Raw genomic sequence first — 41,521 nt, 5'->3', positions numbered from 1 at the left:
CGCGGGGCCTTTCTCGCCGCGAGCCGGGGCCCGCGAGAATACGGTCAGCTTACTTGGCGCACTTCATGAAGCGGCCCTTGGCATCGCGGCAGCGCTTTGCGGCAGCCTTGGCGGGCGCGGTCGCGGGCTTGGCGGCGGCGGCCATTGCGGGCTTGGCAGCCATCGCCGGCTTGGCGGCAGGCGCGGCGGCGGCGGGCGGGCACTTGATGAACTTGCCCTTGGCGTCCTTGCAAGGCGCGGCGTGCGCGGCGACAGGCAGAGCCAGAGCGGCGATGATCAGCATCAGTTTTTTCATAAGGTGTCCTTCCTCGACTATGCGACCGGTCCGGTCACATTCCCTCCCGGGACTTGTGCACGCTAACGCAGGCCCAAGCCGGATGCCAAGCGATTTCAAGGATTCCGGCTGAACCGCAGCTTACAACCGCTGTTCTGCGCGGAATATGGACAAACGTTCATTCAGCGCCAAGGTTTGCGCGTGGCGCTGCGCTGTCCGAAATCCGCACTTGCCTACGGCGCGCGCCGCACCTATCCACTTTAACCGATTGCTTAAACGACAGGACGATCGCCGATGTTGACCCCTACCCAGCGCTTTGAAGGCACCCGCGATTACGTCGCGACCGAGGACTTGAAGGTCGCCGTCAACGCCGCGGTGCTGCTGCGCCGGCCGTTGCTGGTGAAGGGTGAGCCGGGCACGGGCAAGACCGTGCTGGCGCATGAAATCGCCAAGGCGGTGGGTGCACCGCTGATCGAATGGAACGTCAAGTCGACCACCAAGGCGCAGCAGGGGCTGTACGAATACGACGCGGTTGCGCGCCTGCGCGATGGCCAGTTGGGCGACGAACGCGTCCACGATATTTCGAACTACATCCGCAAGGGCAAGCTGTGGGAGGCGTTCACCGCGCCCAAGCTGCCGGTGCTGCTGATCGACGAGATCGACAAGGCCGACATCGAGTTCCCGAACGACCTGCTCCAGGAACTCGATCGGATGAGCTTCGACGTCTATGAAACGCACGAGCGGATCGAGGCGCGCGAACGCCCGATCGTGGTGATCACCTCGAACAACGAAAAGGAACTGCCCGACGCATTCCTGCGCCGCTGCTTCTTCCACTACATCAAGTTCCCCGACCGCACGACGATGCAGGCGATCATCGACGTCCACTTCCCCGGCATCCAGAAGACGCTGGTGAACAAGGCGATGGAAGTGTTCTACGAAATCCGCGAGGTTCCGGGGTTGAAGAAGAAGCCATCGACCTCCGAACTGCTCGACTGGCTCAAGCTGCTGCTGAACGAGGACATGCCGCTCGACGTGCTGCAGAACCGCGACCCCACCAAGGCGATCCCGCCGCTGCACGGCGCGTTGCTCAAGAACGAACAGGACGTGATGCTGTTCGAAAAGCTGGCCTTCATGGCGCGCCGTCCAGGGAACTGAGCGCGCCATGAGCCACTCCGGCGGTTGTCTGTGCGGCCAGGTGCGCTTCGAGGCGCAGGGCGAACCGCTCGGTGCGCGGATGTGCTGGTGCCGCGATTGCCAGCGGATCGCGAGCGGTTCGGCCACCGTCAACGTGCTGTTTTCGGCCGAGTCGGTGGCTTACACCGGGCCGATCAGTAGATTTTCGATGGTGGCCGACAGCGGCAATACGGTCGAGCGTGGCTTCTGCCCCACCTGCGGCGCGCAACTTTACAGCAAGACCGTGATCGGCCCGGCACAGCCGATGCGCGTGCGCGCGGGCACGCTCGACGATCCCGAGATCTGCCCGCCCAGCGCGGTGATCTGGGCCGAAAGCGCACCGTCGTGGGCGCCGATGGACCCCGCGTTGCCGCGTCATGCCAAGGGCTTGCCCGCCGCGCCCGCCAAAGGCTGACGCAAGCTAGATAACGTTGAAGCAGTCGATGCCCGCGCTTTTCAATTGCAAGCACGCGGCGCGCGCATCGGGCGCGGACACGCGCAAGCGGTAAACGCGCCGGCCACTCACCAGCGCGGGAATAACCGCCTTCTGGAACCGCGCGAGTTCGGGGCGCGCGCCCAGCAATCGCGCCCAATGCGCGTCGGCTTCTGCGGGTGTCGATGCTGCGGCAAGCTGGATTGTCTGGGACGGGCCCGCAGCGGCAGGCCGAGCGATCGGCAACGCCGGCTCTTCGGCCGCCAAGCGCCCGCCATCCAGCGCGCGCGGATCTTTGATCGCCAGCGCGAACTCCCGCGCATCATCGTGCGATGCGATCGGCCCGTTGGCGATCACAACCGTCGTCGCGCTCGCCCGGGTCAGCGCGTAAAGCTGGCGGGCAAAGGCGTAAGGCAAGCGAATGCAACCGTGCGAGGCAGCATAACCCGGCAGCCGGCCGGCATGCATCGCGATCCCGGTCCAGGTCAGGCGCTGCATGTAGGGCATCGGCGCGTTGCTGTACTTGTTGGAGCGGTGCCACACCTGCTTTTGCAGGATCGGGAACACCCCCGACGGCGTCACATGCCCGCGCCGGCCGGTCGATACCGGGGTTTCGGCCCAGGGCTCACCGTCCTTGAACACGTGCATCCGTTGCGAACCCTTGCTGATCACGATCAGCACGCCCGAGCGCAGGACCTGCTCGACCGCCGGTGGCTGGGGATCGGGCAAGGCGGCCGGCTTGGCAGGGGCGGTTGCAGACATGGCAGCGGCCAGGGCCAGCGGCCGGGCAGATTCGGGCGAGCGCGCCGCGCCATCGAGCGTCATCCAGGCCGCAAGCGCAAAGCCCGCCAGCACGAACGATCCTGTAAAAAGCGGAACAAGCCTGCGAATAGGGCACCAGCGGTTAACGACGTCAGTTAACTACTTAACCGCGCAATCGATCGCCTCCAACCCATGAATCGGGTGGCCACCTGGCACAATTTGGCACAGATGCTTGTAGCGTTTTCGGGGCAGGTTGGCGGCGCAATTCCCGCCAGGCCATCCGCATGCTACAATTTACACGTCTGGAGAACACGGCAATGAGCTATTCGGGGCAATGCCAGTGCGGCGCCATTCGTGCGGCGGTCGCAGGCGAACCGGTTGCAGTGCGCCAGTGCTGGTGTCGCCAGTGCCAGCAAGTCGCGGGCGGCGCGGCAACCAACAACGCGATTTTCGCCACCGAAGCCGTAACCATGACCGGCACGCCGGCAACGCACAGCTATACTGCGGCCAGCGGCAACGTGCTGACGCATTCGTTTTGCGCTGCTTGCGGAACCCCCGTGATGGCGCAAACCAACGCTCGTCCGCAATTCCGCACCTTTCGGCTAGGATTCCTGGCGCCGGGCCACGGCCTTTCCCCGCAAGCCGCAATCTGGACGAGCGAGGCGCCACCCTGGGCCGCGATCGACCCCGCGCTGGAACGGTTCGAAGCGCAGCCGCCACCGCCGCAGGGCAAACCCTGAAACGCGCGCTTGCTCCCGCGCGCGGTTGGACTTAGTCGGACGGTTAAACAACGATCGAGCAAATAGCGAACGAGGCCGGCATGTTCTTCAATTTCGTCGACGAATTGCGCGCCGCCGGCATTCCGGCCAGCTTCAAGGAGCACCTGGTGCTGCTCGAAGCGCTGGAAAAGGACGTGATCGAGCAGACTCCCGAGGCGTTTTACTACCTCAGCCGCGCCACGTTCGTGAAGGACGAAGGGCTGCTCGACCGGTTCGACCAGGTGTTCAACAAGGTCTTCAAGGGGCTGCTCACCGACTATGGCCAGAAGCCGGTCGATATCCCCGAGGAGTGGCTTAAGGCCATCGCCGAGAAGTTCCTCAGCCCTGAGGAGATGGAGGCGATCAAGGCGCTCGGATCGTGGGACGAGATCATGGAGACGCTCAAGAAGCGTCTGGAAGAACAGGAAAAGCGCCACCAGGGCGGCAACAAGTGGGTCGGCACCGGGGGCACGTCGCCTTACGGCAATTCGGGTTACAACCCCGAAGGCGTGCGCATCGGCGGCGAGGCCAAGCACGGCCGGGCGCTGAAAGTCTGGGAAAAGCGCGAGTTCGCCAACCTCGACAACACCCGCGAACTGGGCACGCGCAACATCAAGATCGCGCTGCGGCGGTTGCGCAAGTTCGCGCGCGAGGGCGTGGCGGATGAGCTGGATCTCGATGCGACGATCAGCGGCACCGCCAAGCAGGGCTGGCTCGACATCCACATGCGCGCCGAACGGCGAAATGCGGTCAAGTTGCTGCTGTTCCTCGACGTGGGTGGTTCGATGGACCCGTTCATCAAGCTGGTCGAGGAACTGTTCAGCGCCGCCACCACCGAGTTCAAGAACCTGGAATTTTTCTATTTCCACAACTGTTTGTACGAAAGCGTGTGGAAGGACAACCGCCGCCGCTGGTCCGAACGCACGCCGACCTGGGACATCCTCCACAAGTACGGGCACGACTACAAGGTGGTGTTCGTCGGCGATGCGGCGATGAGCCCGTACGAGATCACGCATCCGGGCGGTTCGGTCGAGCATTTCAACGAGGAATCGGGCGCAGTGTGGCTCGATCGGGTGCAGCACATTTACCCTGCGACCGTGTGGCTCAACCCTGTGCCCGAAAAGCAGTGGAACTATTCGCAATCGACCAAGGCGATCAAGGACGTGATCGGCGGATCGATGTTCCCGCTCACGCTGGGCGGGCTGGACGATGCGATGCGCGAGTTGACGCGCAAGAAGCATTGATCGTCGGCCTCCGGTCGACGCCCAGCCGTTGCGGTGGTAACATCCGCAGTGGAAGGAGACATGCGATGCGCCGGGTCCTGTCCATTGCGATCGCCGCCGGATTTGCCGGGAAGGCCTTGCCGGCTTTGGCTGCATCGGGAGAAGCCGCCAGCCGTATGCCCTGCCGCCCACCGCTCAGCTTCGCCCATGCCGATGCGCATTCCGCGCCAACCGGCGGCGAACCGGGCGCAATGCTGCTGCTGGCAGTGGACCGCCGGATCAACGGCTGCCGCGTGCTGACCCCCGCTAGCGCGCATAACGGTTGGGTGCCCGAACCCACCGACGCGCAAGGCCCCGCCCGCAAGCGGCCCACCAAGCCGGGCTGAGCGCCGGGCTTGGCGCGCGCGAAGAATTGCTTCGTTTGGACACTGGCAACCGGCGCCCCATCTTCTGCGTATGACCAGCCCCTCCCCCGCCCGCATGCCCGCGCTGTTCCTCGGCCACGGTTCGCCGATGACGATGATTACCGACAATCGTGAACGGCATGCGTTCGAGGCGCTGGGCAAGGTTCTGCCGCGTCCGCGCGCGATCCTGTGCGTCTCGGCGCACTGGGAAACGCAGGGTAGAATTCATCTCACCGCTGACGCGCACCCGCGCACCATCCACGATTTCCGCGGGTTTCCGCCAGAGCTTTACGCGATGCGCTATCCGGCGCCGGGCTCGTCCGAGTTGGTCGATCGGATCGAAGCATTGCTGGGTAAGGACCGAGTCGAGCGTGATTCAAGTTGGGGCTTCGATCACGGCACCTGGGGCACGCTGCTACCGATGTTCCCCGCAGCCGATATTCCGGTGGTGGCGATGAGCCTCGATCGCGCGATGTCGCCCGAGCAGCACCTGGCCACCGCGCGCTTGCTCGCGCCGCTGCGCGAAGACGGCGTGTTGCTGGTCGGCAGCGGCAACGTGGTGCACAATCTCGCTTTGTGGCGCGCCGCAATCGGCACCGTGCCCGACTGGGCCGCCCGTTTTCGCAGTCGCATCAATGCGGCGTTGCTGGCCGGCGACGATGCCGCGCTGATCACGTTCCCGGACGACGACGGCGACGCCGCCAAGGCAGTCAACAGCGCGGAGCACTACCTGCCGCTGCTCTACACCGCGGGCGCGCGGCTGCCTGGTGACCAGGTCGGGCTGTTCAACGACACGGTCGACGGCGCACTGTCGATGACGTCGGTGCTGTTGGGCGATACCACCGTGCTGACGGCAATCGGCTAGTACAGCAGCAACGGCGCGATGGATTCGCGCCAAGCAGCCTCGTCGCGCGATGCTTCAGCCTCGAGATCGCCCGGCTCGGACCCAGCATTATCCACCCATTCACGCAAGGCTGGACCGCCATTGATCACGTCGATCGCCAGCTTGTCGAACACGTACTCGTAAGGAAAATCGCGCCACAGATCGTAGTCGGGTTGGAGCCGGCGGATCGCCTTGAACGCCAGCGCCTGCAACCGCCACGGCCGGAAGGCGGCGTGATCGTAGAAGCCCTGCTCGGCGTGGATCATCAGCCCCGAACACAATTTGTGCGCGTGCTTGTGGAAGGTCGGCTCGAACGCGCATTCGCGGATCGCGCAGCCTGCCAGCCATTCGCACTCGAACCGCCGCATTTCAGCGAGCACATCACCCGCCGCCAGATCGGGCGCGCCGAACAGCACTTCGAGCGGGCGCGTGGTGCCCCTGCCCTCGCTCAGCGTGGCGCCCTCGATCATCACCGTGCCGGCGTAGGCGCGCGCCATATTGACGTTCGCGGCGTTGGGGCTGGGGTTGATCCACACGCGATCCTGCGGCCAGCCGAAGCCCGGCCCAGCCTCGGGCTGCCAGCCTTCCATCGCGATCACGCGGTAATCGACATCGAGCTTGAAGTGCTGGACGAACCAGTGGCCCATTTCGCCCAAAGTCAGCCCGTGGCGCATCGGCATGGGTCCTGCGCCGACGAAGCTTTCCCAGCCGGGCAGCAGGGTGGTGCCCTCGACCGGACGGCCCGCCGGGTTGGGCCGATCGAGGACCCACACCGCCTTGCCTGTCCCATGTGCGGCTTCGAGCAGATAAAGCAGCGTGGTGACGAAGGTATAGATGCGGCAGCCGAGATCCTGGAGGTCGAACAGGAAAACGTCGGCACTCGACATCATTTGCCCGCTGGGCCGGCGCACTTCGCCGTAGAGGCTGAACACCGGGATGCCATAGCGCGGATCGACGTCGTCGGGGGTTTCGACCATGTTGTCCTGCTTGTCGCCCTTGAGCCCATGCTGCGGGCCGAACGCGGCGGACAAGCGGATATCGGGACAAGCCGCCAGCGCATCAAGCGAATGTACAAGGTTCTCGGTGACGGAAGCCGGATGCGCCACCAACGCCACGCGCTTGCCCGCAAGCGGCTTGCGCAGATCAGGGTCCGCCAGCAGGCGATCGATGCCGAATTTCATGCGGCGGGGGTTGCCGCAAGAGTGGCCGCGAAGCAAGCCTCGGCGTGGAAATCGGGCTTGCCGGGCGGGTGGGCCAGCGCCCAGTAGGATTTGGTGCCGTCGGTCTCCTCGATCACGGCGGAGAGCGCGAGTTGCACTTTGCTGCCCACCCTCGCTGGCAGCGGGACTATGTCGGCTTCGAGCGCAAAATGCCCGTCGCTGGCATCCTCCCCTATCGTTGGCGCGGTTTGGAGTTCGGCCGGTGCCATGCCTTCACGATACCCCGTAAAATCGTAAGCGGCCCATTGCGAGGATGGTGAGAAGTTCAGCTCCATATATCGGCTGCCACCGTCCGGCCTCAGAAACGCCTCGAAGCACGTCGTCGTCCATAAGCCATCGGCGCGGGTCGCGCCGGCCGGACTAGGCAGCACCACCCGTTCCAACACCAGTTCGGCATGAAACCGCAACCACAGCCCGCTTATGGTTCGCTCCACGGAGACCTCAATCTCCGTGACCGTGTTCGCCGGCGTATCGGGATGGCAGACCAGGCTGTACGTTTCCAAGCATCGCTCTTTCATGCTAGGCGCGCCACTCGAAAACGAAGGCTGCCATGACCCAATTCCAGTCCCCCCTGCTGCGCCTGCTCGACGAGCGGGGCTACATCCATCAGTTGACCGATGCCGGTGCGCTCGATGCGCTGACGCTGAAGCAGGTGGTGCCGGGCTATATCGGCTTCGATGCGACCGCGCCATCGCTCCACGTCGGCAGCCTGGTGCAGATCATGATGCTGCGCCGGTTGCAGCAGGCCGGGCACAAGCCGATCGTGGTAATGGGCGGCGGCACCACCAAGGTCGGCGATCCTTCGGGCAAGGACGAAAGCCGCAAGATGCTGACCGCAGAGGGCATCCAGGCCAACATCGCCTCGATCCGCACAGTGTTCGAACGGCTGCTGGTGTTCGGTGACGGCCCGACCGACGCGGTGATGGTCGACAACGACGAGTGGCTTTCGCAACTCGGCTACGTCGAACTGCTGCGCGATGTCGGCCCGCATTTCACCATCAACCGGATGCTGACGTTCGATTCGGTCAAGCTGCGGCTGGAACGCGAACAGCCGCTGACCTTCCTCGAATTCAACTACATGATCCTCCAGGCTTACGATTTCCGCGAACTGGCCAGCCGGGTCGGCTGCCGCTTGCAGATGGGCGGATCGGACCAGTGGGGCAATATCGTAAACGGCATCGAGTTGACCCGACGGATGGACGGAACCGAAGTCTATGGCCTCACCACTCCGCTCCTGACCACCGCCGACGGCGCCAAGATGGGCAAGACCGCGGCGGGCGCGGTATGGCTCAACGAGGACCAATTGCCGGCCTATGATTTCTGGCAATACTGGCGCAACGCCGATGATCGCGATGTGGGCCGGTTCCTACGGCTTTTCACGGATCTGCCGCTCGACGAAATCGCGCGCCTGGAAGCGCTCGACGGCAGCGAAATCAACGCGGCCAAGGTTGCACTTGCCAACGCGGTAACCACGCTCGTTCGGGGTGTGGAGTCAGCAACAGCCGCCGAGGCGACCGCTGCCGCCACGTTTGCCGGCGGTGGAATAGGCGAATCGCTGCCGGTACTGGACTGCGCTGAAGGCGATATCGGCTTGATCGATGCACTGGTCGGTCTGAAATTCGCAGCCAGCCGGGGCGATGCCAAACGGCTGATTTCCGGCGGCGGGGCGCGGGTCGATGGCGAGGCGGTGGCCGATGAAGGCTATCGGATCGTGCTTGGCGGCAACGAAGTGCGCGTTTCGTCCGGCAAGAAGAAGCATGGCATCGTGCGGCGGATTGCCGGAGGCTGACTGCTCCCCTTTACCGAATGTTGTGCTTTTGCCGCGATAACCCTGATCTCAACGGGGAGGGGCAAAAGGGAGCCACAATGTCAGGTGGAGCGCAGCTATCGGTCACCGATTTGCGGAGGGCCACACGCTATACCGTGCAGTTGCCCGTGATTGCGGAGCACCGCGCGCTTGGCGACCTGATGTTTTCGATCACCAACGTGTCTTCCACCGGGTTCATGGCAAGCGGTATTCCCGAACTCGGGAAGGGCGAACGGGTGACCATCCGGCTGCCGCAGATCGGGCGTATCGAAGCCTTCCTGGTGTGGGGCGACAAGGACCGCGCCGGCTTCCAGTTCGAACGCGTGATCCGCACCGACGATCTGGTGAAGATGGTCAAGAGCCTTGTCCCGCGCGAACGCCCCGGGCGCTGAACCGATATCGCCGTTTAGAAATGCTTTCTTGGCAAGCGCGGTAGCGGGTGTCATCGCGGCATCGTGAACCAGTCTGCCCCGATTAATTCGACAACCGCCGCAATACCCACCAGCCCGCTGGCCATACCCGCCTACCGGCTGTTCTGGGCCGCGCGGTTTGCGGCCGTTTTCGCCACAACCGCGATGGTGGTGGTGATCGGCTGGCAGACATACGACGTCGCGCGCGCATCGTACCACATGACTCGCGACCATGCCGCGTTCCAGCTCGGCTTGCTCGGGCTGGTGCAGTTCGTGCCGTTGCTGGTGCTGACCCCAGTGGCCGGCTGGGCGGCTGACCGCTTCGACCGGCGGTGCGTGGGTGCCGCCTCCAACCTTACCGACATGCTGGTTGCTGTGGCGCTGTGCGTTGCAACCGCGTTCCATTGGCTGACCTTGCCCTTGCTGTTCACCCTGGCGGCGTTGCACGGCATTGCGCGGGTGTTCAGTGGACCCGCACTCGGTTCGATTGCGCCCAATCTCGTGCCGCCGGCGCTGCTGCCGCGCGCGATCGCGATCAACAGCATGGCCTGGCAATCGGCCAGCGTGATCGGACCGGCGGCAGGTGGCTTGATTTACGCTTTCAGCCCTTCGCTGCCTTATGGACTGGCCGCGGTGCTGCTGATCGCTTCGGCACTTGGGATCCTTGCGCTGCCGCTGATGAAGCGCCCGGAACTCTCGAGGCACATCCACCCGCTGCGGCAAATGGTCGACGGGCTAAAATTCGTGCGCAACGAACGCTTCCTGCTCGGTTGCATCACGCTCGATCTGTTCGCGGTCTTGCTGGGAGGCGCGACCGCATTGCTGCCGGTCTATGCGCGCGATATCCTTCATGTCGGACCCGAAGGCCTTGGTACACTGCGCGCAGCGCCGGCCTTGGGTGCGGCGCTGGTTGCCGTCATCCTGGCAATCCGCCCGATCGAGCGTGAAGTGGGCGCGAAGATGCTGTGGGCGGTGGTCGTGTTCGGTTTGGCCACGGTGGTGTTCGGCATTTCGCGCAATTATGGGCTATCGCTGGCGATGCTCGGCGTGCTGGGGGCGGCAGACATGGTCTCGGTGTTCATCCGCAGCACGCTGGTGCAACTCAACACGCCCGATATGATGCGTGGGCGGGTCTCGTCGGTCTCAGGACTGGCGATCTCCGCCTCGAACGAACTGGGCGAGATGGAATCGGGCGGGCTTGCCGCTCTGCTCGGATCGACCGGGGCGGTTGTATTCGGCGGCGTCGGGGCCATAGTGATTACCGCGATCTGGGCGGTGATTTTCCCGGAACTGAAGCGGGCGCGTAACTTCGCTCCGCAATATCGAGACAGCCCACCCCAAGACAATCACGCATTCGAGCCAGCAAAGGAGCCCGTGTCATGAAGGCCAACAGCATTCTCGAAACCATCGGCAACACCCCGCACGTGCGCGTGGCGCGGATGTTTCCGGACCATGAGGTGTGGATCAAGTCCGAACGCTCCAACCCCGGTGGTTCGATCAAGGACCGTATCGGCCTGGCCATGATCGAGGCGGCCGAAGCAGACGGCCACCTCAAGCCGGGCGGCATGATCGTCGAGCCGACCAGCGGCAACACCGGGATCGGCCTGGCGATGGCGGCCGCGGTCAAGGGCTACACGCTGGTTCTGGTCATGCCCGATTCGATGTCGGTCGAACGGCGTCGGCTGATGCTGGCTTATGGCGCGACGTTCGACCTGACTCCGCGCGAAAAGGGCATGAAGGGCGCGCTCGAACGGGCGCAGGCGATCATCGACGAAAATCCCGGTTCGTGGATGCCACAGCAGTTCGAGAACCCGGCCAACATCGCGGTCCACGCGCGCACCACCGCGCAGGAAATCCTCAAGGACTTCGCCGATTCGCCGATCGATGTGCTGATCACCGGCGTCGGCACCGGCGGCCACCTGACCGGGTGCGCCGAGGAACTCAAGAAGACCTGGCCCGCGATGAAGGCCTACGCGGTCGAACCCGCGCTTTCGCCGGTGATCTCGGGCGGCCAGCCCGCGCCGCACCCGATCCAGGGGATTGGCGCCGGGTTCATCCCGGGCAACCTGCACACCAAGGCGATCGACGGCGCGATTCCCGTCGATGCCGGCAATGCCAAGGAAATGGCACGTCGCTCCGCGCGCGAGGAAGGCATGCTGGTCGGCATAAGTTCGGGCGCCACGCTTGCGGCGATCGCGCAGAAATTGAAGGACCTGCCCGCAGGGTCGCGCGTGCTCGGCTTCAACTACGACACCGGCGAGCGCTACCTTTCGGTGCCGGACTTCCTGCCCGAATGAGCGCGCTCGAAAGGGTCGATTACCGCGATGGCGATACAGCGCTGACCGGGTGGCTGGCCCGGCCGGCCGGTCAGCCGCGAGCGGCCGTGGCGGTCTATCCGACGATCATGAACGTAACGCCGGCGGTGGAGGCCAAGGCGCTGGCGCTGGCCGAGCGCGGCTATCTCGCCTTCATCGCCGATTTCTACGGCGAGATGCCGGCCGATTTCGCGCAATCGGGCGTTCTTGCCACGGCCTTGCGCGCCGATACCGCCGTCTATCGCGGCAGGCTCGCGGCCGCCCTCTCCGCGCTCGATAGTTTGGCACCGGGTGTCAGACAGGCCGCGATCGGCTTCTGCCTGGGCGGACAGGCGGTACTCGAACTGGCGCGCAACGATGCCGATCTCGCGATGGTGGCAAGCTTCCACGGGTTGCTCGAAACCGCCCGACCCGACGATCGGCCGATCCGCGCGCGCGTCCTCGTGTGCCACGGCGATGCCGATGCGCTGGTGCCACGCGATCACGTCACGCGGTTCTGGGAGGAGATGGACGCGGTGGGCGCCAATTGGCATTTCCACAGCTACAGTGGCGTGCCCCACGGCTTCACTAATCCGAACCCGTCGCCCGCGACCGGCGCGGTGTTCTATGATGCCAGCGCCGATCGGCAAAGCTGGGCGGCGATGCATGCACTGCTCGACGAAGTGCTGGGCTAAACCGCCGATCAGTGCAGCTTGATCAGTGCAAGAGGGCGGCCCCGCGCGCCGGACGATACTCGACCCGCGCCTCTCCTGTTGCCCAAACCGGTAGATACAGCCCCTCGCCCGCGGCCTTCAACGCGCCATTCTGCAGCGAATCGACCTGTGCATGGATCAGGAAATCACCCTGCCGGTTGTCGACGATTGCCAGGCGGATCTTGCGCAGCAGGTCATTCATGTCGCCCGCGAAGTTCTGCGTCAGTGATTGCGCCACGGTGTCGCCCACGCCCGGCGCATTGACCAGCCGCAGCAGCAGATCACCGCTGATGCTGTCGGTCGCGCCGGTCACGATCAGGTTCTCGAACCGCACCACTTGCGTGCCCGGCGTGTTGACCGGCAGCGCGGTCAGCCATACCAGCCCGCGCGTTTCGCCTATGGTGCCCGACCGTTCCCTGGCCGCCAGCGTGATCCCCAGCGCGATCCGGCCGCCATCGGTGCCGTAAGCGGTGATCTTCTCGAACCGCGCATCGACCGGTCCCAGCCCTGGCACCTCGATCGGGCGGGCCGCGCGCTTGGTCAGCGCCTTGAGGATCACCGGTTCGAGCTGCGCATAATCGGCAATCACCGGCACGAACATCCGCAACTTGCCTGTTTCGCGCAAACGTGACGCTGGCGGCAACGGGGTGGGCGCGGGGTCGGCGGGGCGCGGGCCGACGAAGGTTTCGGTCAGCGCCTCCATCCCCAGCTTGAGCTGGAGCGTGCGGCCCTTGATCACATAACCGCCGTAATTGATCCGCTGCGGCGTGACCCGCATCCACACTTGCGGGTTGGAATCGTTGAGCATCAGCGCGGTGAAGCTCTGCCGCCATGCCGCCTCGACTTTCGCGCGCAAGGCGATCTTCGACAGTTCCTTCGGCAAGTCGCGCTCCAGCCCACGCACGATCGGCGCCAGTTTTTCATCCACCTTGTCGGTGAAGGTCACGCGGTTGCCGAACAAGTCGATGCCGGGCGGCTGCTTCCAGTCATAGGCCAGCTTGATCGTGGCGCGCGGGGTCCAGTCATTCGACAAGTCGATGCGGATGCGCGCGTGGGCCATCGCGGTGCCGGTGGCGGTCTTGCTCAACACACCTCCCACGTTGCGCGCGGCAATCGCGGCCTCGATCGGGACATCGACGAGAATGTCCTCACCCTCCCCGCGCAGCCGCAATGTTCCGCGCGTCACCTGGCCGGTGACGGTGCAGGCCAGCTTGGGCGTGATCGCCAGCTTGGCGCCGAAGATCTTCACCTTCTGCGGCTCGACGCATGTGTCCAAATGCTGGTCGATCGCCCATAATTGCTTGGGAATCGCGCGTTCGAGCGCGGTGTCGAGCACGGAAATATCGGCATCGAGCGGCACCGCGATAATCGAGGTCTGCCGGGGGGCGACGATCTTGTCGTGCGCGTGCGGCGGCGGTTCGACCTTCCCGTGCCGCGCGCAGCCGCCCAGCACGGCCAGAAAAGCCAGAGCACAAACACTACCCACGCGAACCGTGTTCTGTCGTACCAACCGATTGCCCCTGCCGCCCCGCATGAACACCACGCGCGTGCGGCGTAGTACGCACGAGCAATCGATAACGTTCCGGCGGCGCGCTCCAATCAGGCTGCTTCGAATGCCTCGATCGGCAGCCCCATCACGGTTTCGGCGCCCGCCTCGATCTCGCGCCGCAGCGCGCCGGCTTGGGGCAGCGAGCGCTGCGCAAAATGCCGCGCGGTGATGAGCTTGGCTTCGTAGAACGCCTTGTCGCCGGAGCCGGCTGCCAGTGCGGCGGAAGCGACTCTGGCCATGCGCAGCCACATCAGCCCGATCGCAACCACACCCATCAGCGTCATGTAAGCATAAGCCCCGGCACCCACGGCGTTGCGATCGGCCATGCCGTTGGTCAGGAACCACATCGTCGCGGCCTTGAGTTCGCCGGTGGCCTTGGCCAGCCGATCGGCCACGTCCTTCACTGCGGGATCATTGGCACCTTGGGCACATTCGGCATCGAGCAAAGCGAACAGCGCCTGCACCGCACGCCCGCCATTGAGCGCAAGCTTGCGCCCGACCAAGTCCATCGCCTGCACGCCGTTGGCGCCTTCGTAGATCATCGTGATCCGCGCATCGCGCACGAACTGCTCCATCCCCGAATCGACGATATAGCCATGCCCGCCCCAGATCTGCTGCATGTTCGTGGCGGTCTGGTAGCCCATGTCGGTGCCGTAACCCTTGATCACCGGGGTAAGCAGGCTGATGAGGTCATCGGCCATCTGGCGATCGGCCTCGGTCGCGGCTTTGTGCGTGAGATCGACTTGCAGCGCGCCCCATGAACACAGCGCGCGCATGCCTTCGGTGAAGGCCTTGGCATCCATCAGCATACGCCGCACATCGGGGTGGACGAACAGCGGATCGGCCTTTTCGGCGGGTTCGACCGGCCCGGTCAGCGCGCGGCCCTGGCGCCGCTCCTTGGCGTAGAGCACCGCGTTCTGGTACGCGTTTTCCGCTTGGGCCAGACCCTGGATACCCACGCCCAGCCGCGCCGCGTTCATCATGATGAACATCGCCGCAAGGCCCTTGTTTTCCTCGCCAACGATGAAGCCCTTGGCGTCATCATAGTTGAGCACGCAAGTGGCGTTGCCGTGGATGCCCATCTTGTGCTCGATCGAGGCGCAAGAGACCGCGTTGCGCGCGCCCAGCGATCCATCGGTATCGACCAGGACCTTGGGCACGATGAACAGCGAGATGCCCCTGGTGCTGTCGGGCGCATCGGGGGTCTTGGCCAGGACAAGGTGGATGATGTTCTCGGTCAGGTCATGCTCGCCCGCCGAAATGAAGATCTTGGTGCCGGTGATCGCGTAAGACCCATCGGCCTGCGGCACCGCGCGCGTGCGGATCATGCCGAGATCGGTCCCGGCGTGCGGTTCGGTCAGGTTCATCGTGCCGAGCCACTGCGACGAGATCATCCTGGGCGCGTAAAGCTGCTGCTGTTCGGGCGAGCCCTTCGCCAGAATCGCCGAAACTGCGCCGGTGGTCAGCCCCGGATACATGCCGAAGGCCATGTTGGCGCTGGCGATGTATTCTTCCATCACGAAGCCGATGACGTGCGGCAAGCCCTGCCCGCCGAATTCGACCGGGCCTGAAAGCGACGCCCACTGGCCGTTACGGAACTGCTTGAACGCCGCCTTGAAGCCGGCCGGCGTGGTGACGCTGCCATCGGCGTGGCGCGTGCAACCTTCGGCATCGCCGCTCTGGTTCAGCGGGGCGAGCACTTCGGTGGTGAACTTGCCAGCTTCCTCGATCACCGCGTCGGTCAGATCGATCGAGGCGCTCTCGAACCCCGGCAGGTTGCCGTAGCTTTCAAGGCGGAGCAGTTCGTTCACGACGAACCTGGTGTCGCGGGTGGGTGCTTTGTAGGTGGGCATGAAATCAGTCCTCTGACGGGAATTCGGAATCGCGGCCTTCGTCGCGTTCGCGGGCCACGAGCAGCTTGATAAACGACGACAATTCGTCGACTGTGGCCTTGATGTCGGCCTGTTGACGCTTCAGTTGCGTCACGCGTTCCTGGCATTTGGCGATGGTGACGCGGCGCTGTTCGACCCGACCATCGCCCAGATCGTACAGGTCGATCATGTCGCGGATTTCACCGAGGCTGAACCCGACATTCTTGGCGCGCTTGATCCAGGCCAGCCGCGCCCGATCGCGCTTCGAATAGAACCGGGCCAATCCGATCCGGGTGGGTGAAATCAGCCCCTCGTCCTCATAGAACCGCAACGCGCGGGCGGTGACGCCGAATTCGCTAGACACTTCCGAGATCGTGTACTGGCGGCGGCTGGGGTCACCGCTATCGAGAGGTGCCGAGCTTTCGGACGACGCAATGCGTCCCGCGGCGGTGCTTCTGGGAGCGGGGGTTTTGGGCCTGGTGCGGCCCGCAGCGACTACGGTTGCGGCCATACCCGTTTGCCTACCTTACCTTTACGTAAACGTCAATCATCAACCCGTTCGAGTGTGCCCGCCGCGGTTAGTCTTCTGTAGAAACAACTTGTTGCGAGCGTGTGGCACGCGGGGCCCGCCGCATCGACTCGCAGTTCGATCGCGTCCTGATCGCAATCCACGCGAATCTCGATCACACGCAGGACATGGCCCGAACTTTCACCCTTCATCCACAAGCGCCCGCGAGACCGCGAATGAAAGTGCGCAAGGCCGGTTTCGCGAGTCGTGGCGAGAGCCTCGGCATCCATATGCGCCAGCATCAGCAGCCGGCCCGAAACGGCATCGATCGCGACCGCGGTAATCAGCCCAGCCGCATCGAATCGCGGCAGGAATTCGCTGCCCAACTCGCGGCGGGCGGTTTCATCCTGCAAGGGCACAGTAGGGAGAATCGGGATGGGAAAAACCTTTCACGAGAGTGCGTTCGAAGGTCTTCGCATGGCGAATGCCGATTTGTTGCACGATAACCACATAGGGCAACCAAAATCCGCCCGGCTGGGCCAAATGCCTTCCCACCGCCCCGTGCATCGGTCAAATACAAGCTGCGGCTTGAGGGAACCGCCAAGTCTGGACCGCCGCAAGGCGGCGCATCGCGCCAAAGTTCAGGGACACATGGAATGGTATCCGCCGGTCGTGAGGGATAACGGCTGAAGCGAGAGCCTTCCGGCAGAGATAGACGTGGATCCGTAAAGTCGCAAAGCGGCACGCGATCGGCCCCGAAGCAAGGGGTACATGTTCAGAGTTTCGTCACGACTGCGCCCGGGGCTTCGCCTCGGGCGTTTTCGTTTCACGCCGAAAGTTCGACTGTCTTCGCTGAACCGGCTTTTTCCCGCGACTGCCGATCGCGCGCAGTGTCGATCGCTTCGTCCAGCACCCGCGCAAAGCACGCGATGCGGACTTGCCCGGCGCCTGCCTTGTGCAATGCCCTGACGCAAGCATCGCTGGTGGCCCCACTGGTCAGCACATCGTCGACCAGCAGCACATTCGCGCCCTTCAAAGCTGCCTGCCGCGAGGGCGCCGCCGTGATCGCGCCGTTCAGAACTTCGGCGCGCTGGCGCTTGTCGAGCCCGCCCAGCGACGGCGTGCGCTTGCGCCGCAACAAGCCATCGACCAGCAACGGAAATCCGCGAGCGCGCGCGATCCGACGTGCAAGTTCGGCCGACTGGTTGAATCCCCGGCTCCACAACCGCCAGCGGTGAAGCGGCACGGGCACCACCAGCCACTGGCCTTCGAGCGGCGGAATGCGCGCGACCATCAACCGCGCGAGCAGATCGGCCAGCGCCAGGTGCCGCCCGTGCTTGAGCGACAGCACCAATCGCCGCGAGGGGTCGGTGTAAAGCGTTGCGGCGTGCACCCCGGCATGGCGTGGCGGTTCAGCCATGCACGGCGCGCAAACCAGGCCCGTTTCCGCCGCCTCCGCCAGCGCGAGCGGATCGGTCAGCGGGCGCTGGCAAAGGCTGCACGCGGGCTCCCCCGGGATGACCAGCGTGGACCAGCACACCCCGCACAAACCATCCTGCCGTGCCAGCGCGCCGCCGCACAGCGGGCATCGTGGCGGAAAGACAAGATCAACCAGGGGCGCAAGTTGCCGGGCAACCCGTGCCAAAGCCTGATTGCCCGCTGGAGCCTGTGTCGCCATACTCCAAGGTGATCCCATTGCGCGATTGCGCTGGCAAGAGGCTTGGCATTTACCCTCCACAAGGGCAGGCCAATGCGATGGCCAGCACACCCGTGATCTTTTCCCCGTCGCGCCGTCTTGCGGCGCGGGCCCGCGCCCACCGCCTCCAGGCCTTGCCGGGGGCGCCGCGCTATCTCCATGAGGATATGGTCGACGATGTGATCGATCGGCTGGCGTTCCTGCGCCACGAACCTCGGCGCGTACTGGTGATCGGGGACTGGACTCGCACACTGGCCCCATCGCTAACGGCACAAGGCGCAGCCGTGATCGAGCGCGACCCGCTTGGCGGCGCGGTCGAGCCGATCGACGAGGAACAGCCCTACCCGGAAACCGGCTTCGATTTCATCGCCAGCCTCGGCACGCTCGACACCGTCAATGATTTGCCCGGCGCACTGATCCACTTGCGAAATGCGCTCGCGCCCGGCGGGCTGATGATCGCCAGTTTTCCGGGTGCCGGCAGCCTTGAAACGCTGCGCGGCGTGATGTTCGACGCAGATGGCGAGCGGCCCGCCCCGCGCGTCCATCCACAAGTCGACGTCCGCGCGGGCGGTCAATTGCTACAGCGCTGTGGTTTTGCCGATCCCGTGATCGACACGCGCACGATTACAGTGCGGTTCGCTTCGCTCGACAGCCTCGTGGCGGATTTGCGCGCGCAAGGGCTGGGAAATGTCCTCGCCAGGTCCGGACCGCCGCTGGGCAAAGCCGCACTTACCGCCGCGCGAAACGCCTTTGCCCGCGCCGGCAGCGAAGGGCGGACTACCGAACGTTTCGAGATTCTTACGCTAAGTGGCTGGCGCCGCTAACGTTTTGCCGAAAGCGCCGCCTGCGCGGCAGCCAGCCTTGCGATCGGCACGCGGTAGGGTGAGGCTGATACGTAATCGAGACCGGTTGCTTCACAGAATGCGATCGAGGCGGGATCGCCGCCGTGCTCGCCGCAGATGCCGAGCTTGATTGCGGGCCGGGTCTTGCGCCCCCGTTCGACCGCGATTTCGACCAGTTGGCCCACGCCGTCGACATCGAGGCTGACGAACGGATCGCGTGGATAGATGCCCTGTTCGACGTATGGCCCGAGAAACCGCGCTGCATCGTCCCTCGAAACGCCCAGAGTTGTTTGCGTCAAGTCATTGGTGCCGAACGAGAAGAACGCTGCCTCTTGCGCGATCTCGCCTGCCATCAGCGCGGCGCGTGGTAGTTCGATCATGGTGCCGACCAGATACTCGACAGAGTCGCCGCGTTCGGCGAAAACCTGCCCGGCCACGCGATCGACCAGCGCCTTCAGAATCTCCAATTCGCGCCTGGTGGCCACAAGCGGGATCATGATCTCGGGGATTGGCGGAGTCTTGCCCTCGGCGCGTGCCTTAACCGCAACTTCGCACGAGGCCTCGAAGATCGCGCGCGCCTGCATCTCGTAGATTTCGGGGAACGTGATGCCCAGACGGCAGCCGCGATGGCCCAGCATCGGGTTGAATTCATGCAATTCCCCCGCGCGGCGCTTGAGGTGATCGACACCGAGGCCCGTCACTTCGGCCAGATCGGCGAAGTCGGCATCGGCCGTCGGCAGAAATTCATGGAGCGGCGGATCGAGCAGGCGGATCGTAACGGGCAGCCCTGCCATCACTTCGAGCAGCGCCACGAAATCAGCGCGCTGCTCGGGCAGCAGCTTGGCCAGCGCCTTGCGCCGCCCCGCCTCGTCCTCGGCCAGGATCATCTGCCGAACCGCGGAAATCCGAGCGGCATCGAAGAACATGTGCTCGGTGCGGCACAAGCCGATCCCTTCGGCACCGAACTGGCGTGCCACCGCCGCGTCGGCGGGGGTCTCAGCATTCGCGCGCACTTTCATGCGGCGATGCCGATCGGCCCAACTCATCAGCACCGCGAAATCACCCACCAGTTCGGGTTCGACCATCGCCACCTTGCCCGCCATCACTTCGCCCGATGCGCCATCGAGCGTGATAACCTCGCCCTCGGCCATCGTGCGGTTGCCGATGCGCAGAGTGCGGCTGGCCATATCGATCGAAAGCGCCGAAGCGCCCGAAACGCAAGGCCGTCCCATCCCGCGCGCCACAACCGCCGCGTGGCTGGTCATGCCGCCACGCGCGGTCAGCACGCCGCGTGCAGCGTGCATGCCGTGGATGTCCTCCGGCGAAGTCTCGACCCGCACCAGGATGACCGCATCGCCGCGTTCGGCCAGCTTTTCCGCGGTATCGGCATCGAACACGATAGCGCCCGAGGCCGCGCCGGGCGAGGCCGGCAGCCCGCGCGTCAGCACATCGCGCGGCGCCTTGGGGTCGAGCGTGGGGTGGAGCAACTGGTCGAGCGCCATCGGATCGACGCGCAGAATCGCGGTGGCCTCGTCGATCAACCCCTCACCCGTCATGTCGACCGCCATCTTGAGCGCGGCCTTCGCGGTGCGCTTGCCCGAGCGGGTCTGGAGCATCCACAAATGCCCGCGTTCCACCGTGAATTCGATGTCCTGCATGTCCTTGTAGTGGGCTTCGAGCAGGTCGAACACGCGCGCCAGTTCGCCGTAAGCCTCTGGCATCGCTTCTTCCATCGACAGCGGCTTGGCTCCGGCGCGTTCGCGCGAAGCCTTGGTCAGATACTGCGGCGTGCGGATGCCGGCGACCACGTCTTCGCCTTGCGCGTTGACCAGCCATTCGCCGTAATAGGCCCGCTCGCCGGTCGCCGGATCGCGGGTGAAGGCGACGCCGGTGGCAGACGTGTCGCCCATGTTGCCGAACACCATCGCCTGGACATTGACCGCGGTGCCCCATGAGGCCGGTATGTCGTTGAGCCGGCGGTAAACTTTGGCGCGTTCGCCTTCCCACGAATCAAACACCGCGCCGATCGCGCCCCACAATTGTTCGTGGACATCTTGCGGGAACGGACGGCCAAGCTTGTCAGCCACGATGTCCTTGTATTCGCCGACGAGCTTCTGCCAGTTTTCAGAACCCATCTCGACATCGTTGTAGAAACCGTTGTCTTCCTTGATGATTTCCAAGGCATCTTCGAACAAGTGGTGGTCCATGCCCAGCACCACGTCCGAATACATCTGGATGAAACGGCGGTAGCTGTCCCATGCGAAGCGCGCGTCGCCCGAACCGGTGGCCAGTCCTTCAACGGTCGCATCGTTGAGGCCGAGGTTCAGCACAGTGTCCATCATGCCCGGCATCGAAACGCGGGCTCCCGAGCGGACCGAGACCAGCAGCGGATTGGTCGCATCACCGAACACACGGCCGGTGGCCACTTCGATGTGCTTCAGCCCTCCGGCCACATCGGCGCGCAAGGCGTCATCGAAGGTCTTGTTCGCAGCGTTGTAGGCGGTGCAAGTCTCGGTGGTGATCGAGAATCCCGGCGGCACCGGCAGGCCGATCCCGGCCATTTCGGCCAGGTTGGCGCCCTTGCCGCCGACCACGGTCTTGTCGCGCGAGCGGGGATCGGTCGAATTGACGCCGCCGCCGAAAACGTAGACCTGCTGTTCCACCTTAATACTCCAACTGGTTCGCGGTCGTGGTCACCTGCAAAAGGTGACATGTTGACGCAAGTGACGGTGTCCTGGGACTTGGGTTCCCTAGCCCTCGATCTTCGAAAAATCGGCCACTTTGTGCACCGCAGCACGGAAAGAGTCGAGCAGCGCGAGGCGGCTCAGGCGCTTTTCCGGTGCGGGATCGTTGACGGTCACGCTGTCAAAGAACGCGTCGATCGGGCCGCGCAAGGTGGCGAGCGCGGCCATGGCGCCGGCGAAGTCTTCCGCCTCGACCGCAGTGGTGGCGCGGGGGCCGGCCTCGGCCAGCGAATCGACCAGCGCCTTTTCTGCGGGTTCGGCCATGTAGGACAGCGAAATCGGCGCGTTTCCGGCGGTTACGAAGGCTTCCTTCTTGAGGATATTGGCCGCTCGCTTGTAGCCGGCGAGCAGGTTGGCGCCGTCCTCGGTGCCGATGAACGCCTGGAGCGCGTGGACGCGCGCGAGCAGGCGGACGAGATCGTCCTCGCCGCCAAGCGCGAAGACCGCGTCGATCAGGTCGTGGCGGACGCCGGCTTCGCGTTGCTGGACTTTGAGGCGATCGGCGAAGAAACTGATGAGCTTCTTGAAGGATGCATTTGATCGTGCACCGAATTTTGCCGTTTCCTCGGGCGATCGGGCGCGTTCGATGAATTCCTCGAATGTCTTCGTGTGCTCGATCTCCGACATAGGATCACCCGCGGCGATCCTTGCCTCGACCAAATTCTCGAACCGCTGGCGCCATTCGTAACCATTCAAGCGGCCCGCCAGGCTGGCGTGCGACATGTAAATCGGATCAATCAGGCCAAGCCGAATATTGTTGGCTGTCAAAGTTTCGATAATTCCGATTGCAGCCCTGCGCAGAGCGAACGGATCCTTGGAACCGGTCGGCAACAGGTCTGCCAGAAAGAAACCGGCCAGCGTATCCAGCTTGTCCGCCAGGCACACCGCCACCGTCACCGGCGCGGTGGGGACTTTGTCACCCTGGCCGACCGGCTTGTAGTGATCGCGGATCGCATCGGCCACGGCGTCTGGCAAACCTTCGGCGCTGGCGTAATATCCGCCCATAAGGCCTTGGAGTTCGGGGAATTCTCCGACCATCTCGGTGACGAGATCGGCCTTGCACAGCCGCGCGGCGAGTTCAGCGTGGTTGGCGAGTTCTTCCTGCGTCCCCGCGAAGGCGGGGACCTCGGGCGGCTGCGCGCTAAGGCCTGAGGCCCCCGCCTTCGCGAGGGCGCTGGTTATGATGCGCTCTTCCACCAGCCAGCGGGCCAGTTTTGCTACGCGTTCGACCTTGTCGGCGACGGTTCCAAGCTTTTCGTGGAAGGTGATCCGGTCGAGTTTCTGCGCGTGTTCGGACAGCGGCTTCTTGCGGTCCTGTTCCCAGAAGAAGCGGGCGTCCGAGAGACGCGCGGCGAGCACTTTGCGGTTGCCGTCGATGATGGCCACACCGTCGTCGCTGGCAGCGATGTTGGCGGTGCAGATGAAGGCGTTGACAAGCTTGCCGTCTGCACTTTGGCAGATGAAATATTTCTGGTTGGTGCGGGCGGTTAGCTGGATAACCTCAGGCGGAACCTCAAGGAATGCGGGATCGAAACGGCCCAGCAGGGGCACCGGCCATTCGGTGAGGCCGGCGTTTTCGATCACCAGGCCTTCGTCCTCGACAAGCACAAGGCCGGCGGCCGCGGCAGCGGCTTTCGCTTTTTCGCGGATCAGGTCCTGCCGCACGGTGTGATCGACGATGACGTGCGCGGCATTGAGCTTGGCTTCATAGTCGTTCGCGCCGCCGATCGTGATTGCGTCAGGGTGGTGGAAGCGGTGGCCGAGGGTTGCGTATTGCGAGGCGATCCCGGCGATTTCACACGGCACGAGCGTCGTGCCAAAAATCGCGACGACCCCCGAAAGCGGGCGCACCCACTTGGGGCTTTCGGTGCTGATCGACGTGGCACCCCAGCGCATCGACTTGGGCCAGGGGAAGGCGCGGACGATCGCGGGAATGGCTTCGGCGACCACATCGATGGTGGCACGGCCGGGCTTTTCGGTGACGGCGAACCACACGCCGTCGCGTTCGGTCAATTGGTCCAGCGTCAGGCCGGTTTTGCGGAGGAAGCCTTCGAGCGCTTGCGCGGGGGCGGCGGTTTTGGGGCCTTTGGTCTCCTCGCGGATGGCTTGGGTGCCATCGGGCAAATCGCGCGCGATCAGTGCGAGGCGGCGGGGGGTGGACCATACCGTGATTTCGCCGTGGGTGACGCCAGCGTCCTTCATCGCAGCGCGGAACAGTTTTTCGAGATCGGCGCGGGCGCCGGCTTGCATGCGGGCTGGAATTTCCTCGCTGCGCAGTTCGAGCAGGAAGTCGGTCATGCGCTCCACCCCGGGAATTTCGCGGCCCAGGCTTCGGCATTCTTGGCCATGTAGGCTTCGCAACTGCCGCGCGCGAGGTCCCTCACCCGGCCCATGTAGCTGGCGCGTTCCTGCACGCTGATCACGCCGCGCGCTTGCAGGAGGTTGAACAAGTGGCTGGCCTCGATCGCCTGTTCGTAGGCGGCGATCGGGACGTTGGCCGCGAGTGCGTTCCTGCATTCGGCCTCGGCGCGACGGAAGCCTTCGAACAGGCTGTCGGTGTCGGCCACCTCGAAGTTCCACTTCGACATCTGGCGTTCGTTTTCGAGGAACACGTCGCCGTAGCTGACACCTTGATCGTTGAACGCGAGATCATAGACGCTGTCGACGCCCTGGATGTACATCGCGAGCCGTTCGAGCCCGTACGTCAGTTCGCCCGCGACCGGCTTGCAATCGAACCCGCCCATCTGCTGGAAATAAGTGAACTGGGTGACTTCCATGCCGTCGCACCACACTTCCCAGCCTAGCCCCCATGCTCCGAGCGTGGGCGATTCCCAGTCGTCTTCCACGAAACGGATGTCGTGGAGCAGCGGGTCAACGCCGATCGCGGCCAGGCTTTGCAGGTACAGTTCCTGCAAGTTGGCGGGGCTGGGCTTGAGGATCACCTGGTACTGATAGTAGTGCTGGAGCCGGTTGGGGTTTTCGCCATAGCGGCCATCGGTGGGCCGCCGGCTGGGCTGGACGAAGGCGGCGTTCCACGGTTCGGGGCCGAGCGCGCGCAGCGTGGTGGCGGTGTGGAAGGTGCCCGCGCCCATGCGCATGTCATAAGGTTGCAGGATCAGGCAGCCGTGCCTGCTCCAGAACGCGTGGAGCGTCAGGATCATGTCCTGGAAGCTGAGCGGATTTGCGGGGGCTGGCGTGACACTCGACATAGCCGGGCCTTTGGCCGATGGACGCCGGCAAATCAACCGCTGCCGCCGTGGCCTGCCTGCTCGAAAGCCCCGGTTAACGCCTGATGGGGCATTACGGCCCGCAAAGAGGTGCAAATGGGCAAGCGAATGACAAATCGATGGGTGCGGGCGGGGCTGGTGCTGGCGCCACTGGCGATCGGGCTTGAGTGCACCCCGCTGCGCGCCGATCCGCAGCGGCTACCCACCCCCGTAGCGCCGATCATGGCGCCTGCGCCGCCGCTGGCCTCGCTCCATCCTGCGCTGTGGGTGGTGAAGGATCATGACACCACGATCTACCTGTTCGGCACGTTCCACTTGCTCAAGCCGGGGCTGACGTTCCTGACCGGGCCGCTGGCCAAGGCGCTCGACCAGTCGGGCGAACTGGTGACCGAGGTGGTCGATCCGGCGGGGTCGGAGACGCAGAAGGCGTTGTTGTCGCGGGCAACTTTGCCGCAGGGGCAGACTTTGCGCGCGCTGATGCCCGAGAAGCAGCGGGCGGAGTACGAAGCGCTGCTGGCGAAAATCCCGCTCAATCCGGCGCTGCTCGATCGTTACAAGCCGTGGTATGCGGCGGTGGTGCTGTCTTCTCTGCCGCTGATCAAGGCCGGGCTCGATCCGAAATCGGGCGCGGAAGTGGCGCTTTCGGCCAATGTGGATGCGCGGCATGTGCCGCATTCGGCGCTCGAGACTGCCGATTACCAGCTCGGGTTGTTCGATTCTTTGCCTGCCGATTTGCAGATGGGTTTTCTGGCCAGCGTGATGCGCGACTACGACAAGATCGCACCCGAAATCGACGGGTTGATCGATGCCTGGGGGCATGGCGATGCCGAGAGTCTGGCCAAGGCGATGAATGCAGAGATGGATGATCCGCGGCTCGAACAGGTGCTGCTGATCCAGCGCAACAAGAACTGGGCGGCGTGGGTGCGCGAGCGGATGCTCAAGCCGGGTACGGTGTTCGTGGCAGTGGGTGCTGGGCATCTGGCGGGCAAGGGCAGCGTGCAGGAGCAACTGGCCGCAGCGGGTATCAGCACGCAGCGGGTCCAATAGGTGCGGCGGGCGCTCTGTCTGGCGGTGACGGCGGCGCTGGCGCTGCTCGGGGGCTGCCATCGCCAGGCGCCGAACAAGGACTTGCAAGCGAAGGCGCAGCCGCCGCTGTGGATGATCTCTGACGCCACCGGCCCGCGCGCGTGGCTGTTCGGCACGGTCCACGCGCTGCCCGATGGCGTTAAATGGCAAGGCCCGGCGATCGTCAAGGCGGTGCAGGGCGCCGATCGGCTGGTGCTGGAGATTGGTGACGAGCTGAACCCGCAGAACGCGCAAGCCGCTCTTGCCAGGCTGGGCTACACCCCCGGCCTGCCCCCACCGTCCGAGCGGATCGCGCCCGAGCGCAAGGCCGATCTGCTGGCGTTGTACAAGAAGCTGGGTGTCGACGATCGCAACTTCGTGAACGAGGAAAGCTGGGCGGTGGCGCTGCAACTGGCCGCGATCGCCAGCAAGCAGGAGGGCGTGATCGCCGATAACGGGGTGGAGCCGGGGCTGCGGGAGATGGCCAAGGGTAAGTCGGTTGAGGGGCTGGAGACGCTCGATGCGCAGTTTTCGGCGTTCGACGGGCTATCCGAGAAGGACCAAGCAGCCTTGCTGGCAGATGTCGCACAAGAAGCCTCACGCGGCGATACCGAAGACCGCGACATGATGCTGCTGTGGATCAAGGGCGATACGCAAGGCATCGCTGCGGAAGCGCGCAAGGGCTTCCTGGCCGAGCCGGGGTTGCGGGCGGCGCTGCTGACCAAGCGGTCGAACAAGTGGGCGCAGGAGATCGAAGCGATGATCCAGCGGGGTGCGCACCCGTTCGTGGCGGTGGGTGCCGCGCACGTTTCGGGGGCGGACGGGCTGCCCGCGCTGATGGCGGCGCGGGGGTATACGGTGCGGCGGGTGCAGTAGCGAAGAAGTGCCCACCCCCAGCCGCTGCTCCTTCGGAACGCCTGCGGCTCCCCGCAAGCGGGCGGGGGGCATCAATCCTTGCTTTCCTCCGCAAATCCGCTATGCGCCGCCGCTTCGCAGGTCTGGTCATCCCTGGAGGCGGACCGCGAAAACAACCGATAAACCGCATTTGAAAAGGCCATGGATATGAGCGAAGCGCTTACCCTGGCGGCCGAGACGCGGACACAAGCAGGCAAGGGAGCCTCTCGTGTTCTTCGTCGTGAAGGCCGCGTACCCGCAGTGATTTATGGAGGCAAGGAAGAGCCTTTGTCGATCCACGTCGAAGCCAAGGAACTGGCACGCCAACTCGGCACCGGCCACTTCCTGAACTCGATTGTCGAGATCGAAGTCGGCGGCAAGACCGTGCGCACGCTGCCCAAGGACGTGGCTTTCCATCCTGTCACCGATCGCGCGCTGCATGTCGATTTCCTGCGCCTCTCCGCGAATTCGACGGTGCACGTCGAAGTGCCGGTGCTGTTCATCAACGAGGACGCCTCGCCCGGCCTGAAGCGTGGCGGTGTCCTGAACATCGTCCGCCACGAGCTGGAACTGGTGTGCGAATCGGACAAGATCCCCGACGATATCCAGATCGACCTGACCGGCCGCGAAGTCGGCGATTCGATCCACATCAGCCACGTGACGCTGCCCGCCGGATCGGCGAGCGCGATCACCGATCGTGACTTCACGATTGCAACGATCGTTGCCCCCTCTGCGCTGAAGAGCGAATCGGGCGAAGGCGACAAGGCCTGAGCCAAAGACCCCTCCCGCTTGCGGGAGGGGTTTGGGGTAGGCCCGAAAACCGGGTGGGCGGGGTTGGGTCGTGTTTTGACGCGGCCCACCCCCGGCCCCTCCCGCAAGCGGGATGGGAGATTCGGTGCAACTCTGGGTCGGTCTCGGCAATCCCGGCGCGCAATATGCGCTGAACCGGCACAATGTCGGGTTCATGGTGGCCGACACCATCGCCGACATGCACCGCTTCGGCACCGTCCAGAAGAAGTTCTCGGGCTGGGTGCAGGAAGGCCGCGTGGGCTCGCAGAAAGTGCTGTTGCTCAAGCCCGCCACCTACATGAACGAAAGCGGCCGCGCGGTCAGCGAGGCGATGCGCTTCTACAAGCTCGATATGGACGCGCTGACGGTGTTCCACGATGAACTCGATCTCGCGCCGTTCAAGGTCAAGGTGAAGCAGGGCGGCGGCACCGCCGGACACAACGGCTTGCGCTCGATTGACCAGCATCTGGGCGCTGAATTCCGGCGCGTGCGGCTGGGCATCGGCCATCCCGGACACAAGGACCGCGTGACGGGATATGTGCTCGGCAACTACGCCAAGGCCGAAATGGACGACCTTGCCGGACTGCTCGGTGCGGTTTCGGCCGAAGCCGAATGGCTGGCCAAGCGCGATGACGTCCGCTTCATGAACGATGTGGCACTGCGCCAGCAGGATTGAGCCGGCGATGCAGCGGGTCCTGATCATCGGATCACCCGGCGCGGGCAAATCCACCGTGTCGGGCGCATTGGCGACGCGCGCCGGTCTGCCGTTGCATCATCTGGACCGCATGCACTGGCTGCCCGGCTGGATCGAACGCGATCGCGAGGAAGGTCGCGCCGAACTGGCCGGCGTGCTGGCGCAGGATAGCTGGATCATCGACGGCAATTATGGCTCGAGCCTGCCGCTGCGGCTTGAGCGTGCCGATACCGTGGTCTGGCTCGATTATCCGACACGCGTATGCGTAGCGCGCGTGGTGAAACGCTGGTGGCGCTATCGCGGCTGTTCGCGCCCCGACATGACCGAGGGTTGCCCCGAACGGTTCAATCTCGAGTTCCTGCTTTACGTCTTGTACTTTCGCAGCGCATGGCGCGGACGCAACAGTGCGGCGCTCGGACATTTTTCGGGAACCATCCTGCGCTTCGGGTCTTCCAGTCATCTGGCCCGCTGGTTGGCCGCCGTTCCGGGCGCCGAAGACGCTGGCCACTGACATATGATCAAGGAACCCGCATTGCCCGGACCCTACCTCGACGTGGCGCAGGACGCGGGCCGCGCGTTCTTCCTGAGCGGAAAAGGCGGGCCGATCGTCATGCTCAACCTGCTGCGTTTCCGCGAGGTTGCCGATTATTCCGATAGCCCCGAGATCGCCCCGGCCCAGCCGGTCAGCGGCCGCGAAGCGTTCGATACGTACGTCGCGCATACACTGCCTTTCCTGTTCGCCAGCGGCGGCGATCTGTTGTTTATGGGCGATGCCGGGCCATGGCTGATCGGACCCACAAGCGAATCGTGGGACCGCGCGATGCTGGTGCGGCAAGCGAGCGTCGACACCTTCCTCGCCTGGAACAGCGATGCGGAGTACCTCAAGGGCATCGGCCACCGCACCGCAGCGCTGGCGGATTCGCGGTTGCTCCCGTTGATCGAAGGCGTCTGATCGCGCGCCAGCCCGCAGAACTGGCCAAACCGCCAAGCGCCGTCTAAAGGCGCGCGAAAGCCCCGCAGCGTCGCGGGACAGTGGAGCATGGCATGGGTTTTCGTTGCGGGATTGTCGGGCTGCCCAACGTGGGCAAGTCCACGCTGTTCAATGCGTTGACCGAAACGCAGGCGGCGCAGGCGGCAAACTATCCGTTCTGCACGATCGAGCCCAACGTCGGCAATGTCGGCGTGCCCGATCCGCGGCTGGATACGCTGGCCAGTATCGCGGGCAGCCAGAAGATCATTCCCACGCAGCTCGGTTTCGTCGATATTGCCGGCCTGGTGCGCGGCGCGTCGAAGGGTGAAGGGCTGGGCAACCAGTTCCTCGGCAACATCCGCGAGGTGGACGCGATCGTCCACGTGCTGCGCTGTTTCGAGGACATCGACATCCAGCACGTCGACAACAAGATCGATCCGATCTCGGACGCAGAAACGGTCGAGACCGAGCTGATGCTGTCGGATCTCGAAAGTCTGGAAAAGCGCGTTCCCGCCGCGCAGAAAAAGGCCGCGCAGGGCGACAAGGAATCGAAAATCATCGCGTCTGTGCTCGGGCAAGCGCTGGACCTGCTGCGCGAGGGCAAGCCCGCGCGGCTGGTCGTGCCCAAGGACGAGGAAGAAACGCGCGTGTTCAAGGCCGCGCAACTGATCACCTCGAAGCCAGTGCTGTATGTGTGCAACGTCGACGAGGCCTCGGCCAAGGCCGGCAATGCGTTTTCCGCGCGGGTGTTCGAAAAGGCCAAGGCCGAGGGCGCCAATGCGGTGGTCGTGTCCGCTGCGATCGAAGCCGATATCGTGACGATGCCGGTCGAGGATCGCGGCGAATTCCTGGTTGAACTGGGGCTGGAAGAAGCGGGCCTCGCGCGCATCATCCGGTCGGGCTACGAACTGCTCCACCTCATCACTTTCTTCACCGTCGGCCCCAAGGAAACGCGCGCCTGGACCGTCCACAAGGGTGAAAAAGCGCCCGACGCAGCGGGCGAGATCCATTCGGACATGCAGCGCGGTTTCATCCGCGCCGAAACGATCGCGTTCGACGATTTCGTTTCGCTCGGCGGCGAACTGGGCGCCAAGGAAGCGGGCAAACTGCGGCAGGAAGGCAAGGAATACGTGGTGCAGGACGGCGACGTGATGCACTTCAAGTTCAATGTCTGATTGGACAATCGGAAGAATGACGGTGTAGGAACGGCACGATGTTGCGCCGTGCGATCTTTGCCATTCTGATTGCGTGCCTCGCCTTTCCGGCGGCGGCCATGCCGATGCTTCATGCGCAGATGGGCCAAGTTCCCGAGGCACACCATGCGATGATGGCGCATGAGCAGCACAATACCATGCCCGCTTCGCACCATGGCGCTGGCATGGCCGGCGCCTCGCACGAATGTATCGGCTGCGTGGCGCGTTACGATGGCGTTGCACTGCCCGAGGCGCCCCTGATGCCGGCCGAGCTTGTGCTTTGCATTGTCGCTCCTGCGCAGATCGCCGGCGCCGGACCGGGCCCCGAGATACCCCCGCCCCGGTGCTGATCGCGCGCCATCGCTTGCCCTGACGGCAGGCGCACCCGCACGATCACACAGGACTTATTCGATGAACACCGCTTACCGGATGGCGCTCGCTTGCAGCGCCGTATGGCCGATTGTCTCGGCCGCTCCCGCCCATGCCCAGGACATGACCGGCATGGACATGTCGAAGCCCATAGCCCCTGTTGCGCCGGCACCGAAACCGACACCTGCGCACGGGGACATGGCGATGGACATGCCCGGCATGGATCATGGCGCGATGGACCATGGTGCGATGGGCCACGAGGGCGCTGGCTCGGGCACCTCACGGCTGCCGCTGGGCGATGGCCCGATGAGGGGCATTCACCTTCGCTCGGGCGACTGGATGCTGATGGTCCACGCCACCGTCTCGGCGCAATATTCCAGCGACACCGGCCCGCGCGGCGATGACAAGGCCTACGCCACCTCGATGGCGATGGTGATGGCAACGCGGCAGACCGATTGGGGCAAAGTCCAGCTACGCGCGATGGGCAGCCTGGAACCGTTCATGCGGCACGATGGCTATCCGAACTTGTTTGCGACCGGCGAGGAAGCTTACGGAAAATCGCTGGTCGATCGCCAGCACCCGCACGATCTGTTCATGGAACTGGCCGCGCGGGTGGATGTGAACACCGGTTTCGGTAGCATCTTCATCTATGGCGGCCCGGTCGGCGAACCCGCGCTGGGGCCGAGTGCATTCATGCACCGCGCCTCGGCCCGGCTCAATCCCGAGCCGCCGATCACGCACCACTGGTTCGATTCGACGCATATCAGCTATGGCGTCGTGACCAGCGGGCTGGCGGGGGCGACGTGGCAGATCGAAGGATCGGCATTCCGCGGACAGGAACCCGACGAGCACCGCTTCAACATCGAGACCCCGCGGCTCGACTCGTGGTCGGTGCGCGGCACGTTGACCCCCTCGCCCGCCTGGGCGATCCAGGCGAGCTATGGCTTCCTCAAGCAACCCGAGGCGGGCCATCCGGGCGAGAACGAACGGCGCTTCACCGCCTCGGCGCATTATGCCAACGGCAAGGGCTTGAGCGCGATGGTGGGGTTCAGCGCGAAAAAACGCGTAGTGTCGACCGGCAATGGCCCCATCCTTACGGCGTTCCTGACCGAGGCCGAGTGGGATGCCACCCGTCACGACACGCTGTTCGGGCGGATCGAAAACGTCAATCACGACGAGTTGTTTCCCGATCCGGCCAGTGCATTCCACGACCGCGCATTCCGCGTGACCAAGTTCCAGATCGGCTATGCCCGGCGTTACCAGATCGGCCCGGTGGAACTGGCGGCAGGCGGATCGGTTTCGGCCTTTGCCAAACCCGCGTTGCTCGATACGGCTTATGGGCGGCACCCGATGGGTTACACCGGGTTCGTGCGGCTATCGCTGGCACAATAGGAGAGGCGCTTGCAGTATTTCGAGGATATCGAGGTCGGCACAACGGCCAATTTCGGCAACTATGCCGTGACGCGCGAGGAAGTGATAGAATTCGCCTCGCGCTTCGATCCGCAACCGTTCCACCTCGATGACGCGGCCGCGGCGGCCACGCATTTCGGGCGGCTTTCCGCCAGCGGCTGGCACACGTGCGCGATGACGATGCGGATGATGGTCGACAACATGAAGACTCGCGCACAGGCCGGGCTCGGCTCACCGGGGCTCGATGAATTGCGCTGGAAGAAGCCGGTGTTTCCGGGTGACACGCTGCGGGTCGAGACCGAACTGCTCGAAAAGACGCGCAGCCGTTCACGGCCCGAAATGGGCAGTTTCCGCTCGGCGGTGCGGGTCTACAACCAGCACGACGAATTGGTGATGAGCATGACCTCGATCGGGCTGATCGCCACGCGGAACGCGGTGGCGGACTAGATCGCCGGGCAGCGCAACTTGCCGCCGGCCTCGAACACCGGGCGGTTGTAGCGATCGTTGATGACCAATCGGGCGATCGGCGATCCCGCGCCCGGTTTGTCCAGCGCGAGCACCAGCGCCTTGCCCAAATAGCGCGACCAAGCCCCGCTCGGCAGTCGGGCACTGCCTTTGTCGGCGGAGAACACCGCAGGCTGACCGTCGATCTGCAGTTCGATCCGGCCATCGAGCGCCAACGCAATAGCGGCGGTTTCGCCCTTGGCCACGAATGCACAGCTTTTGCCACCGGCTGCGTGCTGCGCGACGAATGCGGGCGCCAGGGCTTGCGGCATGACCGGCCGCAACGGCGCTGGCGCATGGTTCGTCGCCTCGACTTGCGCCACCGCGCGGTCGTCGGCCACCTTCTGCTGCGCTGGGCTCATCGGTTTTTCGCAAGCGGCCAAGGCCAGGATCGGCAACAAGGCCACGCACAATTTCTGGAGCGGCATCATCGCCTCCCGAACAGCTTTTCAATGTCGGCATGCGCCAGCTTGACCCATGTCGGCCGCCCATGATTGCACTGGCCTGAACGCGGGGTCGCTTCCATTTCACGCAGCAGCGCGTTCATCTCGGGCACCGACAGCACGCGCCCGGCGCGGACCGAACCGTGGCAGGCCATCGTGGCGAGCACGTGGTCGAGCCGTTCAGCCACCAGCAGCGCGGCCCCGTTCTGCGCCAGATCATCGGCCACATCGCGCAGCAGCGCTTGCGGATCGCCCTTGCCCAGTGCGGCGGGGACAGCGCGCACCAGCATCGCGGCCGGCCCGAAGCGTTCGGCCACCAAACCGAACTTCGCCAATTCAGTGGCGGCTTCCTCGATCCTGTCGCACGCCACTTCGTCGAGATCGACCACTTCGGGGATCAGCAGCGCCTGTGCAGACGTTGCGCCAGCCCCCACCCCGGCAGTGCGCAGCTGCTCCATCACCAGCCGTTCGTGCGCGGCGTGCTGATCGACGATGACCAGGCCATCTTCGGCTTCGGCCACGATGTACGTCTTGGCAATCTGCCCGCGCGCCGTTCCCATCGGAAATTCGCTGGCGAGCGGGCAGTCATCGACAGCGACCGATTCGGCGCGACCGGCCGGCGGGGCCATGATCGCCGCTTCGTAACCGCGCCATGCAGCGCCAGCCTCGCCCAGTCTTTGCACATCGCCGTTGAACAGGCCACGCAGGGGATAACCTTGTTGATAAGCCGGGGACAGGTTCGCAACCGGCTCGACCTGCCAGGCCCGCATCGCTGCCTCGGCGGGCGCTTGCGCAGACCGCCGATCGCCCGTGGACAGCGCCTCGCGCAGGCCGGTGACGACCAGTCCACGCACCGTTGCGGGATCGCGGAAGCGCACTTCGGTCTTGGCCGGGTGGACGTTCACATCGACCTCGCTGCCCGGCAGATCGAGAAACAGCGCCAACACCGCGTGCCGGTCGCGCGCGAGCATTTCGGCATAAGCACCACGCACCGCGCCGATCAGCAGCCGGTCCTTCACCGGCCGGCCATTGACGAACAGGTACTGGTGATCGGCCACACCGCGGTTGTACGTGGGCAGGCCCGCGATCCCGGTCAGCCGCAGATCGCCGCGCATCAGGTCGACCACCACCGCGTTATCGGCCAGTTCGCGCGCGATCAATCGCGCCACGCGTTCGGCCAAAGCCTCGCCCGGCTGGACCGACAGCGCGCGCCGGCCATCGTGTTCGAGCGTGAAGCCCACATCGGGCCGCGCCATCGCCAGTCGCCGCACTACGTCAAGACTGGCTGCCCATTCCGACCGCGCTGAACGCAGGAACTTGCGCCGCGCGGGCACGTGCGCGAACAGATGTTCGACCCGCACGCGCGTGCCGGGAGGCAGCGCGGCCGGGCCTTCCTCGACCAGTGCGCCGTGATCGACCACCCTATGCCAGCCGTCCCCTGCCCCCCGGACACGGCTTTCGAGCGTGAGCCGCGCCACGCTGGCGATCGAGGGCAGCGCTTCCCCGCGAAAGCCCAGCGTGGCAACGGCTTCGAGCGCGCCTTCAGTCCCGACCAGGCTTTCGGGCAATTTCGAAGTGGCATGGCGTTCGAGCGCGAGTTCGATCTCGGCGCGGTCCATACCGCAGCCATCATCGGACACCTCGATCAGCGCCAATCCGCCTTCGGACACGCGGATGTGGATAGCTGTCGCGCCGGCATCGATCGCGTTTTCGACCAGTTCCTTGAGCGCGGAGGCCGGCCGCTCGACCACCTCGCCCGCCGCGATGCGGTTGATCAGCGTTTCGGGCAGGCGCCGTATGGTGCGAGGCATGGTCAACGTGGTGGTGTTCCCGGATTTCGGCGGTCTTAGCGATCAACGTGCTTCTTTTCGAGACAAGGCGAAAAGCTGTGCCCGATTTCCTCCATAATAATATGTGTGTCGCGCGAAACTTGGGCTAATGGGGCACCTTCCCGGGCTTACCGATCGTCGCCGCGCTGGTGCAGTTTTTGCGCTAAGCTCGTCTAATAACATGGATTTCCTGATGGCAGGCTTCTTTTCCCGATTCTTCAAGTTCGGCACCCAGAACATCGCGATCGACCTCGGCACAGCCAATACGCTGGTTTACGTGCAGGATCGTGGCATCGTGCTGAACGAACCCTCGGTGGTGGCGATCGAAACGATCAACGGGGTCAAGCGGGTCAAGGCCGTGGGCGACGACGCCAAGATGATGATGGGCAAGACGCCCGACAGCATCGAGGCGATCCGCCCGTTGCGCGACGGCGTGATCGCCGACATCGAAGTCGCCGAGGAAATGATCAAGTACTTCATCAAGAAGGTCAACGGTTCCAACCGCTTGCTCAGCTATCCCGAGATCGTGATCTGCGTGCCCTCGGGCTCGACTTCGGTCGAACGCCGCGCGATCCGCGATGCGGCCAGCAATGCCGGTGCCAGCCAGGTGTTCCTGATCCTCGAACCGATGGCCGCCGCGATCGGCGCCGACATGCCCGTTACCGAACCGGTCGGTTCGATGGTGGTCGATATCGGCGGGGGCACCACCGAAGTCGCGGTGCTGTCGCTGCGCGGCCTGGCCTACACCACCAGCGTGCGCGTGGGCGGCGACAAGATGGACGAAGCCATCGTCAGCTACGTGCGCCGCCACCACAACCTGCTGATCGGCGAATCGACCGCCGAGCGGATCAAGAAGGACTACGGCATCGCGGTGATGCCGGCCGACGGCGTGGGTGAAACGATCCACATCAAGGGCCGCGATCTGGTCAACGGCGTGCCGAAGGAAATCACCATCACCCAGGCGAACATCGCCGAAGCACTCAGCGAACCGATCGGCGCGATCGTCGAAGGCGTGCGCATCGCGCTGGAAAACACCGCGCCCGAACTGGCCGCCGATATCGTCGACCAAGGCATCGTGCTGACCGGTGGCGGCGCGCTGATCCGCGGGCTGGATGAACACTTGCGCGATGAAACCGGGCTGCCGGTCAGCGTGGCTGAAGACCCGCTATCGTGCGTGGCGATCGGCACCGGCCGCGCGATGGAAGACCCGATCTATCGCGGCGTGCTGATCTCCACCTGATGTCGCATGCCGCCTACGCCGCATTACGCGGTTGCGGGCGGCGGATTAAGGAACAATTCATCTGGCGACGGCGCTAGGGCATGGCTCGGATGAAATGGCTATCCGTGTGGCTCTAATCGGGTCGGGTCGAGGGGTTAATGACATGACGCAGCCCTCGGACCGGCGGGGAGTCTAAGTTATGGCGCGGGCCACGGACCGACGCCCCGGTTTCTCGCGCAGGGCGCAGGTCGGGATCTTCACCGGCTATGTCGTCGCCATCCTGGGCGTAGTGATCGGCGCCGGGCTGCTGATCGCCTCGCTGGTGCAGCCGGCGTTGTTTTCGGGCGCGCGCAGTGCCGCCGCCGAAGTGGCGCGCCCGGTCGGGCAGGCCGCCGCCACCGGACGGCGCAGCGGGATCGACGTGCTCGGCGCGATCCGGGCCTATTTCAACGCCGGACGGCAGAACGCGGCATTGCACCACGAAGTCGACCTGGCGCGCGCCGATGCAGTCAAGCGCCAGTCGCTCGAACAGGAAAACCGCCGGTTGAAGGCGCTGCTCGGCATCCGCGAGCAGGAACCGCACGTGGTCACTGCGGCGCGATTGATCGGTTCCACCGCAAGCAGCTTGCGCCGGTTCGCGGTGATCGCAGCGGGATCGCGTAGCGGTGTGATGATCGGTCAACCCGTGCGCTCGGCCGCCGGCCTGATCGGGCGCGTGCTCGAAGTGGGGCCGGATACCGCGCGCGTGCTACTCGTCACCGATCCCGAAAACGTCGTTCCGGTTCGCCGCGCCAGCGACGGCGTGCCCGCATTCGTGCAGGGCGCCGCCAATGGCCGGGTGGCGATCCGGCTGATCAATTCGGGCGTGGCCACGCTGCACAAGGGCGATCTGTTCGTGACCTCTGGTTCGGGCGGCATGTTCGCGCCGGGCATCCCCGTGGCGGTGGTGACCGAACCCAACCGGGATGGCGCGACGGGCATGCTGACCGGCGACCCTGCCGATGCCGATTACGTGACCGTGGAACAATCGTACCAGCCCGAAGCCGTCGCGGCGCTGGCCGTGCCGATCGCCCCACCCCAACTGGTGCCTCCGCCCAAGAAGAAGAAAAAGATCAAGGCAGGAAGCGGCGCGGCAGCAACACCCGCAGCCGTCAAAGCTGCGCCTGCCGCGCCAGTCCCGGCGGCCGGGCCATGAAGGTGCAGATCAAGGTCCCGATCAAGCTGCCACCGGGCGTGCCCGGCGTCGGCAAGCGCAATGATGGCATCGAGCGGCGCATCAACCGCGCGCCGTCGCGGACGATTTCCAACCTGGTGCCGTGGCTGTCGATCGTGCTGGCATCGGCGGTCGGCTTCGCACCCGTGATCGCTTCGGCGCCGGTAGTGCCGCCGCTGGCATTCATGCTGTTGCTGGCATGGCGCACGATGCGGCCCGGGCTGCTGCCGGTGTGGGCGGGCCTGCCGTTGGGTGCGATCGACGATCTTTACAGCGGGCAGCCGTTCGGCAGCGCGGTCACGATCTGGTCGCTGGCGATGCTGGCGATGGAAGCGGTCGACCGGCGGTTCCTGTGGCGCGGCTTTGTCGAAGACTGGCTTGCGGCGAGCGTGCTGTTGACCGCAGGCCTGGTCATGGGCGCGATCGTGGCGGGCATCGCTGCGGGGCACGTGGCGCCGTGGATCATCTGGCCGCAGCTGGCGATGTCGATCGTGCTGTTCCCGCTGGTGACCGAACTGGTCGCGCTGCTCGACCGGTTGCGGCTGGTGCGCGTGAAGTTGCCCGAAGCATGATAAAGAGTTTGTCATGAAGCTGGCAGAATTCCTCATCGGGCGGGCGGGGCGCAAGCCCCAGAGTCGGGCATTGCCGGTAACCCCGGCGCAGCTCAACAACGCCTTCGATCGGCGCGTGTTCGTGATCGGGTCGCTCCAGCTCGGCGTGGGCGTTCTGCTGGCCGCGCGGCTAGGCTACCTGACCGTGGCGGAAAATTCCAAGTACGCCGCCGCCGCCGAAAGCAACCGCGTCAACCTCACGCTGATACCGCCACGCCGGGGAGCGATCCTCGATCGCAACGGCGCAGCGCTGGCCGCCAATCGCGCGGCGTTCCGGGTCGATGTCGTGCCAGAACGGCTGATCGAGCGCGAAAAGACGCTGGCCACGCTGGCCGATCTGCTCGCGCTGCCGCCCGAAAAGCTCCAGGACGTCAAGGACAAGCTGGAAAAGGCGCACGGGTTCCAGCCGGTCGAAGTCGCCTCGGACATCGATTTCGACAAGTTTGCCGCGGTCAGCCTGCGCGCACCCGAATTGCCCGGCGTGGTGCCGCAGCGCGGCTATTCGCGGTCTTACCCCACCGGATCGTCGGTGGCGCACCTGATCGGTTATGTCGGCCCCGCCACGGCCGAAGATTACGAGCGCGAAAAGAACCCTCTGATGATCACCCCCGGGTTCAAGATCGGCAAGGACGGGCTCGAAAAGCACTTCGAAACACAATTGCGCGGCGTGCCCGGCGCACGGCGCGTGGTGGCAACTGCCAGCGGCCGGATCGTCAAGGACTTGGGCCTGCGCGAGGATGTTCCGGGCGAGACCGTGCAACTGACCATCAACGGCCCGCTGCAGGACTATGCCGCGCGCCGTATCGGGCTGGAAAGCGCGGCGGTGACGGTGATCGACTGCCACACTGGCGAGATCCTGGCGCTTGTCTCGATGCCCGCGTTCGATCCCAATCGCTTCGTTGGCGGGATCGGCCGGATCGAATGGAAGATGCTCAACGAGGATGACCACATCCCGTTGCTCAACAAGGCCTTGCGCGGACTTTATCCGCCCGGATCGACCATGAAACCCATGGCCACGCTGGCGCTGCAACAGCATGGCGTTTCGCCCGACGAGCGGGTCAATTGTGGCGGCGGGTTTCGCCTCGGCAGCCGCTTCTTCCGCTGCGACGCGGTCCATGGCTCGATGGACATGCGCTCGGCGATCGAACACAGTTGCAACACCTATTTCTGGACGATGGCCAACCGCGTCGGTTACGACGCCATCGCGCCGACGGCCAAGCTGCTCGGGCTGGGGCAGCAATTCGACTTGCCGCTTTCGGCGCAGCGTTACGGCACCATCCCCGATGCCGCGTGGAAGATGAAGCGCTACAAGCAGGCGTGGACCGGCGCGGATTCGCTCAATGCCTCGATCGGCCAGGGATATGTCTCGGTCTCGCCGTTGCAACTGGCGGTGATGGCATCGCGGGTAGCCAGCGGTCGCAATTTGCAGCCGTGGATCATCCACGGGCAGCCGAAACAGCCAGGTCCGGCGTTGCCCTTCACCCCGGAACAACTGGGCGTCGCGCACGACGGCATGTTCCGCGTGGTCAACGGCGCGGGCACTGCCGTGGCCAGCAAGCTCAACCTCGGCGAGATCCGCATGGCGGGCAAGACCGGGACCGCGCAAGTCCGCGCGCTTGTGGCGCGCGGCGGCGGCGGGGCATGGAAGTTCCGCGATCACTCGCTGTTCGTGTGCTACGCGCCGGCCGACGCGCCGCGCTATGCGATGTCGGTGGTGGTCGAACATGGCACGCAAGGCGCACGCGCCGCGGCGCCGATCGCGCGCGATTGCATGACCTTCCTGTTCGATCCGGGCAAGGCGATGGACACGCTGCTGGCGATGGAAAAAGGCTGGGGCGGCACCCCGACCGAGCGGATGGAAGCACGCTATCGCGCCTATGCCGCGCAATACGGCGCCACCGCGCCCAAGGTCGGCGACGACCAGGCGGTCGAAGACGCGATCGACCAAGCCGACAAGGCCGGCGATCCCGCAGAAGTCGATGGCGCCGGCGGTGCGGCTCGCCAGGTGCCGGAAGCACCTGCTCCGCCACCCGAGAGCGCCGACACGCCCGCGCCGGCTGCGGCTGCGGGCGTTGCCCCGCCGGCAGTCGCAAATGCCGCTCCGATTGCGATCAAACCTGCGCCTTTGCCCTGACATGTCGCAGCGCTTCTTCATTCCCCGCCTGATCGCCGCGCAGCCGTGGCAGGTGATCCTGCCGCTGCTGGCGCTGACGCTGTTCGGCGGTGCGGTGCTCTATTCGGCGGCAGGCGGGCATATGCGTCCGTGGGCGCTGATGCACGTGCTGCGCTTCCCGATCTTCCTGGCGCTGGCGATGGGCTTGGCGCGCGTGCCCGCCGCATGGTTCAAGCGGGTCGCGCTGCCCGGTTACGTGGGCCTGTGCATATCGTTGGTGCTGGTCGAGGCGATCGGGCGGATCGGCGGCGGCAGCCAGCGCTGGCTCAACCTGGGGTTCATGCAGTTGCAGCCGTCTGAACTGATGAAGCCGGGCATCGTGCTGATCCTGGCGTGGTTCTACAGCCGCCTGCCGCCATCCGAGATCCGCACCTGGCGCGGCATCGTGCCCGCCGGCGCGTTGATCGGCATCCCGGCGGTGTTGGTGATGCTCCAGCCCGATCTCGGCACCGCGCTTGCGATCGTGTTCGGTGGGCTGGTCATCCTGTTCCTGTCGGGCCTGCCGTTGATCTGGTTCGGCGGCGGCGCGGCGGCGGCGGCGGTGGGCGGACCGCTGGCTTACTTTTTCCTGCTCCACGATTACCAGCGCAACCGCATCCTGATCTTTCTCGATCCCGAGAGCGATCCGCTCGGCACCGGTTACCACATCACCCAGTCGAAGATCGCGATCGGTTCGGGCGGACTGTTCGGCAAGGGCTTCGGCAACGGCAGCCAGAGCCATCTCGATTACCTTCCCGAATCGCACACCGACTTCGTGTTCGCGACGATGAGCGAAGAATGGGGCATGCTGGGCGGCTTGTTCGTGCTGGTGGTGTTCGGCCTGGTACTGCGCTGGGGCCTGCGAGTCGCCAGTCGTGCGCCCGACCGGTTCTCGAAGCTGCTGGCTGCGGGCATGGCGGCGACGATTTTTTGCTACGTGTGCATCAACCTGATGATGGTGATGGGCCTGGCGCCGGTCGTGGGCATCCCCCTGCCCTTCATGAGCCACGGCGGATCATCGATGATGACCAACATGATCTGTATCGGCACGATCATGGCCGTTGAACGCTGGGGCCGGACGGGGCGGGTCGGCCTTTCCTGAGCTTGGCCAACCAGCCGAAAAATTTGCCGAGAAAGGGGCTTGATGCGCCGCGCACAGCCGCTATAGGGGCGCCTCTCCGGTACGGTTCTTCGGTCCGGCGCGGACGCATAGCTCAGTTGGTAGAGCAGCTGACTCTTAATCAGCGGGTCCTTGGTTCGAGCCCAAGTGCGTCCACCATATCACACAACTGTCAGTCGATTGTTCGATACGCCCTTGGATGGGCGCTGTGCACGCTTGAACCTTGCGAAGTTCAAGCCTTGCATGAACACCGCG

General features: G+C 64.9%; 41 protein-coding genes and 1 tRNA gene. 28 read left to right on the top strand and 14 right to left on the bottom strand.

What is annotated here, in order from left to right; all coding sequences use genetic code 11:
* Nucleotides 1–49: 49 nt before the first annotated feature.
* Entirely contained in the window at nucleotides 50–295 is a 246-nt protein-coding gene (locus Q0R16_RS13035; protein WP_295636707.1) for a hypothetical protein, read from the bottom strand.
* A 273-nt stretch (nucleotides 296–568) separates the two neighbouring features.
* On the opposite strand from Q0R16_RS13035, the gene Q0R16_RS13030 reads away from it, so the two are divergent.
* Both Q0R16_RS13030 and Q0R16_RS13025 read left to right on the top strand, forming a co-directional pair.
* The gene (locus Q0R16_RS13030; RefSeq protein ID WP_295636704.1) at nucleotides 569–1,429 is read left to right on the top strand and encodes a MoxR family ATPase; all 861 of its coding nucleotides are present in this window, start codon (nucleotides 569–571) and stop codon (nucleotides 1,427–1,429) included.
* A gap of 7 nt (nucleotides 1,430–1,436) precedes the next feature.
* Nucleotides 1,437–1,862 (top strand): GFA family protein, encoded by a 426-nt coding sequence (locus Q0R16_RS13025; RefSeq protein ID WP_295636701.1) that lies wholly within the window; start codon nucleotides 1,437–1,439, stop codon nucleotides 1,860–1,862.
* Nucleotides 1,863–1,868: 6 nt separating this feature from the next.
* Here the strand turns inward: Q0R16_RS13025 and Q0R16_RS13020 are convergent, their stop codons facing one another.
* Nucleotides 1,869–2,735 (bottom strand): L,D-transpeptidase family protein, encoded by an 867-nt coding sequence (locus tag Q0R16_RS13020; RefSeq protein WP_295636698.1) that lies wholly within the window; start codon nucleotides 2,733–2,735, stop codon nucleotides 1,869–1,871.
* 191 nt (nucleotides 2,736–2,926) lie between these two features.
* Here Q0R16_RS13020 and Q0R16_RS13015 point away from each other — a divergent pair, with 191 nt between their 5' ends.
* From Q0R16_RS13015 to ygiD, 4 genes are all read left to right on the top strand, one after another.
* The gene (locus Q0R16_RS13015; RefSeq protein WP_295636695.1) at nucleotides 2,927–3,382 is read left to right on the top strand and encodes a GFA family protein; all 456 of its coding nucleotides are present in this window, start codon (nucleotides 2,927–2,929) and stop codon (nucleotides 3,380–3,382) included.
* A gap of 80 nt (nucleotides 3,383–3,462) precedes the next feature.
* The gene (locus Q0R16_RS13010; protein ID WP_295636693.1) at nucleotides 3,463–4,644 is read left to right on the top strand and encodes a VWA domain-containing protein; all 1,182 of its coding nucleotides are present in this window, start codon (nucleotides 3,463–3,465) and stop codon (nucleotides 4,642–4,644) included.
* A 65-nt stretch (nucleotides 4,645–4,709) separates the two neighbouring features.
* Nucleotides 4,710–5,009 carry a hypothetical protein gene (locus tag Q0R16_RS13005; protein ID WP_295636690.1) on the top strand — a complete coding sequence of 100 codons (300 nt, stop codon included), beginning with the start codon at nucleotides 4,710–4,712 and terminating at the stop codon, nucleotides 5,007–5,009.
* Nucleotides 5,010–5,079: 70 nt separating this feature from the next.
* Entirely contained in the window at nucleotides 5,080–5,892 is an 813-nt protein-coding gene (gene ygiD, locus Q0R16_RS13000; RefSeq protein WP_295636687.1) for a 4,5-DOPA dioxygenase extradiol, read from the top strand.
* Here the strand turns inward: ygiD and Q0R16_RS12995 are convergent.
* Entirely contained in the window at nucleotides 5,889–7,091 is a 1,203-nt protein-coding gene (locus Q0R16_RS12995; protein WP_295636686.1) for a DUF1343 domain-containing protein, read from the bottom strand. The genes ygiD and Q0R16_RS12995 overlap by 4 nt on opposite strands.
* Nucleotides 7,088–7,633 carry a DOMON-like domain-containing protein gene (locus tag Q0R16_RS12990; protein WP_295636683.1) on the bottom strand — a complete coding sequence of 182 codons (546 nt, stop codon included), beginning with the start codon at nucleotides 7,631–7,633 and terminating at the stop codon, nucleotides 7,088–7,090. The genes Q0R16_RS12995 and Q0R16_RS12990 overlap by 4 nt, the downstream gene beginning before the upstream one ends.
* 47 nt (nucleotides 7,634–7,680) lie before the next feature.
* On the opposite strand from Q0R16_RS12990, the gene tyrS reads away from it, so the two are divergent.
* The 5 genes from tyrS to Q0R16_RS12965 all read left to right on the top strand — a co-directional run bounded on the left by tyrS (nucleotide 7,681) and on the right by Q0R16_RS12965 (nucleotide 12,336).
* Nucleotides 7,681–8,919, top strand: coding sequence for a tyrosine--tRNA ligase (gene tyrS / locus Q0R16_RS12985; protein WP_295636680.1), 1,239 nt, complete (start codon nucleotides 7,681–7,683; stop codon nucleotides 8,917–8,919).
* A gap of 77 nt (nucleotides 8,920–8,996) precedes the next feature.
* Nucleotides 8,997–9,329: a PilZ domain-containing protein gene (locus Q0R16_RS12980; RefSeq protein WP_295636677.1), complete on the top strand. Its 333-nt coding sequence runs from the start codon at nucleotides 8,997–8,999 to the stop codon at nucleotides 9,327–9,329.
* Between the two features lie 63 nt (nucleotides 9,330–9,392).
* Nucleotides 9,393–10,730: an MFS transporter gene (locus Q0R16_RS12975; RefSeq protein ID WP_295636674.1), complete on the top strand. Its 1,338-nt coding sequence runs from the start codon at nucleotides 9,393–9,395 to the stop codon at nucleotides 10,728–10,730.
* Nucleotides 10,727–11,644, top strand: coding sequence for a cysteine synthase A (gene cysK, locus Q0R16_RS12970; RefSeq protein WP_295636671.1), 918 nt, complete (start codon nucleotides 10,727–10,729; stop codon nucleotides 11,642–11,644). The genes Q0R16_RS12975 and cysK overlap by 4 nt, the downstream gene beginning before the upstream one ends.
* On the top strand, nucleotides 11,641–12,336 hold the full coding sequence (locus tag Q0R16_RS12965; protein WP_295636668.1) for a dienelactone hydrolase family protein: 696 nt from the start codon (nucleotides 11,641–11,643) through the stop codon (nucleotides 12,334–12,336). Before cysK ends, Q0R16_RS12965 begins: the two co-directional genes overlap by 4 nt.
* Before the next feature lie 22 nt (nucleotides 12,337–12,358).
* Here Q0R16_RS12965 and Q0R16_RS12960 read toward each other — a convergent pair whose 3' ends face one another.
* The 5 genes from Q0R16_RS12960 to Q0R16_RS12940 all read right to left on the bottom strand — a co-directional run bounded on the left by Q0R16_RS12960 (nucleotide 12,359) and on the right by Q0R16_RS12940 (nucleotide 17,960).
* Nucleotides 12,359–13,864 (bottom strand): DUF4403 family protein, encoded by a 1,506-nt coding sequence (locus Q0R16_RS12960; RefSeq protein ID WP_295636665.1) that lies wholly within the window; start codon nucleotides 13,862–13,864, stop codon nucleotides 12,359–12,361.
* Nucleotides 13,865–13,953: 89 nt separating this feature from the next.
* Complete coding sequence (locus Q0R16_RS12955) at nucleotides 13,954–15,756, bottom strand: acyl-CoA dehydrogenase C-terminal domain-containing protein (protein ID WP_295636662.1); 1,803 nt, start codon at nucleotides 15,754–15,756, stop codon at nucleotides 13,954–13,956.
* 4 nt (nucleotides 15,757–15,760) lie between these two features.
* Entirely contained in the window at nucleotides 15,761–16,285 is a 525-nt protein-coding gene (locus Q0R16_RS12950; RefSeq protein ID WP_295636660.1) for a MerR family DNA-binding transcriptional regulator, read from the bottom strand.
* Nucleotides 16,286–16,317: 32 nt separating this feature from the next.
* Complete coding sequence (hisI, locus tag Q0R16_RS12945) at nucleotides 16,318–16,695, bottom strand: phosphoribosyl-AMP cyclohydrolase (protein ID WP_295636656.1); 378 nt, start codon at nucleotides 16,693–16,695, stop codon at nucleotides 16,318–16,320.
* 413 nt (nucleotides 16,696–17,108) lie between these two features.
* On the bottom strand, nucleotides 17,109–17,960 hold the full coding sequence (locus Q0R16_RS12940) for a ComF family protein (RefSeq protein ID WP_295636653.1): 852 nt from the start codon (nucleotides 17,958–17,960) through the stop codon (nucleotides 17,109–17,111).
* Nucleotides 17,961–18,037: 77 nt separating this feature from the next.
* Here Q0R16_RS12940 and Q0R16_RS12935 point away from each other — a divergent pair, with 77 nt between their 5' ends.
* On the top strand, nucleotides 18,038–18,802 hold the full coding sequence (locus Q0R16_RS12935; RefSeq protein WP_295636650.1) for a methyltransferase domain-containing protein: 765 nt from the start codon (nucleotides 18,038–18,040) through the stop codon (nucleotides 18,800–18,802).
* Here Q0R16_RS12935 and ppdK read toward each other — a convergent pair.
* The 3 genes from ppdK to Q0R16_RS12920 all read right to left on the bottom strand — a co-directional run bounded on the left by ppdK (nucleotide 18,799) and on the right by Q0R16_RS12920 (nucleotide 24,773).
* Nucleotides 18,799–21,483 carry a pyruvate, phosphate dikinase gene (gene ppdK / locus Q0R16_RS12930; RefSeq protein WP_295636647.1) on the bottom strand — a complete coding sequence of 895 codons (2,685 nt, stop codon included), beginning with the start codon at nucleotides 21,481–21,483 and terminating at the stop codon, nucleotides 18,799–18,801. The genes Q0R16_RS12935 and ppdK overlap by 4 nt on opposite strands.
* 87 nt (nucleotides 21,484–21,570) lie before the next feature.
* Nucleotides 21,571–23,862, bottom strand: a complete 2,292-nt coding sequence (gene glyS / locus Q0R16_RS12925; RefSeq protein ID WP_295636644.1) for a glycine--tRNA ligase subunit beta — start codon at nucleotides 23,860–23,862, stop codon at nucleotides 21,571–21,573.
* The gene (locus Q0R16_RS12920; protein WP_295636641.1) at nucleotides 23,859–24,773 is read right to left on the bottom strand and encodes a glycine--tRNA ligase subunit alpha; all 915 of its coding nucleotides are present in this window, start codon (nucleotides 24,771–24,773) and stop codon (nucleotides 23,859–23,861) included. The genes glyS and Q0R16_RS12920 overlap by 4 nt, the downstream gene beginning before the upstream one ends.
* 126 nt (nucleotides 24,774–24,899) lie before the next feature.
* On the opposite strand from Q0R16_RS12920, the gene Q0R16_RS12915 reads away from it, so the two are divergent.
* The 10 genes from Q0R16_RS12915 to Q0R16_RS12870 all read left to right on the top strand — a co-directional run bounded on the left by Q0R16_RS12915 (nucleotide 24,900) and on the right by Q0R16_RS12870 (nucleotide 32,622).
* Entirely contained in the window at nucleotides 24,900–25,838 is a 939-nt protein-coding gene (locus tag Q0R16_RS12915; RefSeq protein WP_295636638.1) for a TraB/GumN family protein, read from the top strand.
* Nucleotides 25,839–26,732 carry a TraB/GumN family protein gene (locus Q0R16_RS12910; protein ID WP_295636635.1) on the top strand — a complete coding sequence of 298 codons (894 nt, stop codon included), beginning with the start codon at nucleotides 25,839–25,841 and terminating at the stop codon, nucleotides 26,730–26,732.
* Nucleotides 26,733–26,918: 186 nt separating this feature from the next.
* The gene (locus tag Q0R16_RS12905; protein ID WP_295636632.1) at nucleotides 26,919–27,521 is read left to right on the top strand and encodes a 50S ribosomal protein L25/general stress protein Ctc; all 603 of its coding nucleotides are present in this window, start codon (nucleotides 26,919–26,921) and stop codon (nucleotides 27,519–27,521) included.
* A gap of 124 nt (nucleotides 27,522–27,645) precedes the next feature.
* A complete protein-coding gene (gene pth, locus Q0R16_RS12900) occupies nucleotides 27,646–28,215 on the top strand; it encodes an aminoacyl-tRNA hydrolase (RefSeq protein ID WP_295636629.1) in 570 nt (189 codons plus the stop codon).
* A 7-nt stretch (nucleotides 28,216–28,222) separates the two neighbouring features.
* Nucleotides 28,223–28,744, top strand: coding sequence for a topology modulation protein (locus tag Q0R16_RS12895; protein WP_295636627.1), 522 nt, complete (start codon nucleotides 28,223–28,225; stop codon nucleotides 28,742–28,744).
* Between the two features lie 3 nt (nucleotides 28,745–28,747).
* A complete protein-coding gene (locus Q0R16_RS12890; RefSeq protein WP_295636624.1) occupies nucleotides 28,748–29,185 on the top strand; it encodes a DUF1330 domain-containing protein in 438 nt (145 codons plus the stop codon).
* Between the two features lie 92 nt (nucleotides 29,186–29,277).
* On the top strand, nucleotides 29,278–30,378 hold the full coding sequence (gene ychF / locus Q0R16_RS12885; protein WP_295636621.1) for a redox-regulated ATPase YchF: 1,101 nt from the start codon (nucleotides 29,278–29,280) through the stop codon (nucleotides 30,376–30,378).
* Nucleotides 30,379–30,416: 38 nt separating this feature from the next.
* Complete coding sequence (locus tag Q0R16_RS12880; protein ID WP_295636618.1) at nucleotides 30,417–30,746, top strand: hypothetical protein; 330 nt, start codon at nucleotides 30,417–30,419, stop codon at nucleotides 30,744–30,746.
* Nucleotides 30,747–30,807: 61 nt separating this feature from the next.
* On the top strand, nucleotides 30,808–32,157 hold the full coding sequence (locus tag Q0R16_RS12875) for a hypothetical protein (protein WP_295636615.1): 1,350 nt from the start codon (nucleotides 30,808–30,810) through the stop codon (nucleotides 32,155–32,157).
* A 9-nt stretch (nucleotides 32,158–32,166) separates the two neighbouring features.
* A complete protein-coding gene (locus Q0R16_RS12870; protein WP_295636612.1) occupies nucleotides 32,167–32,622 on the top strand; it encodes a MaoC family dehydratase in 456 nt (151 codons plus the stop codon).
* On the opposite strand, the gene Q0R16_RS12865 is transcribed toward Q0R16_RS12870, so the two are convergent.
* A complete protein-coding gene (locus Q0R16_RS12865; protein WP_295636609.1) occupies nucleotides 32,619–33,041 on the bottom strand; it encodes a hypothetical protein in 423 nt (140 codons plus the stop codon). The genes Q0R16_RS12870 and Q0R16_RS12865 overlap by 4 nt on opposite strands.
* Nucleotides 33,042–33,106: 65 nt before the next feature.
* Nucleotides 33,107–34,933 (bottom strand): DNA mismatch repair endonuclease MutL, encoded by a 1,827-nt coding sequence (gene mutL, locus Q0R16_RS12860; RefSeq protein ID WP_295636710.1) that lies wholly within the window; start codon nucleotides 34,931–34,933, stop codon nucleotides 33,107–33,109.
* 211 nt (nucleotides 34,934–35,144) lie between these two features.
* On the opposite strand from mutL, the gene Q0R16_RS12855 reads away from it, so the two are divergent.
* The 6 genes from Q0R16_RS12855 (at nucleotide 35,145) to Q0R16_RS12830 (ending at nucleotide 41,425) form a co-directional block, all read left to right on the top strand.
* Entirely contained in the window at nucleotides 35,145–36,191 is a 1,047-nt protein-coding gene (locus tag Q0R16_RS12855; RefSeq protein WP_295636605.1) for a rod shape-determining protein, read from the top strand.
* A 178-nt stretch (nucleotides 36,192–36,369) separates the two neighbouring features.
* Nucleotides 36,370–37,365 (top strand): rod shape-determining protein MreC, encoded by a 996-nt coding sequence (gene mreC / locus Q0R16_RS12850; RefSeq protein WP_295636602.1) that lies wholly within the window; start codon nucleotides 36,370–36,372, stop codon nucleotides 37,363–37,365.
* Entirely contained in the window at nucleotides 37,362–37,955 is a 594-nt protein-coding gene (gene mreD / locus Q0R16_RS12845) for a rod shape-determining protein MreD (RefSeq protein ID WP_295636599.1), read from the top strand. The genes mreC and mreD overlap by 4 nt, the downstream gene beginning before the upstream one ends.
* Before the next feature lie 13 nt (nucleotides 37,956–37,968).
* Nucleotides 37,969–40,128 carry a penicillin-binding protein 2 gene (mrdA, locus tag Q0R16_RS12840; RefSeq protein ID WP_295636596.1) on the top strand — a complete coding sequence of 720 codons (2,160 nt, stop codon included), beginning with the start codon at nucleotides 37,969–37,971 and terminating at the stop codon, nucleotides 40,126–40,128.
* 1 nt (nucleotide 40,129) lies between these two features.
* Nucleotides 40,130–41,248, top strand: coding sequence for a rod shape-determining protein RodA (rodA, locus tag Q0R16_RS12835; RefSeq protein ID WP_295636593.1), 1,119 nt, complete (start codon nucleotides 40,130–40,132; stop codon nucleotides 41,246–41,248).
* A 101-nt stretch (nucleotides 41,249–41,349) separates the two neighbouring features.
* Nucleotides 41,350–41,425, top strand: a tRNA-Lys gene (locus Q0R16_RS12830).
* The last annotated feature ends 96 nt before the right edge of the window (nucleotides 41,426–41,521 follow it).

It is taken from the genome of Novosphingobium sp. (assembly GCF_025351285.1).
In the GTDB taxonomy this organism is placed as follows: domain Bacteria; phylum Pseudomonadota; class Alphaproteobacteria; order Sphingomonadales; family Sphingomonadaceae; genus Novosphingobium.
The sequence above is the reverse complement of the archived record's forward strand: the minus strand, read 5'-3'. Positions and strand labels throughout refer to the sequence as shown.

What these genes read in the sequence shown, in the direction of transcription:
- Q0R16_RS12905 (WP_295636632.1), top strand. Translation starts at nt 26,919, where the DNA reads ATGAGCGAAGCGCTTACCCTGGCGGCCGAGACGCGGACACAAGCAGGC.
- Q0R16_RS12855 (WP_295636605.1), top strand. Translation starts at nt 35,145, where the DNA reads ATGGCAGGCTTCTTTTCCCGATTCTTCAAGTTCGGCACCCAGAACATC.
- Q0R16_RS12940 (WP_295636653.1), bottom strand. Translation starts at nt 17,960, where the DNA reads ATGGCGACACAGGCTCCAGCGGGCAATCAGGCTTTGGCACGGGTTGCC.
- Q0R16_RS12995 (WP_295636686.1), bottom strand. Translation starts at nt 7,091, where the DNA reads ATGAAATTCGGCATCGATCGCCTGCTGGCGGACCCTGATCTGCGCAAG.
- Q0R16_RS12875 (WP_295636615.1), top strand. Translation starts at nt 30,808, where the DNA reads ATGAACACCGCTTACCGGATGGCGCTCGCTTGCAGCGCCGTATGGCCG.
- Q0R16_RS12920 (WP_295636641.1), bottom strand. Translation starts at nt 24,773, where the DNA reads ATGTCGAGTGTCACGCCAGCCCCCGCAAATCCGCTCAGCTTCCAGGAC.
- Q0R16_RS12950 (WP_295636660.1), bottom strand. Translation starts at nt 16,285, where the DNA reads ATGGCCGCAACCGTAGTCGCTGCGGGCCGCACCAGGCCCAAAACCCCC.
- Q0R16_RS12915 (WP_295636638.1), top strand. Translation starts at nt 24,900, where the DNA reads ATGACAAATCGATGGGTGCGGGCGGGGCTGGTGCTGGCGCCACTGGCG.
- tyrS (WP_295636680.1), top strand. Translation starts at nt 7,681, where the DNA reads ATGACCCAATTCCAGTCCCCCCTGCTGCGCCTGCTCGACGAGCGGGGC.
- Q0R16_RS13015 (WP_295636695.1), top strand. Translation starts at nt 2,927, where the DNA reads ATGCTACAATTTACACGTCTGGAGAACACGGCAATGAGCTATTCGGGG.
- Q0R16_RS13035 (WP_295636707.1), bottom strand. Translation starts at nt 295, where the DNA reads ATGAAAAAACTGATGCTGATCATCGCCGCTCTGGCTCTGCCTGTCGCC.
- mreD (WP_295636599.1), top strand. Translation starts at nt 37,362, where the DNA reads ATGAAGGTGCAGATCAAGGTCCCGATCAAGCTGCCACCGGGCGTGCCC.
- Q0R16_RS12965 (WP_295636668.1), top strand. Translation starts at nt 11,641, where the DNA reads ATGAGCGCGCTCGAAAGGGTCGATTACCGCGATGGCGATACAGCGCTG.
- Q0R16_RS13025 (WP_295636701.1), top strand. Translation starts at nt 1,437, where the DNA reads ATGAGCCACTCCGGCGGTTGTCTGTGCGGCCAGGTGCGCTTCGAGGCG.
- Q0R16_RS13005 (WP_295636690.1), top strand. Translation starts at nt 4,710, where the DNA reads ATGCGCCGGGTCCTGTCCATTGCGATCGCCGCCGGATTTGCCGGGAAG.
- mutL (WP_295636710.1), bottom strand. Translation starts at nt 34,933, where the DNA reads ATGCCTCGCACCATACGGCGCCTGCCCGAAACGCTGATCAACCGCATC.
- ychF (WP_295636621.1), top strand. Translation starts at nt 29,278, where the DNA reads ATGGGTTTTCGTTGCGGGATTGTCGGGCTGCCCAACGTGGGCAAGTCC.
- Q0R16_RS13030 (WP_295636704.1), top strand. Translation starts at nt 569, where the DNA reads ATGTTGACCCCTACCCAGCGCTTTGAAGGCACCCGCGATTACGTCGCG.
- Q0R16_RS12980 (WP_295636677.1), top strand. Translation starts at nt 8,997, where the DNA reads ATGTCAGGTGGAGCGCAGCTATCGGTCACCGATTTGCGGAGGGCCACA.
- Q0R16_RS13010 (WP_295636693.1), top strand. Translation starts at nt 3,463, where the DNA reads ATGTTCTTCAATTTCGTCGACGAATTGCGCGCCGCCGGCATTCCGGCC.
- cysK (WP_295636671.1), top strand. Translation starts at nt 10,727, where the DNA reads ATGAAGGCCAACAGCATTCTCGAAACCATCGGCAACACCCCGCACGTG.
- Q0R16_RS12865 (WP_295636609.1), bottom strand. Translation starts at nt 33,041, where the DNA reads ATGAGCCCAGCGCAGCAGAAGGTGGCCGACGACCGCGCGGTGGCGCAA.
- Q0R16_RS12895 (WP_295636627.1), top strand. Translation starts at nt 28,223, where the DNA reads ATGCAGCGGGTCCTGATCATCGGATCACCCGGCGCGGGCAAATCCACC.
- mrdA (WP_295636596.1), top strand. Translation starts at nt 37,969, where the DNA reads ATGAAGCTGGCAGAATTCCTCATCGGGCGGGCGGGGCGCAAGCCCCAG.
- rodA (WP_295636593.1), top strand. Translation starts at nt 40,130, where the DNA reads ATGTCGCAGCGCTTCTTCATTCCCCGCCTGATCGCCGCGCAGCCGTGG.
- ygiD (WP_295636687.1), top strand. Translation starts at nt 5,080, where the DNA reads ATGACCAGCCCCTCCCCCGCCCGCATGCCCGCGCTGTTCCTCGGCCAC.
- Q0R16_RS12935 (WP_295636650.1), top strand. Translation starts at nt 18,038, where the DNA reads ATGGCCAGCACACCCGTGATCTTTTCCCCGTCGCGCCGTCTTGCGGCG.
- mreC (WP_295636602.1), top strand. Translation starts at nt 36,370, where the DNA reads ATGGCGCGGGCCACGGACCGACGCCCCGGTTTCTCGCGCAGGGCGCAG.
- Q0R16_RS12890 (WP_295636624.1), top strand. Translation starts at nt 28,748, where the DNA reads ATGATCAAGGAACCCGCATTGCCCGGACCCTACCTCGACGTGGCGCAG.
- glyS (WP_295636644.1), bottom strand. Translation starts at nt 23,862, where the DNA reads ATGACCGACTTCCTGCTCGAACTGCGCAGCGAGGAAATTCCAGCCCGC.
- Q0R16_RS12880 (WP_295636618.1), top strand. Translation starts at nt 30,417, where the DNA reads ATGTTGCGCCGTGCGATCTTTGCCATTCTGATTGCGTGCCTCGCCTTT.
- Q0R16_RS12955 (WP_295636662.1), bottom strand. Translation starts at nt 15,756, where the DNA reads ATGCCCACCTACAAAGCACCCACCCGCGACACCAGGTTCGTCGTGAAC.